The sequence below is a fragment of the Pseudobutyrivibrio sp. genome (assembly GCF_015057185.1).
Classification (GTDB): domain Bacteria; phylum Bacillota; class Clostridia; order Lachnospirales; family Lachnospiraceae; genus Pseudobutyrivibrio.
Genome location: NZ_SVEV01000029.1, coordinates 1 through 45268 on the forward strand (window position 1 = coordinate 1; position 45268 = coordinate 45268).

Sequence of the window (45268 nt, forward strand, 5' to 3'; positions counted from 1 at the left end):
GCTTCGTTCGACTTGCATGTGTTAAGCACGCCGCCAGCGTTCATCCTGAGCCAGGATCAAACTCTCATGTTTAATATATAAGCAACATCAAGTTGCTTGAGTTTAATTCCGAGTCAAAATAAATCTGACTTTACTATAAAGGTTTCGTTTCAAATTCGTACCCCTTTAGGGGTGCGTCAGTAACAAGCTTGCTTGTTACCATTATGAAACTAAATGAATTTCAAGGATACATGTTTTATACAAAACTGTATTAATTCAAGGTTTGTTTCACTGTTCAGTTATCAATCTTCATTTCGTTGTTGCCCTCAGCAGCAACTCGTTTATATTATCACGATGCCGACTTTTTGTCAACAACTTTTTTCTTATTTTTATTAACATTCACAGGGTTTTCAAATTGTTTACACAATTTTAATTACCTCTGTTTCAGTTCCGCACTTCGTTTCCCTCAGTGCTCGATTATAATATCACCTAGAATCAGGGCTGTCAACAGATATTCTGTGTTTTTTTAAAGTAAATCTATTTGGTGTACTTTTCGGAAATTGTTTGAATTGTAGTTATTTTTCTTACAATTTATTCTGAAGCACTATACTATGCGTCAAAAGCTATATCTCTTCATCGAGATATAGCATCTACTGCTTCTTTAACGTTTGATACGCCTATCACCTCTATACCTAAAACGCTTCCTACAGATTGGAGATTAGAATTTGGAATGATAACTTTTTCAAATCCTAATTTCTTAGCTTCCCTCACACGTTGTTCAGCCATTGAAACAGAGCGGACCTCACCTGACAAACCTATTTCGCCAAATATAATTGTTTTGGCATCTATAGGAATATCTTTTTCACTACTATATATAGCCATAGCAATAGCCAAGTCAATGGCAGGCTCATTTATTCTAATTCCGCCTGCAATATTCACATAGATATCAGAACGGCCTAAAAATATTCCGCAGGATCTGTTTGCTTTACTGTCTCTCATCCTCTCAAGTACAGCCACAAGCAGATTAACTCTATTATAATCACAGCCTGTTGCCATTCTTCTAGGTATTTCAAATGCAGTTTTACTAACTAGTGATTGAATTTCCACTAGGATAGGACGAGTTCCTTCCATAGAACATGTAACTATTGAACCAGTGGCATTTTCCGGTCTACCATCAAGCATCACAGCTGAAGGATTCTTTACTTCGGATAGGCCAATATCTCTCATCTCGAATACACCAATCTCGTTGGTTGATCCAAATCGGTTCTTGACGCCTCTGAGGATTCTATAAGACGCATGTCTATCCCCTTCAAAGTATAGAACTGTATCAACCATATGCTCTAAGACTCTTGGTCCTGCAACAGTTCCTTCTTTTGTTACATGACCTACAATAAATACAGCAATTCCCTGTACCTTTGCTATTTCCATGAGAACACTCGTAGATTCTCTAACCTGTGACACTGAACCTGGGGCCGATGATACTGTCTCATTGTACATAGTCTGAATAGAATCAATTATGAGTACAGTAGGCTTCTCTCTTTCTACAACAGCTTTAACCGTATCCAAATTAGTTTCGCACAGCAAATCCAATTTATCATTAAACTTACCAATCCTATCAGCCCTAATTTTTATCTGCTGTAGAGACTCCTCGCCCGACACATACATCACATTAATGTTTGAAGAACATAATTTTTGGCAAGTTTGAAGAAGCAATGTAGATTTTCCAATTCCTGGATCACCACCAACTAATATCATTGACCCTGGAACTATACCACCGCCAAGCACCCTATCAAATTCTTGAATACTAGTAGAGATTCGTTGCTCATTGGATGCCTTAACGTCTATAAGCTTTGTTGGTCTCACATCAGCAACCTTAGCTCTAGTTTTTATTGAAGTTTTATCTACGATTTCCTCTACCAAGGTATTCCAAGCCCCACACGCTGGGCACTGTCCGGACCACTTTGATGTCTCATTTCCACATTCTTGGCAGAAAAACACCGATACATTCTTTTTTGCCATATTTTCCCTTTCTTATAAAAAAATCTCCCCAATAATGGGGAGATTTAAGTAATCATAATAAAATAATTACACTCTATTAATTTTTACTTCTACTGGTACACCTGGGTCTAGCTCAACAGAGATATTTAATTTACCACCAAGATTAGTCTTCATCTGTCCTGCGTTTGTGCCATTTACTGTAATATCATATGTAGTCTCTGGCTCCAACTCCAATGTAACCATCGCATCTTCCTTTCCCTCCACAGTGAAAGAAATAGCATCTGAAGTACAATTAAATTTTTCCACCGCTGTTCCTGGTACTGACTCATACACAAACATACCATTACGCTCGAGCTTGGTAATATCCGAAAAAGTCTTTACCTTGTATAAGTCCCCCTCGTGCTTGTAATCTTCAAGCTTTTTCTTATCAGCAAGAGTATAATCACCAAAGCTGATAGTTCCGTCTGCTTCACTGCGAATCAATTCGCTAATTACAGCCATTTCAATTCCTCCTGTATTACTGCTAAGTTTGCAGATTGTCTTAGTCCGATTATAACAAAGGAATTTAATTTTAACAACAAGCTCAAAGCATAAAAATTAGCATTTTTCGAAAACAACTTCGTCTTTTTTTATCTTTGCTTTTACAGAATCCTGTGACTTAATATTACCTGCAAGAATATCTTCTGCCATAACATCTTCTAAGGAAGTTTGAATCTTTCTACGTATTGGACGAGCGCCATATTTAGGATCAAATGCTTTCTCTACAATCCAAGTTTTAACTGATGCAGGTATGGTAACCTTAATGTCCATTTGTTCCTTACATCTAGCAATAAACTGGTTCACTTGTAATGTGGCAATTTCTTTCATGTCGTCCTTAGTAAGAGCTCTAAATACAATGGTTTCATCAATTCTATTTAAGAACTCAGGCTTGAAAATACGTTTTACCTCTTCCATGACGCCATTTTTCATGAACTCGTAGTCTTTCTTAGCATCATCAGCTGAAGCAAAACCCAATTTTTTAGGTGAAATAATGGCTTGCGCGCCTGCATTACTAGTCATGATTATTATAGTATTTTTAAAGTCTACTTTACGTCCCTGAGAATCTGTAACATGTCCATCATCAAGAATCTGCAGTAAAACATTAAATACATCAGGATGTGCTTTTTCAATTTCATCAAAAAGTATTACAGAGTATGGATTACGTCTAACTTTCTCTGATAATTGACCACCCTCTTCATAGCCTACATATCCAGGAGGCGAACCTATCATCTTAGAGACAGAGTGTTTCTCCATATACTCACTCATATCAACACGAATCATTGAGCTTTCATTGCCAAACACAGCCTCAGCAAGAGCTTTTGAGATTTCTGTTTTACCAACACCTGTTGGGCCTAAGAACAAGAATGAACCAATAGGTCTTCCTTTTTCCTTGAGGCCTACTCGCCCTCTACGAACCGCTCTAGCTACAGCAGAAACAGCCTCTTCTTGGCCAACAACCCTCTTATGAAGAATGCTCTCAATTTTTCTAAGTCTAACTGATTCTTGCTCAGTAAGTTTAGCAACTGGAATTTTGGTCCAAAGCGCCACAACTGATGCCACATCATTTTCTGTAAGCACTACACGTTTTGAGCGACTCTTTCTGGCTGCTTTTTTATCGGCAGCATCCTTTTCAGTAATGAGCTCATCTTTTTCTTTTTTTATTGAACTAGCCAACACAATGTCACCTGCAATTATGGCATCTTCCATTTTCTGAGCTAATTCTGCTATTTGAATTTCTAAAGAATTATCTTTTACAACATTTTTTACATATGTAAGTTTTAACGATGCGGCAGCTTCATCCATTAAATCAATTGCTTTATCAGGTAGAAATCTGTCAGCTATGTATCTCTCGGAAAGATTTACACATGCCTCTACCGCCTCATCCGGAATTGTAACTCCATGGTGTTCTTCATATAGATGTCTAATACCTTTTAGAATTTCTATTGTCTCTTCAGCAGATGGTTCCTCTACAACTACAGGCTGGAATCTGCGCTCCAATGCTGCATCCTTTTCTACGTATTTACGATATTCTGTAATAGTAGTAGCACCTAGGATTTGAATTTCTCCTCTAGCCATAGCTGGCTTTAAGATGTTGGATGCATCTATCGCACCTTCTGCTCCACCAGCACCAATTAAAGTATGAATCTCATCAATAAATAAAAGAATATTGCCTTCTTCAATTACTTCCGCAATAACCTTTTTAATTCTTTCCTCGAACTCGCCTCTATACTTTGAGCCAGCAACCATACCAGATAAATCAAGAGATAGCACTCTCAAGTCTCTAACAGAATCTGGTACATTCCCCTGTACTATTCGTTGGGCAAGTCCCTCAACTATTGCAGTCTTACCAACACCAGGCTCTCCAATAAGACATGGATTATTTTTTCCACGTCTAGATAAAATCTGAATCACTCTTTGAATTTCTGAATCACGACCAACAATAGGATCAAGTTCTCCTTCTTCGGCCATTTCAGTCAAATCACGAGAAAACTGTTCTAGGTAAGAAACTTCGTTGCGCTTTCTACCGCTATTCATAGCCTGCATCTCTTCTTTGTAGACATTGCCCTCTGCGCCCATACCTGCTACTAATTCAGAGAATAGTTTGTGTGGATTAACGTCTAGAGAATTAAGCAGTCTAGCACCGGAGCAATCCTGCATGCGAATCATGGCAAGAAGTAAGTGTTCTGTGCCGATAGTTTTAGAGTTGCATTTATCAGCCTCATCCGCAGCATGATCCAATAACTGCTCCATTTTAGGTGTATAGCCATCTCGTTCCTGTACAACAACTTCTCCACCTGGTGAGATTAATTCCTCTACCAATTTAATGAGTCCTTCTTTGTTAACGCCATTTGAATTAAGCACTTTTGCAGCAAGAGAATCCTCTTGTTCAATAATGGCAATAAGTAAATGTTCTGTGCCTACATAGCTATGGTTTAATGATTTTGATAGCTTTGAAGCACCAGTTATTGCTTTTTTTGCTTGTTTAGAATATTCCATATTTAGCTCCTTTGCCAAATAATAGTTCGTTCCACATTAGTGGAATTTATAAATCATTTAAATCCATCATATTAAGACTAGCATTTCTTCGCTCTTCGTATGACTCACTAGTACTGTAGTCTTCTACAGCATCCTCTTCCTCATAGTCTTCATCATACTCATCATCTTCATCCACGTCGTCTTCATCATCTCCGAAAACATCGCCATCATCACGACCTCTGAACACTATTGAACGAGGAAGCTTTCTTGAAGCCTTAACTGGAGACTTAGCAAAAACGTCTCCATCAAAATCATCGTCATCTTCACCACGATTCTTAATAATTCTGTTGATTGTTATGAATAACAATACAACACAAAGAACTATAAGTCCCATGATTATCTTTCTATAGAGTGCAAGCTTCTGAATGAATACGCTATTATCAGAGTCAGTTGTAGCTTCTGCGTCTTCATCAGTTGAAGTGCTAGATGAATCGGCACTAATAGCTGATGTATCAACTCTAGAAACTGTTCCATAAGTCTGGTCATATACATACCAGCCTTCAACCTGATTCTGATTTGTTCCATATACATAGAAGAACTCTGCGCCATCAACTGTATATGCATTTATTTCAACACCATTTACATTAACTGTAGTTTGAGAAAATGCACTACCTGGTGTATCGGATGTTTCCTGTACAAGAACATATTTATCAGAATCACCAAGCATAGTAAAGTTTGAAACTGTACCTGCTGCCTCATCATAAAGGTAGAAAACACCTGAACCAGAAGTATTATCTGCTGGTTTTAAATAAAGTAATGTAATCGATCCGTTAGTAGGCTCGCTGTATGTACTAGAGCCAATTGTGATAGTAGTTTTTGAAAATCCAGAAGGCATTTCAGAATCTGAATAACGTTCTGAAACGACATATGAAACACCATCAATATCAAAGCCACCATCAGAATTGAGAGTGCCTACAGCTGTACCTGATACAGTAGAGGTTGTTTCGGTAGTCTCTTCTGTCTCAGCAGGCTCTTCTGTAACAGTGACCTCTGTCTCAGTCTGTTCTGTTGTTTCTTCTGTAGTCTCTGTAGTAGTGGAAGTACTAGTACTAGCTGAATCTCCTCCGATTGTAAGAGTAGTACTGCTACCAGAGCAGCTAGATGATGAAACTATAATAGAAGCTGTTCCTGCGGATGCTGCTGTAAATTTAATGTCTCCACTCTTACCTGAGAAAGAAACTGAATTTCCTTCTGCAGAAGCTCCCGATACGCTACACTCAACATATGAAAGCATGCTAGAAGTATATTTCACTGTAATGGTGCCACTCTCAGAAGCTGTAACTGATACCGTAATAGAATCACCTACTGCCGCTGAACTCTTGGATACAGAAATCATGGTCGTACCCTGGGCAAAAACCACCATCTGCATCGCCATAATAAAAATGACCGCAAAAATAGTATTTAAAGTTCTTTTAAACAATTTATTCATAATCAATTACCTTCCACTTTCGCTAGATATTAGTAACACTATAAATAGCACTAATCCGCCTAATATCATACTATATATAGATAATTTAATTATAGATAAACCACTTTTTATAGTCAACAGTTATGGCAAAGTAATGCAAGCCAAATACCACCTGATAATCCCGAATAGGAACCAACTACCTTTGCAATATTATTTGAAATATCAATATCAAAAATAAAAAGAACAAAAAACAATATGCCTACCGCGAAAATCAACGCTAAAGCTCCCAAAGAAATAATAAGCTCCTTATCTAATCCTCTTCTCTTCATAATAAATAACCTCCGCTCATCTGATGGTTATATTATGCATTTTCAATGTGTCCCTATTTATGGACTTTGTACATCCTCTTCTCTTGAGTAGACATCCTCATGCCACAAGAGCGTTTGGTAGTAGTTAGAAAATAGTTAGCGTTTTAAGAAATAAAAAAAGCGTATCGATAATATCGATACGCTTAGTTATTAGTATAATTTTATACTGCTAAGAAAAACTTAATAAGGAATAAAAGTGAAATTACATATGTAAGTCCAGATACATCCTTAGCCTTTCCTGTAAATACCTTGATGATTGTGTATGAAATCATAGCAAGACCGATTGCATGTCCAATTGAACCTGAAATCGGCATAGCAATAAGCATGATTGTAACAGGTACACAAACTGAAAGATCATCAAAGTTAACCTTTTTAAGACCTGTCATCATAAGAACACCTACGTAAATAAGTGCTGCTGATGTTGCTGCTGCTGGAATGATTGCCGCTATAGGAGCAAGGAAGACACAAACAAGGAACGCAATACCACATGTAAGCGATGTAAGTCCTGTACGTCCACCTGCCTCAACACCAGAAGCAGACTCAATAAATGTAGTAACTGTAGATGTACCTGTGCATGAACCTACGATTGTACCAACTGAATCTGAAAGAAGTGCCTCCTTCATGTTTGGCATATTTCCTTCGCGGTCTACCATTCCTGCACGTGATGCAGTACCAACAAGAGTTCCAATTGTATCAAACATATCGATGATACAGAATGTAATTACAAGAGTAACTACTGTGAACCAACCCATCTGAGCAAGTCCAGCAACATTAAACTTGAATAATGTTGTTGCTGCCATATCTCCAAATGCAGGAACAAATGAAGCTGTCTTAAGTGATGCAAATGGATTGTTTCCAAGTACACAATAATCACCAATCCAGTAAAGGATTGAAGCTGCAAACATACCAAGAATAACTGCTGATTTAACACCCTTTGAAGCTAGAATAACGATTACAAACAAACCAACAAACATTGTAATAGCGCAAAGAACCATCATAGGATAAGCATCGCCCATAATCTGCTTTGCATAACCTGCTGTAAGTGCTCCGAAGAAATCCTTCATTACAAAGAACTGAGAACCTTCTGAGTTTGCGATGTAAACATTTGAGCCAAAACCAATATTGAGAAGCATTAAGCCGATAGCTGGCGAAATACCAAGTCGAATTCCAAGTGGAATAGCATCTACTATTTTTTCTCTGACATTAAGAAGAGAAAGAATAAAGAAAATAACACCTTCAATAAGAATGACACAGAGCATAGCCTGGAATGACTCAACATAACCCATTCCTGTCATTGCAACTAAGTTACCAATAACGATAGCCATAAATGAGTTTAATCCCATACCTGGAGCTAAACAGAATGGTTTGTTTGCAAGAAATGCCATTACAAACATAGCAACTGCTGATGAAATACATGTTGCAAGGAATACTCCATTCCAAAGACCCTCTTCTGCACCTTGCGAACCATAAACAGTAAGGATGTTTGGATTCAATGCAATGATGTAAGCCATTGTCATGAATGTGGTAAGTCCAGCGATAATTTCTGTTTTAACAGAAGTATTATTTTCGCTGAGTTTAAAACGCTTTTCTAACATAATTTCCTCCCTTTAATAAAAATATGTTGTTAGATTTATAGCAAAGCATTAGCTTTGTTATCCTATTTTAAGCTTGCTTTAATGAAAGCTGTAAATAATGGATGTGGCTTATTTGGACGGCTCTTGAATTCTGGATGGAACTGAACACCAACATGGAATTTGTTAGAGGAAACCTCAATAGCCTCTACAACCTCATCATTAGGTGATGTACCAGAAATAGTAAGTCCCTTTTCTGTCATAAGCGTTCTATATGAATTATTAAACTCAAATCTATGTCTATGTCTCTCTGAAATATTCTCAGAGCCATATGCTTCAAAAAGCTTTGTATCTGTACGAACTGCACATGGATAAGCACCAAGTCTCATAGTGCCACCCTTTCTAAGAACTGCCATCTGTTCTTCCATAAGGTCGATTACACAGTTCTTTCCAGTGCTATTGAACTCTCTAGAATTTGCATCTGCGATACCACATACTGAACGAGCAAACTCGATAGCTGCGACCTGCATGCCAAGACAAATACCAAGATAAGGTATATCATTTTCTCTAGCATATTTGCAAGCCACAATTTTGCCTTCTACACCTCTGTCTCCAAATCCGCCAGGCACTAAAATCCCATCAACTCCGCCTAGAACCGCAGCTACATTGTCTTTTGTAATTTCTTCAGAGTCAACCCACTCAATTTCTACATGTGCATTGTTTGCATAACCACCATGGTAAAGTGCCTCACGAACAGAAAGATATGCATCATGAAGAGCTACGTATTTACCAACAATAGCAATCTTTGTTACCTTCTTGAGCCCCTTGATGTTTTCAACCATTTTCTCCCATTCCTCAATTTCAGGTGGGTTATTCTCAAGGCCAAGCTCACGGCAAACCACATCATCAAGACCATATTTGTGCATCATGAGTGGCGCTTCATATAGACACTCTAACGTATCATTCTCAATTACACAATCTTTTTTTACATTACAGAATAAAGAAATTTTGTCTTTGATTGATTGTTCAAGAGGATGATCTACTCGACAAACAATAATATTTGGCGAAATACCAAGTGATTGAAGCTCCTTAACAGAGTGCTGTGTAGGCTTAGATTTATGTTCCTCAGAGCCTGAAAGCCAAGGAACTAATGTAACGTGAATGAATAGACAATTTTCACGTCCTTTCTCAAGAGAAACCTGACGAATCGCCTCGAGGAATGGTTGCGATTCAATATCACCTGTTGTACCACCAATTTCTGTGATTAGCACATCACAATCCGAAGTCTCTGCACCCATGTAAATAAAGCGTTTGATTTCTTCTGTGATATGTGGAATAACCTGAACAGTCTGTCCAAGATACTCACCCTTACGTTCTCTATTAAGAACATTCCAATAAACTTTTCCTGATGTAAGATTTGAATATTTGTTAAGACTTTCATCTATAAAACGCTCATAATGACCAAGGTCAAGATCAGTCTCTGCACCATCATCTGTAACAAAAACTTCGCCATGTTGGTATGGGCTCATTGTTCCTGGGTCCACATTCATATATGGATCAAGCTTTTGTGAAGCTACCTTGTATCCTCTCATTTTAAGTAAGCGTCCAAGAGACGCTGCTGTAATACCTTTTCCTAAACCAGATACTACACCACCTGTAACAAATACATGCTTAGTCATATTATGCTCCTTCATATTTTTTAATAATCTCTTTTGCTACTTCCGCTCTAGACAATCTAATATCCATAGCTGTCTTTTCAATATATTTATGTGCATCCTCTTCTGACATATTCTGATTAATAATCAAAAGAAGCTTTGCTCTTGAAATTATTTTCATGTCCTCAAGCTTTTTCTCTAATTTCGCACTTTCTTTTTGTGCCAAACTAATGCGGCGCTGAGCAACATGAGCAAGCTTTAAGGCCTGCCAAAATAATTGTTTATTAATCGGTTTTTCTACTGTGATAACTCCGTAATCTTCCACCTTTGCTGATATTTCATCAGCATACTCAGCCTTTATAAATAGAATAACCTGACAGATATTTTTCTCTGCTATGTCAATAGCAAGTTCCTGTCCATTAGTGCCACCAATCGGCGCATTAATTAGACAAATATCAAAATCATATTCCGAAATTGTTCGTTTTGCAGTAGAACAATTTTCTACAACGAGCATATCTAGAATCCCATTTTCTTTTAAAAAGGATTTGTAAAAGGCGGTTCCTTTTTCGTTATCACAGACAATTAGCGCCCTTTCCATATCACTACTCCTTGGAAATTAGTCTGTATTTTTAATAGTCTCAATATAACGGGCTGCTATATCTGCGAATTCTGAGTTTTGAATAAAATCACTATTCTCAGCACAATCGATTGCCTCTTCTATTGAAACAGGTAACATATCAAAGTATGCTGAACGATCCTCAGTTAAGAATCTTGAATTAACTTCCAATTCTGGTGGTAAAGTTTCTTTATTTTCGACTCCCGCTAAGCCAGCCTGAATAATAATGGCACTAGCTAAATATGGATTAATACACGAATCCGGAGAACGAAGAATAAAATGATTTCTTTTTCCATTTACCTCAGGTACTCTAAGGAGACGTGAATTATTTTGAGATGACCAAGTAATATATTTTGGTGCCTCGCTCATTCCAAATCTATCGTATGAATCCTTGCGGCAATTCAAAAAAATTGTAATATCTCTCATTCTGTTAAGAATTCCAGCCATGAAATTCTCAGAGAATTCTTTGTCATCATTAATTAAATTAACAGCACCTCTATAGTTTGCCATCTTAATATGCAAACCATTTCCAGGGGCATCAGCGATTGGCTTTGGATCAAAGGAAGCCCAAACGCCGTTTCTAGCAGCGATATTTTCAACAACATTTTTGTATGTCACAAGATTATCTGCTGTTGTAAGAACGTCTGCAGGTGTGAAGTCAATTTCATTTTGACCTGGACCTCTCTCATGATGTGAGGATTGAGGAGATATTCCCATCTCCTCGAGAGTTAAACAAATTTCTCTTCGAATGTTTTCTCCTTTGTCATTTGGAGCAACATCTAAATATCCGCCATTATCAAATGTTTCCTTTGTAGGATTTCCATTTTCATCTGTTTTGAATAAATAAAACTCTGACTTAAGTCCCATTCTTGTGGTGAATCCCATTTTCTCGCATTGATTAAGGGTATTCTTAAGAAAATTTCTGTAGTCATATTTGTAAGGTGAACCATCAGCAAGAACAACATTACAATAAAAACGTATTACTCTTCCTGACTGTGGGCGCCATGGCAAAATGTGCATGGTATCTGGATCTGGTTTTAAGAATAAATCTTGTCCATCGGTCTCCTCGTAGCCCAAAATAAGAAAAGAGTCGAAATTAACACCCTCATCGAAGGCGTATTTCAACTCTTGTGGCATGATTGATATGTTTTTTTGTGTGCCATATAGGTCACAAAAGGCTAGACGTATAAATTTAACGTCATTCTCTTGAACGAAATCAATGATATCTGTAACTGATAACTGAGACATATTTCCTCCTAAAAAATAAAAAAAAGGCGTTTTTTTTTATGAAAGATTCCTCTTCCATAAAAAGCACGCCTTTGTACTTTGCAAGTTTACAATACCATTTGTAATTTGTAAAGGTGTTTTTTTTGCTTACACTTTATAAAATTTGTTTATTGTATATTTTCCATTCTACATTTATAATACCAAAGGTTATACAATTTACATTTTAATAGGAAAGAATAATATCATTTATGGAAAACAAACTATTTAAACTCGGCATTGACATAGGTTCAACAACAGTGAAAATAGCCGTGTTAGACGACGATAATAATATTTTATTTTCTGATTATCAGAGACATTTTGCTAACATACAGCAGACTTTAACTGATTTATTAACTCAGGCAAAATCTAAGCTCGGAACCATCCAGGTTAAACCAATGATTACAGGTTCTGGTGGACTCACATTGGCAAAACATCTTGGAGTAGAGTTCGTACAGGAAGTAATTGCAGTTTCCAGTGCACTTACGTTCTACGCACCTCAAACAGATGTAGCTATAGAGCTTGGTGGTGAAGATGCTAAAATTATATATTTCGAAAACGGAAATGTAGAACAGCGAATGAACGGTATCTGTGCAGGTGGTACAGGTTCATTTATCGACCAAATGGCATCACTTTTACAGACAGATGCTACTGGTTTAAATACATATGCAAAGGATTATAAAGCAATCTATCCTATCGCTGCCCGTTGTGGTGTATTTGCAAAAACAGATATCCAGCCACTTATCAACGAAGGTGCTTCAAAGGAAGATCTTTCAGCTTCTATTTTCCAAGCAGTTGTAAATCAAACAATTTCCGGACTTGCATGCGGTAAACCAATTAGAGGTCACGTAGCATTTTTAGGTGGTCCACTTCACTTCTTGGATCAGCTTAGAGAAGCTTTTATTAGAACATTAAAGCTTGATGATGAGCACTCAATTTTACTTGATAACTCTCATCTTTTTGCTGCAATTGGTTCTGCCCTTAATTCAAAAGAAGATAACAATGTCCCTATGGATTCGTTGATTGATAGCCTTTCTCAGGGAATTAAGATGGATTTCGAAGTAGCAAGACTGGAGCCATTATTCGAATCCGAAGAGGCATTTAGAGAATTCAAAGATAGACATGCAAAGGCTCAGGTAGAAAAAGGTGATTTAGCAAATTATCACGGCAATGTTTACTTAGGTATTGATGCCGGTTCTACTACTACTAAATTAGCTGTAGTTGGTGACGATGGAAAGCTTTTATATTCATTCTACTCAAGCAATAACGGTAGCCCACTAGCTACTTCTTTAAAAGCTTTAAAAGAGATTTACTCTATCATGCCTGAGGATACCCACATTGTTCATTCATGTTCTACAGGTTACGGCGAGGCTTTGTTAAAAGCTGCATTACAGCTTGATGATGGCGAAGTAGAAACTATCGCACACTACTATGCCGCAGCATTCTTTAATCCTGATGTTGACTGTATCCTTGATATTGGTGGTCAGGATATGAAATGTATCCGCATCAAAAATGGAGTTGTTGATAGCGTTCAGCTTAACGAGGCATGTTCATCTGGTTGTGGTTCATTTATCGAGACATTTGCAAAGTCTCTTGATTTTAGTGTACAGGATTTCGCCGAGGAAGCTTTGTTTGCTCTCAACCCAATAGACCTTGGAACACGTTGTACAGTATTTATGAACTCTAAGGTTAAGCAAGCACAAAAGGAAGGAGCTTCTGTAGCAGATATTTCTTCAGGCCTTGCTTATTCAGTTATCAAAAATGCATTATTCAAGGTTATCAAGCTTTCTGATGCATCAGAGCTTGGTAAGAACATCGTTGTACAGGGTGGTACATTCTACAATGACGCTGTTCTTCGTTCTTTAGAGAAGGTTGCAGGCGTTGATGTTGTTCGTCCTGATATTGCCGGTATTATGGGTGCTTTCGGTTGCGCATTAATCGCTAAAGAGCGTTACGAAGAAAATCCTACAACTACTACACTTGGTATTGATGAGATTAATTCTCTCACTTTTGATACAAAGCTTACACGTTGCCAGGGTTGTGTAAACCACTGTCTCCTTACAATCAATAGATTTTCAGGCGGACGTTCATTCATCACTGGAAACCGCTGTGAAAAGGGTGCAGGTGGAGTTAAAAACAAAGAGAATATACCAAACCTTTACGATTATAAATACAATAGATTATTTAGCTATGAACCACTTTCTGAGGAGGAAGCAACAAGAGGCACAGTTGGTATTCCACGAGTACTAAACCTCTATGAGAATTATCCATTCTGGGCTACATTCTTTAACAAGTTAGGATTCAGAGTTGTACTCTCTCCTCGTTCAAATCGTAAGGTTTACGAATTAGGCATTGAATCAATTCCATCAGAATCAGAATGTTATCCTGCAAAGATGGCTCACGGTCACGTACAGTGGTTAATTAACGAAGGAAATGTGGACTTCATTTTCTATCCTTGTATTCCATACGAGCGAAATGAATTCCCTGATTCTAATAACCACTATAACTGCCCTATTGTTACTTCTTATGCTGAAAACATAAAAAATAATGTTGATGAAATCACTAGTGGAAAGGTACGTTTCCTTAATCCTTTCATGGCATTTTCTAGCGAAGAAATACTTACTAACCAGCTTAAAAAAGTATTTGCTGCTGAGTTTAATATTAGCGGTTCCGAGGTACAGACTGCGGCTCATGCTGCTTGGTTAGAACAAGAAAACTTCAGAAATGATATGTATAAAAAGGGTCAGGAAGTTCTTAAGTATTTGGAAGAAACTGGCAAACATGGAATTGTATTAGCTGGTCGTCCTTATCACGTTGATCCTGAGATTAACCACGGTATACCAGAGCTTATTAATAGTTACGGCATTGCTGTCCTCACTGAAGATTCTATTTCAAATCTCGGAGAGGTTGAGCGCCCACTTATCGTTATGGATCAGTGGATGTTCCATTCAAGAATGTATGCTGCAGCAAACTATGTTAAGAAGCATGATAACCTTGACTTAATTCAGCTTAACTCATTTGGATGCGGACTTGATGCTGTTACTACAGATCAGGTTTCAGATATACTTACCCACTCAGGCAAAATTTATACATGCCTTAAAATTGATGAAGTTAACAACCTAGGTGCTGCAAGAATTCGTGTACGTTCACTCCTTGCTGCCCTTCGTGTAAAGAAAAAGAAAAACCAGGAACGCACTATCGTGCCTGCAAACTATAACCGTATCGTATTTACGGAAGAAATGAAAAAGAATTACACAATTCTTTGCCCACAGATGTCACCTATCCACTTCGACCTTATTGAGCCAGCATTTAATGCTGCTGGATACAATTTGGTAGTGCCAGACATCCCAACACGTACTTGTGTTGACGTTGGTCTAAAATATGTAAACAACGATGCTTGTTATCCATCACTTATGGTAATCGGACAGCTTATGGCCGCAATCGAAGAAGGTAACTTCGATATGAGCAAAACTGCTCTTATGATTTCACAGACTGGTGGTGGTTGCCGTGCTTCAAACTATATCGGATTTATTCGTAGAGCACTTGCAAAAGCAGGATACCCAGATGTTCCAGTTATCTCACTTAACGTTAGTGGATTAGAGAAGAATCCTGGATTTAAGCTTTCTCCTAGTCTTCTACAGCATGGATTATATGCACTTACATTTGGCGATATTTTACTTCGCTGCGTATATCGAGTTCGTCCTTATGAGGCAGTCCCTGGCTCTACAGATGAATTACATAGACAGTGGAAGGAAAAGCTTATTGAATTCGTTTCATCTAAGAAGATTCTTTCACACAGAAAGTTCAAGAGACTTTGCCGTGAAATGATTAGAGATTTTGATAATCTTCCAATCATCGAAGGTCTAGTAAAGCCACGTGTTGGTATTGTTGGAGAAATCCTTGTTAAATTCCTTCCAGCTGCCAATAATCATTTAGCTGAGCTTCTTGAACAAGAGGGTGCTGAAGCTGTCGTTCCAGATTTAACAGACTTCTTACTTTACAGTTTCTACAATGCAAACTTTAAAGAAGAAAATCTTGGAACAAGCAAGAAAACAAAGTTCTACTGCAATATGGGAATTAAGTTCTTTGAATGGTTAAGAAGCGCTGCAAGAGATGAATTTAACAAGTCAAAGCGATTCACTGCACCTGCATACATAACAGACACTGCAGAAAATGCAAAGGAAATTGTTTCACTTGGTAACCAGACTGGCGAAGGTTGGTTCCTTACTGGAGAAATGCTCGAGCTTATCGAAAATGGCGCAAGCAACATTGTATGTATACAGCCATTTGGATGCTTACCAAACCACGTTGTAGGTAAGGGTGTAATTAAACATATTAGACATGAGCATCCTGATGCAAACATAGTTGCAATTGATTATGATCCAGGCGCATCAGAAGTTAACCAGTTAAATAGAATAAAGCTTATGCTTTCTACAGCAAATAAAAACTTAAACAAAAAAGAGGCCTAAGCCTCTTTTTTGTTTATATATTTGATGCTACTATTCTAAATTCATAAGGTTTAAGATAAATATCCTTACGTTCATTTTCCTCATAATTTCCAAAAACTATTTTGTCACCATAGAATTCAACAGCCTTATTATTACCAGTAAGATTACAATAAATATATAATCTCTCTTCGCTTGATTCACGAGTGTAAATAAACACATCATTAGGTGAAGCAATTCGACGATAACTACCGTCTAATAAAGCACTAGATTTCTTTCTGAATTCTATTATTTGCTTGTAGAAATTCAGAATACTGTTATTATCTTCCTCTTCTGCTTTAACGTTTATATAAGACTTATTGGAATTAATTTTAATCCATGGCTCGCCCGTGGTAAATCCTGCATTTTCTGTATCATCCCACTGAACAGGAGTCCTTGCATTATCACGAGTGGTTCGAAGTATAATGCGTTGTCTAATTGAATGCAGTAGAAGCATTTTTTTCATTGACTGATTAATGTTATGAGACTCTATATCTTTTATATCTCTGAGGCCTCTAAAGTCCCCATTAGTCATGCCAATTTCTTCACCCTCATAAATAAATGGTATACCTCGTAAAGTGAGATTAAGGCCACATAAAAGCTTCGCACTTTTCTCCCAATATTTCTGCGTATTACCATAATGGTTTACCGAGCGAATATGATCATGGTTCTCTAGATAGTTTGTAGGAACCTCCAACACATTCTGCCATTTATCCAGAATTCTGATGAGCTTTGATGGTCTATACTTTTTCTTTAACCATTTAATGCCCCTGTTATCTACCTCCATGTGCTCAAAGAAGAATAATGTATCCAGTTCTTCTCTACTCTCATCACTAAGGAGTTTTGCGGCATCAGGTGTTACAAGAGAAGCCTCACCTACTATGAAGGTTTTATATTTTGACCATACATCAGAGTTGAATCTTTTTAGGATTTCATGGCAACCATCAGTATTTAAATAATGTTCCCTTCCTATCAACGATAAACGCCTTTTACCGTCTTTTAACGAGTCTTTGTATATAATGTTTATAGCATCACATCTAAATCCGGCAATACCCTTATCTAGCCAAAATTTCATGATATCTATTACTTCTTTATAGACATCAGGATTATGCCAATTTAAATCAGGCTGTTTTTTGCTGAACAAATGTAAATAATATTGACCATTTTCAGCCTTTGACCAAGCTTTTCCACCAAAGAAGGAACTCCAGTTATTAGGTCTTTTTCCATCCTTGCCATCACTAAAATAATAATAAGCTTTGTATTTTTCATCACCTGCAACGGCCTTTTTAAACCACTCATGCTCATCAGAAGTATGATTGATAACAAGGTCCATTATTATTTTTATTCCAAGACGCTTGGCACGACTGATGAGTCGTTCCATGTCTTCCATTGTTCCAAATTCAGGATTAATTTTTTTATAATCGGAAATGTCGTATCCATTATCATAGCCTGGAGTCTCATATACAGGACTAAGCCATAAAATATCAACGCCTAGATTCTTAAGATAATGTAGCTTCGATGTAATACCAGGAATATCTCCTATTCCATCACCGTTGCTGTCACAAAAGGACCGTGGATAGATTTGATATACTATTGAATTTTTCCACCATTTTTTTGTACTAGAATTAGCCATAGCATCCCCCAAGTCTCCCCATTCGACTATATTAATAAAAAACTAAGCTCTACCCCATCACTGAACTCTAGTCCTCTATATAAATACAAGTCTACTTTGATTTTAAATTAAGCAACATAGTTTTTCAATATATTTTTCACACTTTGAACACACTTCATACAAAAAATTACGATAATTTAGGCACAATTCAAGAAATATTAAAATAACGGCAAGCGAATCCGTCTGCCGTTATTTTAAATTGCAAGTTTTGTGTCAGCTCGATTTGTATAACTTTTTTGGAATTATTTAGCCAAAAGCATCATAATCTTGTTTGAACGAGCAACGAACTCTGTCATAGCCTCTGGTGAAAGAGGTGCATTTGCAAGTTTTGCTAAATCATAAAGCTGTGCTGCAAATGTAGGAACATTTTCTGAATCCTTATTATTGAGAATGTATTGTACTAAATCGTTATTTGCATTGAGAACCAATGTCTCTGATGCTGAACCAAACATTCCCATATCCATGCCGCCCATGGCATACATTTTCATCATATCCTGCATACGACGACTCTCTTCTGAAACTGTAAGCATAGAAGAAACATCTTTGTTTTTAAACTTCTCAACCTTAACATCAAGACCTTCGTTGTTAAGTGCCTTGCGGAATACATCAGTAAGAGTCTCTGTCTCAGCTTTGAGCTCGTCCTCAGAAGTCTCTTCAACCATTGTATCAGTAACATCAGCATCTATGCGGCAGAACTTGTAGTTTTCATTACGCTGCTCAAGCTGAGTGATAAATGAAGTATCAATAGCATGATCAAGAATTACTGCATTCATTCCCTGCTCTTTGAACATATTAACATACTGAGACTGCTGCTGAAGATCAGTTACATAGTATACAGTCTTTCTTGTATCCTCAGGTGCCTTATCTGTATCCTCAGGTGCCTTATCTGCATCCTCATTCTTTTTGTCCACAACCTCTGCTTCAACTGCTTCACCGTTCTCGTCTGTAGCCTTCTCTTCTTCCTTTACAAGAAGCTCTGGAAGTGTAACATACTTTTCATTAATGTCCTTGAAGAGAATGTAATCATTCATCTTGTCGCAGAACTTTGTATCCTTTAAGCAGCCATACTTAATGAATGGTGCAATATCATCCCAATATTTTTCATAAGATTCTTTTTCTGTTTTACACATTCCAGAAAGCTTATCAGCAACCTTCTTTGTAATGTACTCAGAAATTTTAGTAACGAATCCATCATTCTGAAGTGCAGAACGTGATACGTTAAGTGGTAAATCTGGACAATCAATAACACCCTTAAGAAGCATCAAGAATTCAGGAATAACCTCTTTGATGTTGTCAGCGATGAATACCTGATTGTTGTAAAGCTTGATTGTACCTTCGATTGAATCATACTCTGTATTAATCTTAGGGAAATATAAAATACCCTTGAGATTGAATGGATAATCCATGTTAAGGTGAATCCAGAAAAGTGGCTCCTTGTAATCATGGAATACGTCTCTGTAGAATACCTTGTAATCCTCATCTGTACACTCAGATGGAGACTTTGCCCAAAGAGGATGTGTTTCATTTAAGGCAACAGGTCTCTTAACAATTTTAAGCTTGTCCTTTGCAGGAGAAACTTCTACCTGTTCCTTTTCTCCATTCTCATTTTCTTTTTCTTCGAATTTAGCCTCTTCGTGAATCTCTTCGATTACTTTATCAGTATCCTGTTTGTCAGCGGCATCGATTGTTTCATATTCTTCTGGAGCATCCTTTTTAGAAAGGAAAATCTCTGTAGGCATAAATGAGCAATACTTTGTGATAACTTCACGAGCGCGATACTCATTAGCAAATTCAAGGCAATCCTCATTTAAGAATAATGTGATTTTAGTACCTACCTGGTCCCAATCACCATCACTCATTTCAAACTCAGTACCACCATCACATTCCCAATGGACAGGTGTAGCCCCTTCCTTGTAAGAAAGTGTATCAATGTGAACTTCATCGGCTACCATAAATGCTGAGTAAAATCCGAGACCGAAATGACCAATAATCTGATCAGAATCAGCCTTGTCCTTATACTTCTCAAGGAAGTCTGTAGCACCAGAGAATGCAATCTGATTAATGTATTCATCTACCTCATCAGATGTCATACCAAGACCATTATCGATGAATGTAAGTGTTTTGTCCTCAGGGCTAACAATAACCTGAATCTTTGCCTTGTAGTCTATAGGAAGAGAATACTCTCCCATCATATCTAACTTTTTGAGCTTTGTAATAGCATCGCAGCCATTTGAGATAAGCTCTCTATAAAAAATGTCGTGATCAGAATATAACCACTTCTTAATCACTGGAAAAATGTTTTCACTTGTAATAGATAAACTACCTTTTTTGTTTCCCATAATACTTCACTCCTTTAACATTAGCTGTTACGCTAACAAGCCTAATAATTCATCCTCATCTAAAATGATTCGCTTAAGAATTATTAGAGCTAGTTATCTACAGCTGTTATTCTCACTGAAATATATGATAATACTGCTAAAATAGGAAGTCAATAAAAAATTAGCACTCTTTTGCAAAGAGTGCTAACAATTATTATTAATCTATATTTTGCTCCATCCATTCCATTAATGCATTCGTATAATCATCATAGAATTCATCAATTTCTGGATTACGCTCGGTTTGAAAATTATATTGTTCATCAACAGCTTCTGCAATTTGTTTATACTCATCCGTCTCCGTAAAACTATTTATAGCCTCAACTACATCATGATCTAAATCATACTCTTCAATAGTATAATTATATTGAGTATATGCAGAATCAATCAGCCATCTACCATCAATATTTCTCACATAATAAAAATCCAAACCATAAAGATAAATATCAATCCCTTTAAATCTTATGCCGACTTTCACTCCAACTAAAAAAGATTTTTTATCTAAGCCTTCGCCAAGGACTAATTCCTTCACGACATAATCTTCAAAGTAATTATGCTGTAGCTCAATATAACTTTGCTCTTTAGACGAGCACAAACCTGTACGATTTTCATTTATTTTATCAATATCACAAGCTGCATAAGCATCATAATAGCTAATCATCAAATCCTTAATTTCATCTTCTGGATAATCATAATTAGACAAAGTTTCTACTTCTATATCGCCAGAATCTATAGCATCATCTGTTTCGGCACCATCCTCTTCTATATTTATTTTTTCATTACTTGATTCTTCTATTTTATCGTTTTGATTTAACTCTATTGACTCATTAGAAATATCATCAGTTTTTTCATTTGCATTACCGCATGATAATAAAGAGCAGCAAGCAACAATTAATAGAGACATTAAATATTTCTTTTTAAACATAACTCCTCCCAGCAAAGTAATTATAGTAAATACAGAAATAATATTAATTCATGTAAAACATCAATGCAATATAACTGTCAATAAAAAAGAGCTATATCGTAAATACGATATAGCTCTGCGCTACGACATTATATAACTGATTAAAACCCTAAAAATAAAAATTAAAGATCTACAGAACCTACACAATCCTTATTAGCAACATAGTAAATCTTGCGTTCTTCTGGCTTGATGTAGATGTTGAGTTCTTCTAAAGTCTTACCCTTGTAATCCTTCTTGAACTGAGCCTGTGCTTTCTTTAAGCACTCAGCCTCTGTAAACTCACGATCTTGATACTGAACAACCGCTGTTGTAGCAACTTCTTTCTTAGCCTTTGCTGCTGCTTTTTTAACAGTCTTTTTAGCAGCTGTAGCCTTCTTTGTAGCTGTCTTCTTTGCTGCTGTAGCTTCTTTTTTAACTTCACCAGCTGCTTTCTTTGCTGCTGTTGTAACACTAGGTGCAACAGCCTTTACAGTTGAAGCAGCAGATGCAGCTGATTTTTTAATTTCATCAACTGTAACTTTTGCATTTGTAACCATTTCTTTTACCCTCCTATTTGAGCAACAAATAATAATTTTTATTTAAAAACATTATAGTCATTTACAAATGCAATTTCTAGCCTTTTGCGACAATTTTCTACCAAATTACTAATAATTGTTTAATATATTCTTTATTTTGTGTAAATATGTATATAGTATCTATAATTCACGCATTTAAAGATTAAAATTTCAAAATCATTATTACATATGATTATTTAATACTTCAAAAAAAGTTCCACTAGTTAATTGTGTTGAATCTTCTGGAAATGATAACTCAGACCAAAGGTCTTGATTCATATCTGAGAAGTATCTCTCTTCTAAGTCAGACACAATATCATCTAAAACCTGCTGTCTTCTTTTCTCGATAATTACTACCTTATTTTCTTCAGATAATTCTTCATTATATTTGTTTAGACACTGGAAAAAATAGTAGCCATCATCAGCTGCAATAGCACCAGAAACTTCGTCTGTATCTAAGTTGAAAACTACGTCGTCAACCTCGGTAGGATAAACTCCTCTTGCAAAGGTAACTTGGTATGAATCAAGCTCTGTGTATGTAGCAGCAAGTCTCTCAAACGTGTATCCGTAGTCAATCATATCCTGGATTTCATTTGCTTTTTCCTCATCAGAAACAAACAACACAAATGCCTCCATGACACGAGCCTCATCCTCTGATACTTCTTCATCAACAGAGCCCATCAAATCCTCATAAATTTTAGATGCCAGGGCGTATCTCTCATACATTTCTTTTATGTCTTTTTCTTTAGCACCTGTAAAAGATTTTTCCTCGTCATTTAGACTTGCGTAGTACTCTTTTGCTGCATCTGCACAAGCATTTTTCTCATCGTCAGATAACTCAACATCATGCTCCTTGGCATAAAGATTTAACACATAAACTCTTGTAATATGTTCCATTGTTAAATCCTTTATTGATGATGTCATGGTATCAGTGTCAAAATCATCTGTCCAAAGATTAACACCATCCACGGAACCATAGATATTCTTTTCATTCAAAAGATATACCAATGCCTCCTTTTTGGAGCATTTCATATCACCTATTTTAAAAACTGTATTCCTGCCACTAGATGTATCAAAGTAAACCACCTTGTCATCATAGGTGCATGCAGAAAATGTAAGTGCTATGCATATCGTAAATACGAATGCGGTAAGTCGTTTTATTATTCTCATTTTTAACCCTCTACAATAAGATATCTTCCATCGCCAATATCAAATACTTCCTCGGCTGACAGAATCTCATCTTCTGTAAGTCCCGAAACATCCATGGCATCTTCAAGATATTCAATAACTTCTTTTTTGTTTTTGCAAACTGTGGCACAAACATCCTCCAAAAACTCAGCGGCTTCCTGCTCGTTCTCAGCAACCTTTTCTGGGAATAACTGTAACTGTTTTTCTAAAAATACTTCGATTATTTTCTTATCGTACATTTCAAATGCTCCTAATCCAATTTAATAGTTTCATCCAAGGCAAAAGAGTATATCAATACTTCTTTTACCGTGTTATTGTATGCTTTTTCAATGGCAGATTTATATAGCTGCAATTGCTTTTCATATCTTAGCACTAATTGGTCGGCTTCGTCCACTCTATCAGTTTTATAATCTAGCAGAACTATTCCGTCATCCTCTTCAAAAAATACATCGATAATTCCTTGAACTAAAATCATTTCAGTTGATGATGACTCATCTGAAAAGAGTTGTTTGCCATCAGTTCCAAATACGAATGGCTTTTCTTTGTATAGCTTATTATTTTTCGCAGCTTTATTCATTCTTAGTGCAATTTCTTCACCCATAAACCTTTTTAATTTGTATGGACTGATTCTAAGCTGCTCATCATCTGATAGCATATGCAGTTTTTTCATTTGTTGAAGCTGCTCATCAAAGGAAGCAATACAGTCATTGGCTGTAAAATCAAAGCACTCCATAAACCTATGCATGGCTGTACCATAAAGTGCTCCTGCCGGTGTACTATCCTCTGATTGAGCCTTGTTTTCCATCTGTCTAATAAACTTAGGAATGTAGGCTTCTTCTTCATAATGAACAAATGCTGGTGCTGCGTCTGAATTGTCCTCAAAGTTTTCTTCCATTGCCTGATGCTTTATTTCTGACACGGAATATTTGCTCTTATATTTGCTATCCTCAATATTAGAATACTGAAATGACAGCTTATCAAAAATAAGATTGTCAGTAACAGTGTCAGCCTTTGACCTAACCTCATTTATTCTGTCTAGTGTATCCTTTTTAACTATTTCTTTTTTAACTTCATCAACAAATAGTTCTCCACAATCTATTATTCTGATAGGAACTGCGGAGCCAGAAGTCCTCATGGATCTAATAATCAATTCAATTATTGTATTAGCCTTTTCTTTCGTGAAATAATCAAGCACTTCATTGGCAGGACTATAGCCTTCAATTATCTCTGGCACAGAGCTTTTTGAAGTTGGTTTAATTGAAGCAGTGATAATTAATTTATCTACGGGTCTGGTAAGGGCAACATAATACTTTCTGAACAGCTCCCCCTTTTCCTTTGCCTGCAGCCTAAGTTTAAGTAGCTTATAAAAAGCTGCATCCCCTTCAACTTTTGTAATTGGATTTCTGTAGTTTAAGGCAAGACCAAATTTGTCATCATAACAATATGAATCTCTATTCACCTGATTTGGAGCACCGCAACCGCAAACAAAAACTATTGGGAATTCCAAGCCCTTACTTTTGTGGATAGTCATAATACGAACTGCGTTATCATTTTCACCTACAGTCTTAGCTATTCCCAAATCTTCATCATAGGTCTTAAGACTTTGGATATAGGCTACAAATCTGGATAAACCTTTGAAGCTAGTACTTTCAAAATTAACCGCTTCGTCAATTAGCTTGTCTAAATTTGCTGCCCCCATTTTTCCTGTCGGCAAAGCACTAACGTATATACCATATCCTGTGTGCTCTAAAATCTCTTCAAGCAGTTCGTGAATAGGAGTATCCACTGCTTTATCTCTAAATAGATTTAAGGTGTCTATGAAATATCTAATATCCTTTGCCTCATGATTCTCCATGTAATCTAACAAGGTCTGATATAGGCAATTAGAATCAGCCCCAGCCTTTATTTGAGCCAATCGATTAGTGGTAAAGCCAAACATTCCAGAGTGTAAAACTGCAGCAAGAGGAATGTCATTATATGGATTATCAATTACCTCTAGCATGGCCAATACCGTCTCTATTTCTTCTCGCTCAAAAAAGCCTTTTTCCTCAGCTACATATGCTGGTATTCCACTTTCGGTCAAGGTCTTGATATAGCTACTAGCATGATTAGAAACACCTGCCATGAGAATAACAACGTCCGAGTATTTCATATCTCTAAGCTGGCGAATTCCATCTTCTTTATAACTAACCTTAAATCCTTCAGCCATTAATTCTTTGATTCGTTTTGCTACCACAAGAGCTTCTAATGCATCTTTGTTGTCAATGTCAAGCTCCGCCATATCCTCACCACTTTGCGTGGCTATAATCACCTCAGATTGATAATCTTTTGTATCGCCCTTGAATGTAGTGTCTCCAGCTTTTAAGGCTGCTTTTTCGTCATATTCAACACCACCCATATCCATCTGCATTAATGGTTTGAATACCTCATTACAGAAATCTAGCACTTCTTTTCGGCTTCTAAAATTATTGTCCAAATCAATTCGAAGAAATGGAGTCTCATTCAATACTGAAGGATAGGAATTCAATTTATCTATAAATAATTGAGGGCTGGCTTGTCTGAAGGCATAAATTGATTGCTTTACATCTCCTACAGTAAAATAATTGCGTCCCGAACTAATAGCAGTTAAAATTTGCTCCTGAAGCTCATTCGAATCCTGATACTCATCAACCATTATCTCTTTAAAATGGTTGGCAAGTTCAGAAGCTACTGCTGTAGGCTCGTGGTCCTTGGAAGCCTTATTTCTAAGAATCTCCAGCGCCATATGCTCAATGTCATTAAAAGTATATATGCTCTTTTTAGTTTTTTCAGCCAGCAAACGATTTGTAAAATCCTTTGCAAAAGAAATCAACGCAACTGCCTGCTTTTTAACAAACAAAAGAGTCGATAATAAATCTTCTGCAGGCTCTCCATAAAAGGCAGCCTTAAGCTTATTAATTTCACCTTTATACTCGTCTCGAAGCGCCTTTGCTCTAGCTGCATCGTCAGCGGATAATGTTGTTTTATTACGAGGGTAATTCGCAAACTGGCAATTTGAAAATGCCATATACTTATCTTTGAAAGAATCTGCCTGAAGTATACCAATAATCTGAGCCAATTCAGGTTTAAATACATTAGTACAATATGGGCAATTTGGGTCCTCATATAAATCAATTACCTGCTGAATTTTATGAGGATATTCCTTCAAAATTTCATCAGTTCTATTTTTTATTTCTTTTATAAAATCAGAGTTTTCTAATTCGTCTAAAGAATCAATATCGTATATACGAATTGCTTCATCATACCATTCGTCTACCCAAGGAAAGCTGGTGGCTTTTTCATGTAGCCCCATTACCATATCCTTTAATGGAGCAGTCCTATTTCTATCAATATAAGCATCTGCAAGAAGGTTAAAATTTTCATCATTTGACTCTAGATATTCGGATAATAAATCCTTGAAAACCTCATCCTCCAAAAGCTTCATTTCGCCAGTAGTAGCAATTCTGAAGGTTGGATCCATATCTATTGCGTAAAAATAGTTTTTAACCACCCAGCTACAAAAGCTATCGATTGTACGAATATGAGCACCATGAATCAATGTGGCCTGCATTCGAACCCTAGCGTCTGCCCCTCTATCTAAAACAGCTTTATCAATTGCCTGTCTAATTCGGTCTTTCATCTCTGCGGCTGCAGCCTTAGTGAAAGTCACAACTAGAATTTCATCAACATCTATTCCATTTTTCTCATCTAAAATTTCAGATATAATTCGCTCAACTAATACGAAGGTTTTACCACTTCCAGCAGCAGCGCTAACAAGTATATTTTTGTCTCTAGTATCACGAACTAATTCTTGTTCTCTAGTTAGCCCCATTAGTGCTGTCTCCTTTCTGTTCCATAGTCTCTTTCATGAGCCCAATTATCTCATCATTTTTAGTTTTATCTAAGTTCATCAAATCTTTCTTTTTAAAGCCCTCAGCATTTTCATCGAAGTGGCAAATGCTTTTATAATCACAATATTTGCAGGCATCAATCTGATTTCCAACCTTTGCTGGCTGGCAATCGAATTCTCCCGCCAATATTTTTTTAGCAGTATTTGCGGCAGCAAACATACTATAATCAATAACTGTTTGCATATCATCTTTACTAACTGCATTAGTTCTAGATGACAATACCCCTTTTTGTGTTAGCTCATAAGGAACAATGGATGATTTCAAGGTCTGATCATCATCCATTCCAACCGTGGAATCGTTTGCTCTCAAATCATTTTCGTCGGAAGAAAGAAGCCCTTCCATTTTATTTGTTTGCAGACGTTTTTCCTCTAATTCCGAGATGGTAAATCCCTCGTTTTTAATGAATTCATTAGTCATTTTATAGTAAAGCATTGCCGCTGGATGAAGTGTGGCATTTGGAAATTTATCCTTTAGTTTTTCAAGAACAACTCCCATATATATTGGAAGCTGCATTGAAATGCCATAATAACACTCGTCTAGGCTCAATTTATGGCCGCTAGACTTGTAATCAATAATTCGTACAGCCTTATCAATAGAATCCGTTAAATCGATTCTGTCCACCTTTCCTGTAAAATTAGCTAGCACCTCATCTGAATCAGTATCTTTGATAATGGAATTAATATCTGACTCAAAATAAGTTGGCTCAAACTCACCTCTACGTACCTGAGTAGTTATAACATCTATTGTATATCGTAAGGTTTTCTTTATCGTATTTACGATATATTTCTGAGTGCTGTCTTCTAGCGTCTGTACCTTTGGCATAGCGTCAAAGGTCTGTCCAATTGCAGCCTCTATGTATGACTCCTGTTCTTCCTGGGTAACTGTTTTCCAAGACTTGTCATCCTCTTTTAAGCTGTCTGAGTATCTCTGCAATGCCTCATGGCAGAAATTGCCAAGGTCAATATTAGATAATTCAAATTCCTCACGTTCTTGGAGCTTTAGAATGTATTTCAAGAAGTATTTGTAGGCGCACTCATTATACAGTTCAAAGCGAGAAACTGAACCTTTTATTGTCTCATCTGAATTGAAGGCTTCGTTAACGGCTAACATTATTTCTTTATTTACTTCTTCTTTTTCATGAACAAAGAATGCAGCCTTTACGATTTCATCTAGTTTAATATCATCATCCTTTTGGGCCCAGACAATTAAATCCGTAAGTAATTCTTTTTCTTCAGAATTCAAAACATCAAGTCCAAATACAGCAGCTTTATTAACTAATGAAATCAAATAATCAATGGCGCTCTTTTTCGATAAAAGCCTATCCTCGTTTTTAAATTCTTCAATCTCTTCCAACCTTACAGATTTAAACATCTGCTTGATTATTCCAGTCAGATATGAAGGATTTACACTCTTTCCTTCACCATCAACACGAGGCATAGTAATGAAGAGCTTTTCATTTGGTTTTGTTAGCATTAAATACAGATAGAATTTCTGTCTAAATGCTCTTTGCCTATCTGAAGGCGCCAGTTCAAAGCCTGCTGCTATCAGCTGTTCTCTTTCTATTTGAGAAAGGATTCCGCCGTTTTCCACCTTCATTGGAATTGCGTCGTCTGACGCTCCTACGCAGAATAATACCTTGATGTTAGAAAGACGTGTTCTTTCTATATCACCTACAATCACGCTATCGTTGGCTGGCGGAATAACACCTATTGAAGCCTGAGACAATCCGGCTTTATATATGTCATGAAACTCATCCAAATCCATAAGCTCATCACCGAGAATGCCAACCATTTTATCCATAATATTCATAATTACAGGATAAATTTGGCTATATTCTTTGGCTTTTACCGGTTTATCATTTTCCTCGTAAAGCTTCCCTCTTTGTTTTATCTTTTCTTCAAAATCAAAGCCAACAATAAGTCTATATAATTCTGTAGCAATTTCTCTGACCGTAGCTTTGCCCTTAATAGCTTTATCAAAGGCTTCAAAAGGCGCCACAAATCGACTTCGAATACCATTTAAACGAAGTAAGTCCTCATCCTTTGAAAATGAGTTTGTTCTGATTGCAAAGGGATGGAAATATTTGTTTTTGCCACGAATTCCTGTAGCTATCAAATAGTTTTCCAGAAAATCAATATCTTCACTATCTAAATCTGTTAAGCCAGTTTTGAGAAATCTAATTACATCCTCTCTCCTGAAATTTGAATTGAAAATATCAAAAATCGAATCAATAGCCTCCGACATTGGATGGAATAAAATTTCAGTTTTGGAATCTACGAAATAAGGAATATTGTAGTCTGCCCAAATATTTGAAAGAAGATATCTATACTGCTCCAAATTAGGCGCTACTACAGCAATATCCTTGTACCTCATTCCGCCTCTAACTAGCTTATTAATATTGATAGCAATATATCTAAGCTCATCACGAGGACTTCGCAAACTAACTAGTTTTATAGAATCTTCTGCCAAGTCACCTTCGTATTCCTTTTTATCGTCCCTAAAAAGATTTTCCTCAAAAAATCGCAAAGCCTCATTGGAAGAAAGCCAACCATTTTTGCTGCTGACATACAAAGGCTTGTTAATTGTTGTATTTACTCTTTTAGCCAATTGAACCATTCGAATAGCAAACTCTGAAGACATTCCAAACAATTCATCCTCAGGCATTTTTTCAAATAAAGGAGTTTTTTCATCAGCAGTGATGGTAACAGCCACCTCATCACAAATTTTCAGCATCTTTTCTACCAACTGGTACTGAATAGGTGTAAACCCTGTAAATCCATCAAAAACTACAGTGGAACCGGACACAATATCCGAATCCTCTAGCATAGAATTAAGTGTCGATAAAATGGATTCTGTGGTGACATATTTTCCTTGGATAAATTCCAAAAATGCTTTGTAAAGCACAAGTAAATCAGAAGCTCTAGATTTGAAGCTTTTTGACATAGTAGGAGTATCAATCATAGCCTGGAGTCTCTCTGGAGTGATATTATACTGAGTCATCTCCGAAATTAGTGATTTTACTTGGGCAATATAATTAATTCGCTTTATATTTCCCCGCAAGACTGTCAATTCACCTAAATGGTTCTCAACAAGCTTTCTAATGACAAGGGACTTACCTGTGTCGTCAAGCACATCCTGCACAGCTGTACCAAGCTCGCTGAAAACTCTATATGCCAATCTATCAAAAGAAAGAACATCTATGTTCATGATACATTTATTGGGATGCATAGAAACAAGCAGTCTCTGAGTGGACATAGTATACTGCTCTGGAACTATGACAAGGTAGTTCTTGTCCTTGTTCTTCATAGATTCCTTTATAATTCTGTTGTAAATATTTGTGGATTTACCGCTTCCTGAGCTACCGATTATAAGTGATAAAGACATTTTTTCTCCCTATAAAAAACGCCCCTTTACGTTGGTAAGCAAAGGGGCGAAAAATATTAAATATTTATTGTGGGAACATTCCTCTAAGCATTGTTGCCATTGAACCCATTCTAGAACGTTGATAAGGTTTTCCTTTTAGGTACATCTCTGCCACATTAATATTTTTAAGTTCCTCTTTTGGTACTTCGTATGGATTTGCATCGAGAATCGTCAAATCGCAACTCTTTCCCATTTCGAGTGATCCACGCTCTTTTTCTTCAAATAATGAAAAAGCGCCATTAAATGTGGCCATTCTAAGGGCATCATAAACTGAAACGGACTGTTCCGGATTTTTATTATTACATGCATCATGTATCCACATAACTGGATTCGGATCAGATGCTGGGGCATCGGAATTGAAGCATACCTTAATGCCCATATCATTAATACTCTTTAGAGGATTGATTCCCTTTGCTCTATCCTCTGAAAGTATTTCCTTAACATACTCATAAACGCCGTCCAAATGGGATAGCATAGATGGTTGAGCTGATATCATAATATTGTATTTTGCACAGGTCTTCAATGCTGCTTTTGTAGGTAAGCTACCATGCAAAATAATATGTCTGTGGTCATATCTAGGATAATCTTCCAAAGCCATTGCAATGGCGTTAATAGCCTGCTCAAAAGCTGCATCTCCAACAGCGTGAAGCGCAATTTGATAACCAGCTCTATTGGCATTTATACAGAATTTCTGAACGTCAACATCATTGAAATATGAAACGCCCTTGTTATTAATTGTGCAGTAATTATCTAGCAATGCCGCATCCTGATTTGCAAATGTACCATCAAGATTTGCGAATACTACACGGTTCATTTCTTTTCTAGAAATCTTGTCAACGTTAGAGGTCTGATAAGCAGCTCTAATCTGCATACCATTATCAAGTCCCTTTGCCACTGAACGTTCCATATCAAAATCATAGTCTCTGATAAATCCAAGTCCACTGGCAGAACAAATAAGTCCTATGCCTCGACTAGCCAAAAAGTCAGAGGTCTCTACCATGGAATCAATGACCTTTTTGGTAGAAAAACCATGTGTCAAAAACTCACAGGCTGCCAAGAAGGCTTCTTGCTTTAACTCACCTGTAGTTTTATTGAAGCCTCTAAGGTTTTCGATTTTTGAGTATACCGCATTAATAAACATGGTATTAGCCACGCCAGAATGAGCATCATGCTTGATAATTAAAGCAGGCTTTTCTGGACAAGCATCATCCATCTGCTCTTTTAAAATCAAATGCCCCTCTGAAACGGCAAATTCTGTAGCGCCAAACCCAACAACTATATTTTCTTTGGTGGTAGCAGCATATTCCTTTAGTTGCTCGAGAATCTTGGCATTAGAATCTGTATCGTTAATTGGAAATAGCTTGTGTAAAACTGAGAATCCCGAATAATGCATATGTGTATCCACAAATGCTGGGATCATAACGTTATTTCCCAATTCGATTGGCGGAACCACCTCATATTGAGTCGGAAGTTTTTCTCCAATATAGGCAATTCTTCCTTCACGTTCTACCAAATAATTAGCAACTGTGTTGTTATCATCACAAGTGATGATTGTTCCATGAAATACCTGCATTTATAACCCCTCCCAAAGTTCATTTATTAATTATTTCTTTAGTGGTCTGTAAATATGTCTTGGTATACCATCAACCATAATTGGTGATACATCCCCTTGTATCAATGGTCTAACATATGTAATGAAAGCTTCTGTAACATAGGTTCCATCATGTGTAATCCAATTACGAGGCACTAATTTCTCATCGTTAGCAATCTTGTGCACATCCTTAACCTCTGTTCCACACTGATATGGATCATCAGAATGACGGATAAGTGTAACCATTTTGCCTGTGTCACCTTCATCAGCTGCAAGCACTGCGGCACCACCTACCTGATAAGCCTCAAGGATATCAATACGAGATGCTAAGTGTGAGCCTGCTCTCTGAAGTGTAGAAAGCTCGATTGCTCTAGTTTTGCATCCTATATTAGCACCGATGTAATGGCAAAGATAAGCCGCTGTTCCAGTAAGCTGTTTATGATTGAATGCATCTACAAATGATACATTATCACCTAATTCACAAACGTATTTACCATCCTTTGTATGAATTCCCTCTGAAATACAAACAACAACAGATGACTGAGTTTTTAGAAGCTTTTCAACTCGTTCTTTGAATTTCTCTAAATCAAATGGTACCTCTGGCAAATAAATTAAGTCTGGGCCTTCGCAATCCTCTCCTTTTGCAAGGATGGATGCCCCTGTAAGCCAACCAGCGTTTCTACCCATAATTTCGACAATTGTAACTAAACCTTTAGAATATTCAAGGCAATAACTGTCTCTAATTATTTCCTTAACAGATGTACCTATGTATTTTGCTGCACTACCGTAGCCTGGGGTATGGTCTGTAAGGGCGAGATCATTATCTATTGTCTTTGGACAACCAATAAACCTTATATCTGATCCAGTAAGAATAGCATAATCTGAAAGCTTTTTGATGGTATCCATTGAATCATTGCCACCAATGTATATCAAAGCTTCGATTTCTAGCTTTTTAAGAATTTCAAAAATTTTAACATAAGTATCCATGTCTTCATGGATTTCTGGAAGCTTATATCTGCAAGAGCCCAAATAAGCTGCCGGTGTACGTTTTAAAAGCTCAACATCCAAATCATTCTTGATGTAATCGGAAAGATCAATGTACTGCTCGTCCATCAATCCTTTGATGCCATGAAGCATACCAAAAACCTTTCCAGCTCCACGGTCCTTTGCTGTCCTGATAACTCCTGCTAAAGAAGAGTTAATTGCGGCGGTCGGTCCGCCTGACTGTCCCACAATTACGTTACCTGTCATTACATCTTACCTCCCAATAATTATAAGTTTTACTTTTCTTTAGAAAAATTATGTCATCACCCCAATTTTCCTAAAGAAATATTGAAATCTACTTAATCATCATCTGGTAATTCCCTAAAATACCCTGCAATAATGTCGCACAAACACCAAATTGCTCCGCCAATAGTGGATGCGACAAATATTTTGATAATGTTAATAAGTAGAATCCCCGCCGTAAGAGTACCACCAGTAAAAGCTGTAACTAACGTATAGACTGGAATAACAAATAACCAATAACCACCTATGTATATTCCAAGTGCCGATCCAAGAATACTGATTAACGTAGCCACTGCCTTTTTCGCATTCTTTTTCATAAGAAAGTTCCTTTTTACTCTACATAGATTAATCGCTTATATTTAACTTATATTTACTTAAAATGGTAGCATAATGAGACCAAAAACGCCACCCAAAATCCCATAACAAATAACGGAAATTAAAATTGCAAGAACTGCACCTGCTACAACATCCTTAATAAAATGGACTCCACCTACTACCCTAATAACAGCAAGCGCTATGCCCATAACGGATATTATAACCGCCATAATGACTGAAGTTTGAAGATAAGTCATTGAAATTAAGAAGATAGAAAAAACATGTCGGCTAGGAAAGCTACGGCCAACAGTATCTTTTTTAAGTGCTGGAATAAAGCCATAAACCTCATATGGTCTAGGCATACTAAGCCTTTTTCTAAAAATGCTAACAACAATAAAGGCAACTCCAGGTACTAAAATACTGCGATACAAAAGATTTCCACCATTCTGTGGAATAATGTATATGCCATAACCGAGATATGCCAAATATAAAAAAACTGTAATATAAGTAATGGCCTTGTCCAACAAGCCAATTGCTGTAACAAGACCATTATTATTTTTTATTCTATTAGAAATTCCAACATATGGAAAATTCATTCTAAGCCCCTAACAAAACATTCTGTGATGAATGTTCTTTTACTGTATTTTCGAATAAATCCCGCGCAGCAGAAACGTCCTTTCCCATTGAGAAAGCCATTTCCTCATATAATTTGCGTCCAGCAAGGCTAAGTACCTTTTCGTCAATTGCCATAACCTTTTTGCCAGCTGCAATACGCTGCCATTTACGGATAAGAACTGTTTTTACTACAGAAGCCATAGCCTCAGGTGTGAACTCAGACATAACTTCTTTGAAACGTTCCTGAAGAACTCTCTCGTTTGGTTCTTCGATACATTTGATGTCGTCGATATTTTCAAGAATTTTAGTAAATGTTTCTGCCTCTGCTACTGGACGTAGTCTAACTGTAGATCCAGTAATTGGAGTGAATACCTTTGCCCCAGCTTTGAATACTGGTGACATACAGTAGTAGGTCTTGCGAGATCCCTTGCCCATAAGCTCCATATCATCAATGTCTTCAATCTGACAAACTCCGCTACCCTCATGAACTAAATAATCGCCTACTTGATATTCCATTTTACACCATCCTTTTAATACATAACAACGAGTACCTCCACAACTACAATCTCCCACAACTATTACATATTATAACACGAATTTTGTCCATTAGACACAAAAAATTCACATTTGTTAATAATACCCACGTTAAGCGTTCATTTTCAGGATTATTGAGTAAAATTTACCATATAATCTGACAAATTATCGTATACCCGGCTCACAGTCGGGCGAGATATGTAAAAAAAGCTGGTAAGTATCAAGCTCTGAGTGTTGTCATAGGTGACATGTTAGTCACCGGAGACAATATCTCAGGCTTGAGACTGTAACCAGCTTTGGGTCAAAAATAAAAGGCCCGACTGTGAGCCGGGTTATGTCATTTAAAGTAGTCATCTATCTAGGACTGCTGTTGCCAACAGCCTCAAGCGTTCAACCTAGCGCTGGCGGGCCGCGTACGCGCTTTTTAGAACTTGCTTCGGATGGGGTTTACATGGCTACCGCTGTTACCAGCGGCACGGTGGTCTCTTACACCGCCTTTCCACCCTTACTCATATGAGCGGTCCCTCGAAAAGTTACACTTTTCTCGGTACGGGCTGTCGCCCAGTACAGCTGCAATAATACACAGATACTCAAGCCAGCTTGAATCTGTGCATTATTACAGCCATACTCCGCTCATAGCTGAGCGGTACATTTCTGTTGCACTATCCTTGGAGTTACCTCCACCGGCCGTTAGCCGGCATCCTTGCCCTGTGAAGCCCGGACTTTCCTCTCCTCCATCATTACAATGAAGCAGCGACTACTCATCGGACCTTATATTAAGTCATAGTATACAGCTTCCTCCAATAAACTCACGTACCAGTGAATTATTAGGAATAACGTCTGGTGCCATTGGTAGGAAATAATCCAAAAGCTTTATTAATCGCTTTGCCTCCGGATACATTGGGTGATCAGGTTCAATAGCGTAAAGCTGTGGATCGACATACAATTTTAACACAGCCATCTCATAAATTAAAGCTGTATTGAAAATATAATCTGCACTTTCCTGGAATGGGAAAATATATTTTTCCTCTCCTCTTCGAACTGAATCCCACATTGCTATGGTCTCAGCTGCAGAAGTAGCTCTAGTTCTAGAGTCTCTAACAATACGACGAATCAATCTGCCATCGGCTGTAGAAAGCGGATTGTGTTCATCGATAGAAAGCTGTGTAAGAGCTGAAAGATAAATTTTATATTTACATTCAGCAGGAAGCGAAGCACTCATTCTATCATTAAGGCCATGAATGCCCTCAATTACAAGAATGTCATTCTGACCAAGTTGCATATAATGATCATTGTACTCACGTTTTCCAGTTTTAAAATTAAAGTTTGGAAGAAGAACTCTCTCACCATTCAAGAGCTTTACCATACATTCATTGAAATATGGTATATCCAAGCCTTCTATAGTCTCAAAATCTTTCTCGCCATACTCATCTATTGGCATCTGTTCTCTGTTAAGGTAGAAATCATCCAGTGGCAATGGATGAGGCACGCAGCCTAATGCCCTCAAATGAGCCGAAAGCTTATGAGAAAATGTGGTCTTTCCAGAAGATGAAGGACCAGCCATCATAACAAATTTAATATCTTTGTTTGAAGCAATTTTATGTGCTAAGTCACCTATATTATTTTCCATTATTGCTTCTTGAGAAAGAACAATATCTTTGATTCTTCCTGTGCAAATTGCTTCATTTAAGGCTCCAACTGTTGGCACATTCATAGTGCGACCAAAAGCTGAGGATTGCTGCTGAACGTTAAATAGCTTGATTGGGTTAGGAAACTCAGCAACCTTCCTTGTATCTCCCTTTAATTTGTCACCATTAGGGAATAAAAGCATGAAGCCATGCTCAAATTTCATCAAGTCAAAATATTTAAGATATTTTGTGGACGGAACCATGTAACCATAAAAGTAATCAATACATCCATCTAAGTTGTAAACATTAATATTCGAACTGGTTCGATATTTAAGAAGCTGCTCTTTATCCTTCATATTGAAGTTATGGAACATTTCTCTAGCCTGAGATGTTTTGATGGAGTACTTTTTCAACGGTAAATCCTTTTCCACTAACTCAAGCATAACCTTTTTTAATTCCTGAAGTTTCTCTTCTGTAACATCACTAAATCTGTCCAATGTACAGAAATCGCCCTGTGCAAGAGAATGCTCCACTCTAAGGTATGCATTATTGGGAAAAGCTGGATAAACATCCATAAGAGCTCTTTGCAGAAGGAAAGCCACACTTCGCCTGTATGCACGTCTACCATCCTTGTCTGCTGTAGTCAAGAATTTTAACTCACCATCTCCAGAAACAGCTTTGCTCAGTTCTGCTAAGCCGCCCTTGTACAATGCAAGCACAATGTCATCTTTGTGTTCTGGCTGATGAATGGCCGCTATTTCTGTTAATAATGTGCCATCATCATAAAATTCTTCCTTACCGTTAATAATTACTTTTGCCATAGCCCACTCCTCCTACAGTAAGTTTTGCACCTGTCTGATTAGTTCAAGCTCAGCCCTAAGTTGTCCACAACGCAATTCAATTGCAGGGCTCTTTTCCACGTTATTCTTTTCAAGATTAACAAGAATTGAACTGTACTCTTTTTGATTTTTATCAAGAAGCTTCAAAAGAAGCTCTGGTGCCTTCTGTATTATTATAGGTCCGTATGTAAGCTCTGCATCAGAATACTGAGGACGCTTATTCGCATCTGCTTCATAATGTATTTTAATTATTGGATAAATCTTGTTTTCTTCACAAGTCAAATCCTCGTCTGTAATAACAAATCCCATCTCTCCAAGGAGTTTTCTGAGGGAATAATAATCAGACTGAGGTTCAATAATAATGCACTCTGCCGACTTTGCCACTTCTTCGCCAGCCATAATAATTTTGCCGATTAGAGTGCCACCCATTCCACAAATACTAATTACCTGAGCCTCTCCCACAGCCAGTTGCTTTAGGCCATCAGAAAGTCTCAGCTCTGATTTATCAGAAAAACCTGCTTCTTCAAGATTTTTCCTAGCTTTATCCAAAGGACCTTGATTAACATCCATAGCTATCGCCTTTTGGGCTACCCCATTTTCTAGGATTGCCAATGGAAAATAACCATGATCTGTCCCCACATCAGCCAATGTATGGCAGTGGGGAATCATGTCAAATACGATTTGTAATCTATGAGATAATTTTATCATTTTTTTATTGATCTAAGTAGTCCTTAAGTTTTCTACTGCGGCTAGGATGACGAAGCTTTCTAAGAGCCTTTGCCTCAATCTGACGAATACGCTCACGAGTAACGTTGAACTCTTTACCTACTTCTTCAAGTGTGCGAGCCTTGCCGTCCTCAAGACCAAATCTAAGGATAAGCACACGCTGCTCACGCTCTGTAAGAGTATCAAGAACCTCATGTAACTGCTCCTTTAATAATGTAAATGTAGCAGCCTCTGCTGGAACTGGTACATTCTCGTCAGGAAGGAAATCTCCAAGGTGGCTATCTTCCTCCTCACCGATAGGTGTCTCAAGAGAAACTGGCTCCTGAGAAATCTTAAGAATTTCATGTACTCTATCTACAGTAATTCCCATTGCTGCAGCGATTTCTTCTGGAGTTGGTTCACGGCCATACTCCTGTAGTAACTGTCTAGAAACTCTGATAAGTTTGTTGATTGTCTCAACCATATGTACAGGAATACGGATTGTACGAGCCTGATCGGCAATAGCACGTGTGATAGCCTGGCGAATCCACCATGTTGCATATGTAGAGAACTTGTATCCCTTGTGGTAATCAAACTTTTCAACAGCCTTCATAAGACCAAGGTTACCTTCCTGAATAAGATCAAGGAAAAGCATACCACGTCCTACGTAACGCTTTGCGATAGAAACAACAAGTCGTAAATTTGCCTCAGCAAGCTTGTTCTTTGCAACCTGGTCTCCCTCTTCCATTCTCTGAGCAAGCTCAACTTCTTCTTCTGCAGAAAGAAGTGGTACCTTACCAATTTCCTTAAGGTACATACGAACTGGATCCTCGATGCTGACAGAATCAGGAACTGACATGTCAATATCTTCTAAATCCTCGTCATCACTTGCAAGTAAAAGTGCATCAGATGGGCCTGAAGAGAAGTTTACATCGATACCCTTTTTATCAAGGTATGTAAGGATGCGCTCCATCTGCTTTGCATCAATTTTATAGTCCTTTAAGAACTCTGAAATCTCATAATCCTCAATGATGCTCTTCTGAGATTTAGCGATTTTGATAAGCTCTGAAACCTTTGAATCAAGCTCATCACTACCAAATGAATCGCCGTCATCATCATCGTCGTCATCATCTACATCATCCATCATAGATGTCTTAGCACCTACTGAAGCTAAGAATTCATCAACGTCATCATCATCTTCTGTCTCGTCGATGTTATCAAAATCATGTTCATTGAACTCAAGGTCTTCTGCTGAAATCTCCTCTAGGTCACCGAAATCAACATCTTTATCCTCTGTTTCTACACCATCAGAATCATCGGCATCTTCCTCAGCCTGAGCTAAAAACTCATCAGCTGCGGCTTTCAAATCTCCACTTTCAATCAACTCGTCAACTTTCTTTTTTGCCATTTTTGTTCCTTTCTATATTGAAATGTTAGCACGTTCAAGTTCTTGTAGCATCTTTGCGCCAGTAATTGTGCTTTTGAAATCAGCTCCATTCTTTTTGGATAACTCAAGGGAATTCTTTTTTATTCTAAGTAAAGTTTCTTTTAAGGCTTTGCTTAGATCAGAATTATTTGTTAATTCGCCAACAGTGGTGTTAAAAAGGGCTGCAACAGTTTTGCGCTCTTCCTCCTCCATAAACAAATCAACTATCCTAGCCGTATCCACAGGCTGATTTGATTGGCAATAATTAAATACTTCACTTGCCACTTTTTTATATACACCATCTTCAAAATCATCAGGAGTAACATATTTGCTAATCTTTGAATAAATAGATGGCTCCTCAACCAGCCAAGTAATTAAAAGACGCTGGGAAATTTTCATTCCGTCATCCTTTGCCTTTGCTGATTTGATTCGTGTTTCATGAGTCTGGTCATCCTTTTTGGCTGTAATACCAGATGATCCCAGCTCGATAATATATTTAGCCAGCGCATCCTTTGGTATGTTAAACCTAGATGCAACAGCCTCTGTATAATTTTCTCTCTCCAGCTGTGTTGGAAACTCGAGAACAATCATACGTGCAGCTTCCTTTTGGAAATCAGATTTTTTCTCTGGATCAGTCAAATCATAATTATTCTGAAGCATTCTGATTTGATACATGAAGCTGTTTTCTGCATTCTGTATACGCTTTTCGTATTCCTCTGCGCCCAGATTTTTGATAAATTCATCTGGATCCTTGTAAGGGTTCATATTGATGATTCGACAAGAAATACCTGCTCTTTTTAGAATAGGTATCGCTCTCAGTGCAGCCTTTTGACCAGCACCGTCAGAGTCATAACTGAGATAAACATCCTTTACGTAGCGTTTTAACATTCCGGCATGGCCTTCCGTCAAAGCGGTACCTAATGAAGCAACAGCATTGTCGAATCCAGCCTGATGTAAGGAAATAACATCCATGTATCCCTCGCAAAGAATGAACTGCTCTCGTCTAGTTTTGCGAGCAAAATACAAACCAAATAAGGTACGAGACTTATTAAAAATCTCTGTCTCTGGTGAGTTAAGGTATTTAGGCTCGCCATCTCCCATAACTCGACCACCAAAGGCAACTACTTTGCCATTGGCATCAAATATAGGAAACATTGCACGGTTCCAAAATTTGTCATGGCCACCACGTTTCTCGTCGATGGTAATAAGACCGCAGTCCTTTAATATGTCATCATCATACCCCTTTTCCCTAAGGTATTTGTACAGGGAATCTGAGTATTTGCTGGTGCAGCCAAGGCCAAATTTGTGCAACGTCTCTGGCGTCAAGCCTCGCTTTGTAAAATAAGCCATAGCCTGCTCACCACCTGGCGAACGAAGCAGCTTGTAATAATAACCTGCAGCTTCTTTGTTAATTTCAAACAATCTGCTACGCCTATCAGCTGTCCTACGCTCCTGGGCTGTCATTTCTCTCTGTGGCAAGCTAACTCCGCATTGGTTAGCCAACTCCTCCACAGCTTCTTTAAATGTCATATTCTCATAGTTCATCAGAAAGCTAAAAGCATTTCCTCCGGCACCGCAGCCAAAGCAGTAATACATTTGCTTCTGAGGACTCACAGAAAATGACCCTGTTTTTTCATTATGAAAGGGACATAGTCCAAAATATTGGCTGCCCTTTTTTTGTAAATTGACGTACTTTGAAATAACATCGACAATATCCGTTCTAGAACGAACTTCCTCGATGACTTCCTCTGGATAATAAGGCATTTATTCTCCCTCTAAGTATATATGTAGCGATTCCTAGAATCCGTCTACCACCCATGCTTTTGGCATGAAGAATTCATTAAATTTAGTAATACAATATTGGTCGGTCATGCCTGAAATATAATCGCAAATGATTCTCTCTCGGCTCTCGCCATCGATTTCCATAGCTCTATATCTGGATGGAATCTCCTGGAAATGCTCAGTGTAATATCCGTATAATTCTTTGATCATACGCTTTGCTTTGACCTCTTCCACCTTTGCTACAGAATCCTTGTAAACATTAGCAAACATAAATTTGCGAAGCTCCGACATAGCCTGTTCAATTTCAGGTGACATTTTAATGACAGGGCTATCCTGACTAGATATGATGACGTCATGAATAAGAGTGTCCAATCTGACAGCTGAAGTCATTCCAAGAGTCTTTCTGATTTCCCATGGAATATCGTCCTCTGTGAGAATCTGTGCTCTGATAGCGTCATCAATATCACTATTTACATATGCAATTTTGTCAGAAAGACGCACAATCTGTCCCTCTGGCGTAGCTGGGTGTCCGCTAGTCTGATGATTGCGAATACCGTCAATAACCTCCCAGGTGAGATTGAGTCCCTGACCACCCTTTTCAAGCTTCTCAACAATACGAACGCTCTGCTCTGAATGAATAAATCCTGTAGGGCACAGTTCATTAAGCTGAGCCTCTCCTGCATGACCAAATGGAGTGTGGCCCAAATCATGACCTAAAGCAATCGCCTCAACCAAATCCTCATTAAGTCTAAGTGCCTTGGCAATTGTCCTGGCGTTCTGTGAAACTTCTAAGGTATGAGATAATCTCGTTCTGTAATGATCACCCTGAGGAGTAAGAAATACTTGTGTTTTATTCTTCAATCGGCGAAATGCCTTGCTATGAAGAATCCTATCTCTATCTCTCTGAAATAGAGGTCTGATATCACACTGTGGCTCGTCCTTGGCACGGCCACGTGAATTCTCATTGAGCGTTGCGTAAGGGCTAAGATTTTCCCTCTCCATCTGCTCAATCATTTCTCTTATTGTGCCCATTTTAGCCTCCCAATAATATGAAGCAATACAAATAATGTTAATGTAACGGGAACCTCTATAAAACAAATTACGCAAGAAAAAAGGATATCCTTTTTCTTGCGTAAAAAATTTTAAAATATAATGCAGAAGAAGGGACTTGAACCCTCACGGTGTTGCCACCACTGGCACCTGAAGCCAGCGCGTCTGCCGATTCCGCCACTTCTGCGAACATTTAGTATTCTAAAGAATTGAGGTTCTTTAGTCAAGGGAATACCAGCATTTATTCTGTAATATTTTTACATCAAAAACGGGCGACACCAACTCGAAACCACTTGATTCCTAGCTGATGCCGCCCCTGAAATTCGATCCCAATGGACTATACCTCTCATTCTGCTTTATTTTTTCATGTCACTGTCCATTTGAAAACTTTTATCAGTGATGGACCTCATCATGAAATTGTCGCGTGTTTTTAATGTTAATTCTCTGGTGGACTATACCTCCAATCACTAGATTTTAACATCTTCTTTGGTTAAAAATTAATCCTCTGGTGGACTATACCTCCATTCACTAGATTTTAATAACCAACTTAAAATAAAATTAATGTTTTGGTGGACTGTACCTCCCTTTCTTTAAGTTCTTTATATCTCTGTTGTTAATATTATTATATCGTGGCTTTTATAAATTGCAAGACAATTATACTAAAAACCAAATCTTTGTCAGATATTTCAATGTTCGATTATTTGTTTTGTGTAAATTGCAAATTGAAAATCTGGGAAGCCGCATAAAATATAGCTTCTCTTATTTTATGCAGCAACCCCAGTACTTTCAAGGATTTTACTGGACTATTTCTAGCGAATCGTCCTTATTTACACGCAGTGTTCAATCATTTTCTCACCTAGTTTGGAGCAGTTGGATATCTATCAGCATCATCAGCTTCTGATTCTATTCTTTGAATATCCTGTAGGGCTTCATCATCTATCTTTCTGCCTGCATAAAATGTATCTCTATCCGCCTCAGTAATTTTTCTAATAACTCTACATGGATTACCGGCAGCAATAGACCACTCAGGAACATCCTTGGTCACAACAGAGCCTGCGCCAATAACAGAATTAGAGCCAATATTTACCCCTGGACAAATGACAACATTACCGCCAATCCAAACATTGTCCCCAATAGTAATATCAATACCATATTCATACATAGTATTTCTAGTGGCAGGATGAACTGGATGACCTGCTGTATAAATGGCAACGTTAGGTGCCAGCTGCACATTATCGCCTATACGGATTTTACCTACATCAAGCATTGTACAATTGTAATTGGCAAAGAAGTTTTTACCAACCTCAATATGAGTACCATAATCACAATAAAATGGCGGATTAATAAACGCTTCATTATCAGCACTTTTAATCAGCTCATTTGCTATAGCCTTTATAGCATCAAAATCGGCCCTATCAGCAGTATTCAATTTCTGAGTAAGTCTGCGAGCAATTTTCTGTTCCTCAAAAACCTCATCATCAGAAATATATACAAGCCCCCTGTCTCTACGTTCGATATTATTCATTGTAAAAATCCCCCATGTTTATACTTTTAATCAGCTTCCACCATTTTACCATATATCCTCTCGACAATAGACGTTTTATTCAGCCGATTCCGATATTTCTTTTGCAAGTTCTAGTATTTCATAAGCATACATTTCTTTTCCTTTTTTAAGTAGCTTCAAGTAAAGTGGATAATTTACTATGCAAATGGCAATTCCCAATATTCCAAGGATAATTCCAAAAACCATTGCTGCTAATCCTGTTCCAAGCACACCCATTGAAAAGCACATTCCCGTACCTAAAATCAAAGCACCAACAATGCCAACAGTTAAGGCTGTAATAAAAGCTGGCTGCTTTGCTTTATCATCTAACTTTTTCAACTGTCTTACCTTACTTGTCTCCTTTGGCATATAATCCTTTGCTACACTTTCTGCATATACCTTGTCTAAATTGTTCATCTTAATTTTACCTCCATTTGTAATCTTTTTTTTGCTATTTTTCCAACTAGGCACGCCTTGCTTTGAGCTTGAGGTAATTATAGAAATACATGTCCATAAACAGAACAACACTTTCCACGAAAAGTGTTGATTTCAGGAACCAAGGTCCCCACACAAATCGTAAAAAGTGTTGGATTATCATTTTATTAAGTTTTTCTATTGCACTGGCTTATTAATACACTTTTGGATTATTCCTATTATCTCTTCTTTCGATTCAACGCAATCCCTTGCAATCCATTCATTTACAACTCCAATAATGCCCTTCAAATAAAAAATCATGATGTAAGGTTGTTCTTCCTTATCTACTCCAAATCTGGTAAGAATTGGTCCAAAAATCTCATTGAACCACCTTTCATAAGTTTTTTCCGCCCCCATCATCTCGTTCTTTTCATACATTACCAAAAAGAGCTTTCTATTATCTTCCACGAATTCCAAATATGGCATCAGATAATTGGGAGTGATCAAAAATAATTCATCATCCTTTTTGTCGTCGATATTGATTGTCTTAGGACCATCTGAAGAGAATCTGCTAAAAAAATCCTTGTAGACAGCTTCAATTGCTTCTTTCAAAAGATCACTAGTATTATCATAATGCAAATAAAAAGTAGACCTGTTTACCTCTGCAGTTTCACAAATCTCCTTAACTGTAATCAATTCAAAATCCTTTTTATCAATTAAAGATATAAGTGCCCTATGCATCTTTTCTGCAGATTTAAAATATTTGCTTTCATTTTTATTCATAATGCACCTTCCTTCAATATTCTAAAACCTATGACTGCATCTATCCTCTCTAATTCTTCTTAACTCATTCTTATTATAATAAAAAGAAAGCATCAAAAACACTATCAACCTAAATGGCGCTTGTAATCTTTTATCGCGGATGGCGGGGTGAGGTGGGAAACAAAAACCTGCTAACAAAAATCAAGTATGAATTTCAAATATACTTTTTAAATAATTAATTGCATCACAATAAGG

The 45268-nt window shown here is 37.4% G+C and carries 31 protein-coding genes, 1 tRNA gene, 1 rRNA gene and 1 other RNA gene; 1 reads left to right on the plus strand and 33 read right to left on the minus strand.

Going from position 1 to position 45268, the window contains the following annotated elements; genetic code table 11:
- From E7276_RS11695 to E7276_RS11740, 10 genes are all read right to left on the minus strand, one after another.
- A 16S ribosomal RNA gene (locus E7276_RS11695) occupies window positions 1-72 on the minus strand; the annotation flags it as partial.
- A 540-nt stretch (window positions 73-612) separates the two neighbouring features.
- Window positions 613-1998 (minus strand): DNA repair protein RadA, encoded by a 1386-nt coding sequence (gene radA / locus E7276_RS11700; protein ID WP_294217786.1) that lies wholly within the window; start codon window positions 1996-1998, stop codon window positions 613-615.
- Window positions 1999-2064: 66 nt separating this feature from the next.
- Window positions 2065-2478, minus strand: a complete 414-nt coding sequence (locus E7276_RS11705; RefSeq protein WP_294217790.1) for an endosialidase — start codon at window positions 2476-2478, stop codon at window positions 2065-2067.
- 96 nt (window positions 2479-2574) lie between these two features.
- Complete coding sequence (locus tag E7276_RS11710) at window positions 2575-5013, minus strand: ATP-dependent Clp protease ATP-binding subunit (RefSeq protein WP_294217792.1); 2439 nt, start codon at window positions 5011-5013, stop codon at window positions 2575-2577.
- A 46-nt stretch (window positions 5014-5059) separates the two neighbouring features.
- Window positions 5060-6481, minus strand: a complete 1422-nt coding sequence (locus E7276_RS11715; RefSeq protein ID WP_294217795.1) for a hypothetical protein — start codon at window positions 6479-6481, stop codon at window positions 5060-5062.
- Window positions 6482-6594: 113 nt separating this feature from the next.
- Complete coding sequence (locus E7276_RS11720) at window positions 6595-6789, minus strand: hypothetical protein (protein ID WP_294217797.1); 195 nt, start codon at window positions 6787-6789, stop codon at window positions 6595-6597.
- A 200-nt stretch (window positions 6790-6989) separates the two neighbouring features.
- Window positions 6990-8423, minus strand: coding sequence for an NCS2 family permease (locus E7276_RS11725; RefSeq protein WP_294217799.1), 1434 nt, complete (start codon window positions 8421-8423; stop codon window positions 6990-6992).
- Between the two features lie 62 nt (window positions 8424-8485).
- A complete protein-coding gene (locus E7276_RS11730) occupies window positions 8486-10078 on the minus strand; it encodes a CTP synthase (protein ID WP_294217802.1) in 1593 nt (530 codons plus the stop codon).
- Between the two features lies 1 nt (window position 10079).
- Window positions 10080-10652, minus strand: a complete 573-nt coding sequence (locus tag E7276_RS11735; protein ID WP_294217804.1) for an ANTAR domain-containing response regulator — start codon at window positions 10650-10652, stop codon at window positions 10080-10082.
- An 18-nt stretch (window positions 10653-10670) separates the two neighbouring features.
- Window positions 10671-11918: a glutamine synthetase family protein gene (locus E7276_RS11740; protein WP_294217806.1), complete on the minus strand. Its 1248-nt coding sequence runs from the start codon at window positions 11916-11918 to the stop codon at window positions 10671-10673.
- Between the two features lie 227 nt (window positions 11919-12145).
- On the opposite strand from E7276_RS11740, the gene E7276_RS11745 reads away from it, so the two are divergent.
- Window positions 12146-16402, plus strand: a complete 4257-nt coding sequence (locus E7276_RS11745; protein ID WP_294217809.1) for a 2-hydroxyacyl-CoA dehydratase — start codon at window positions 12146-12148, stop codon at window positions 16400-16402.
- Window positions 16403-16415: 13 nt separating this feature from the next.
- Here the strand turns inward: E7276_RS11745 and E7276_RS11750 are convergent, their stop codons facing one another.
- The 23 genes from E7276_RS11750 to E7276_RS11860 all read right to left on the minus strand — a co-directional run bounded on the left by E7276_RS11750 (window position 16416) and on the right by E7276_RS11860 (window position 45034).
- Window positions 16416-18050 (minus strand): glycoside hydrolase family 13 protein, encoded by a 1635-nt coding sequence (locus E7276_RS11750; RefSeq protein ID WP_294217812.1) that lies wholly within the window; start codon window positions 18048-18050, stop codon window positions 16416-16418.
- Window positions 18051-18331: 281 nt separating this feature from the next.
- Window positions 18332-20428: a molecular chaperone HtpG gene (htpG, locus tag E7276_RS11755; protein WP_294217814.1), complete on the minus strand. Its 2097-nt coding sequence runs from the start codon at window positions 20426-20428 to the stop codon at window positions 18332-18334.
- 196 nt (window positions 20429-20624) lie between these two features.
- Window positions 20625-21389 carry a hypothetical protein gene (locus tag E7276_RS11760; RefSeq protein WP_294217817.1) on the minus strand — a complete coding sequence of 255 codons (765 nt, stop codon included), beginning with the start codon at window positions 21387-21389 and terminating at the stop codon, window positions 20625-20627.
- Window positions 21390-21550: 161 nt separating this feature from the next.
- A complete protein-coding gene (locus E7276_RS11765) occupies window positions 21551-21964 on the minus strand; it encodes a DUF6465 family protein (RefSeq protein ID WP_294217818.1) in 414 nt (137 codons plus the stop codon).
- Window positions 21965-22165: 201 nt separating this feature from the next.
- Window positions 22166-23152 (minus strand): foldase protein PrsA, encoded by a 987-nt coding sequence (locus tag E7276_RS11770; RefSeq protein WP_294217820.1) that lies wholly within the window; start codon window positions 23150-23152, stop codon window positions 22166-22168.
- Window positions 23153-23154: 2 nt separating this feature from the next.
- Window positions 23155-23409, minus strand: coding sequence for a glyoxalase (locus E7276_RS11775; protein ID WP_294217822.1), 255 nt, complete (start codon window positions 23407-23409; stop codon window positions 23155-23157).
- An 11-nt stretch (window positions 23410-23420) separates the two neighbouring features.
- Window positions 23421-27020, minus strand: coding sequence for a helicase-exonuclease AddAB subunit AddA (addA, locus tag E7276_RS11780; RefSeq protein WP_294217825.1), 3600 nt, complete (start codon window positions 27018-27020; stop codon window positions 23421-23423).
- Window positions 27007-30483, minus strand: coding sequence for a PD-(D/E)XK nuclease family protein (locus tag E7276_RS11785; protein WP_294217828.1), 3477 nt, complete (start codon window positions 30481-30483; stop codon window positions 27007-27009). The genes addA and E7276_RS11785 overlap by 14 nt, the downstream gene beginning before the upstream one ends.
- Before the next feature lie 64 nt (window positions 30484-30547).
- Window positions 30548-32095, minus strand: coding sequence for an amidohydrolase (locus E7276_RS11790; RefSeq protein WP_294217830.1), 1548 nt, complete (start codon window positions 32093-32095; stop codon window positions 30548-30550).
- 30 nt (window positions 32096-32125) lie between these two features.
- On the minus strand, window positions 32126-33364 hold the full coding sequence (locus tag E7276_RS11795) for a 6-phosphofructokinase (RefSeq protein WP_294217832.1): 1239 nt from the start codon (window positions 33362-33364) through the stop codon (window positions 32126-32128).
- 92 nt (window positions 33365-33456) lie between these two features.
- Window positions 33457-33717: a hypothetical protein gene (locus tag E7276_RS11800; RefSeq protein ID WP_294217835.1), complete on the minus strand. Its 261-nt coding sequence runs from the start codon at window positions 33715-33717 to the stop codon at window positions 33457-33459.
- Between the two features lie 57 nt (window positions 33718-33774).
- Window positions 33775-34311, minus strand: coding sequence for a phosphatase PAP2 family protein (locus tag E7276_RS11805; protein WP_294217837.1), 537 nt, complete (start codon window positions 34309-34311; stop codon window positions 33775-33777).
- A 1-nt stretch (window position 34312) separates the two neighbouring features.
- Window positions 34313-34846, minus strand: coding sequence for a CarD family transcriptional regulator (locus E7276_RS11810; protein WP_294217843.1), 534 nt, complete (start codon window positions 34844-34846; stop codon window positions 34313-34315).
- 325 nt (window positions 34847-35171) lie between these two features.
- An RNA gene (gene rnpB / locus E7276_RS11815) (RNase P RNA component class A) lies at window positions 35172-35637 on the minus strand.
- A gap of 8 nt (window positions 35638-35645) precedes the next feature.
- Window positions 35646-37313, minus strand: coding sequence for a nucleoside kinase (locus E7276_RS11820; protein WP_294217844.1), 1668 nt, complete (start codon window positions 37311-37313; stop codon window positions 35646-35648).
- Between the two features lie 12 nt (window positions 37314-37325).
- A complete protein-coding gene (locus tag E7276_RS11825) occupies window positions 37326-38039 on the minus strand; it encodes a tRNA (adenine(22)-N(1))-methyltransferase (protein ID WP_294217846.1) in 714 nt (237 codons plus the stop codon).
- A 4-nt stretch (window positions 38040-38043) separates the two neighbouring features.
- The gene (gene rpoD, locus E7276_RS11830) at window positions 38044-39180 is read right to left on the minus strand and encodes an RNA polymerase sigma factor RpoD (protein WP_294217864.1); all 1137 of its coding nucleotides are present in this window, start codon (window positions 39178-39180) and stop codon (window positions 38044-38046) included.
- 276 nt (window positions 39181-39456) lie between these two features.
- Window positions 39457-41226, minus strand: coding sequence for a DNA primase (dnaG, locus tag E7276_RS11835; RefSeq protein ID WP_294217853.1), 1770 nt, complete (start codon window positions 41224-41226; stop codon window positions 39457-39459).
- 33 nt (window positions 41227-41259) lie between these two features.
- On the minus strand, window positions 41260-42276 hold the full coding sequence (locus E7276_RS11840) for a deoxyguanosinetriphosphate triphosphohydrolase (RefSeq protein WP_294217855.1): 1017 nt from the start codon (window positions 42274-42276) through the stop codon (window positions 41260-41262).
- Window positions 42277-42397: 121 nt separating this feature from the next.
- A tRNA-Leu gene (locus tag E7276_RS11845) sits at window positions 42398-42481 on the minus strand.
- A gap of 669 nt (window positions 42482-43150) precedes the next feature.
- On the minus strand, window positions 43151-43819 hold the full coding sequence (locus E7276_RS11850) for a sugar O-acetyltransferase (RefSeq protein WP_294217858.1): 669 nt from the start codon (window positions 43817-43819) through the stop codon (window positions 43151-43153).
- A gap of 75 nt (window positions 43820-43894) precedes the next feature.
- Window positions 43895-44254: a dihydropteridine reductase gene (locus tag E7276_RS11855; RefSeq protein ID WP_294217859.1), complete on the minus strand. Its 360-nt coding sequence runs from the start codon at window positions 44252-44254 to the stop codon at window positions 43895-43897.
- A 195-nt stretch (window positions 44255-44449) separates the two neighbouring features.
- Entirely contained in the window at window positions 44450-45034 is a 585-nt protein-coding gene (locus E7276_RS11860; RefSeq protein ID WP_294217861.1) for a TetR/AcrR family transcriptional regulator, read from the minus strand.
- Window positions 45035-45268: the final 234 nt, after the last annotated feature.

What these genes read in the sequence shown, in the direction of transcription:
- radA (WP_294217786.1), bottom strand. Translation starts at nt 1,998, where the DNA reads ATGGCAAAAAAGAATGTATCGGTGTTTTTCTGCCAAGAATGTGGAAAT.
- E7276_RS11705 (WP_294217790.1), bottom strand. Translation starts at nt 2,478, where the DNA reads ATGGCTGTAATTAGCGAATTGATTCGCAGTGAAGCAGACGGAACTATC.
- E7276_RS11710 (WP_294217792.1), bottom strand. Translation starts at nt 5,013, where the DNA reads ATGGAATATTCTAAACAAGCAAAAAAAGCAATAACTGGTGCTTCAAAG.
- E7276_RS11715 (WP_294217795.1), bottom strand. Translation starts at nt 6,481, where the DNA reads ATGAATAAATTGTTTAAAAGAACTTTAAATACTATTTTTGCGGTCATT.
- E7276_RS11720 (WP_294217797.1), bottom strand. Translation starts at nt 6,789, where the DNA reads ATGAAGAGAAGAGGATTAGATAAGGAGCTTATTATTTCTTTGGGAGCT.
- E7276_RS11725 (WP_294217799.1), bottom strand. Translation starts at nt 8,423, where the DNA reads ATGTTAGAAAAGCGTTTTAAACTCAGCGAAAATAATACTTCTGTTAAA.
- E7276_RS11730 (WP_294217802.1), bottom strand. Translation starts at nt 10,078, where the DNA reads ATGACTAAGCATGTATTTGTTACAGGTGGTGTAGTATCTGGTTTAGGA.
- E7276_RS11735 (WP_294217804.1), bottom strand. Translation starts at nt 10,652, where the DNA reads ATGGAAAGGGCGCTAATTGTCTGTGATAACGAAAAAGGAACCGCCTTT.
- E7276_RS11740 (WP_294217806.1), bottom strand. Translation starts at nt 11,918, where the DNA reads ATGTCTCAGTTATCAGTTACAGATATCATTGATTTCGTTCAAGAGAAT.
- E7276_RS11745 (WP_294217809.1), top strand. Translation starts at nt 12,146, where the DNA reads ATGGAAAACAAACTATTTAAACTCGGCATTGACATAGGTTCAACAACA.
- E7276_RS11750 (WP_294217812.1), bottom strand. Translation starts at nt 18,050, where the DNA reads ATGGCTAATTCTAGTACAAAAAAATGGTGGAAAAATTCAATAGTATAT.
- htpG (WP_294217814.1), bottom strand. Translation starts at nt 20,428, where the DNA reads ATGGGAAACAAAAAAGGTAGTTTATCTATTACAAGTGAAAACATTTTT.
- E7276_RS11760 (WP_294217817.1), bottom strand. Translation starts at nt 21,389, where the DNA reads ATGTTTAAAAAGAAATATTTAATGTCTCTATTAATTGTTGCTTGCTGC.
- E7276_RS11765 (WP_294217818.1), bottom strand. Translation starts at nt 21,964, where the DNA reads ATGGTTACAAATGCAAAAGTTACAGTTGATGAAATTAAAAAATCAGCT.
- E7276_RS11770 (WP_294217820.1), bottom strand. Translation starts at nt 23,152, where the DNA reads ATGAGAATAATAAAACGACTTACCGCATTCGTATTTACGATATGCATA.
- E7276_RS11775 (WP_294217822.1), bottom strand. Translation starts at nt 23,409, where the DNA reads ATGTACGATAAGAAAATAATCGAAGTATTTTTAGAAAAACAGTTACAG.
- addA (WP_294217825.1), bottom strand. Translation starts at nt 27,020, where the DNA reads ATGGGGCTAACTAGAGAACAAGAATTAGTTCGTGATACTAGAGACAAA.
- E7276_RS11785 (WP_294217828.1), bottom strand. Translation starts at nt 30,483, where the DNA reads ATGTCTTTATCACTTATAATCGGTAGCTCAGGAAGCGGTAAATCCACA.
- E7276_RS11790 (WP_294217830.1), bottom strand. Translation starts at nt 32,095, where the DNA reads ATGCAGGTATTTCATGGAACAATCATCACTTGTGATGATAACAACACA.
- E7276_RS11795 (WP_294217832.1), bottom strand. Translation starts at nt 33,364, where the DNA reads ATGACAGGTAACGTAATTGTGGGACAGTCAGGCGGACCGACCGCCGCA.
- E7276_RS11800 (WP_294217835.1), bottom strand. Translation starts at nt 33,717, where the DNA reads ATGAAAAAGAATGCGAAAAAGGCAGTGGCTACGTTAATCAGTATTCTT.
- E7276_RS11805 (WP_294217837.1), bottom strand. Translation starts at nt 34,311, where the DNA reads ATGAATTTTCCATATGTTGGAATTTCTAATAGAATAAAAAATAATAAT.
- E7276_RS11810 (WP_294217843.1), bottom strand. Translation starts at nt 34,846, where the DNA reads ATGGAATATCAAGTAGGCGATTATTTAGTTCATGAGGGTAGCGGAGTT.
- E7276_RS11820 (WP_294217844.1), bottom strand. Translation starts at nt 37,313, where the DNA reads ATGGCAAAAGTAATTATTAACGGTAAGGAAGAATTTTATGATGATGGC.
- E7276_RS11825 (WP_294217846.1), bottom strand. Translation starts at nt 38,039, where the DNA reads ATGATAAAATTATCTCATAGATTACAAATCGTATTTGACATGATTCCC.
- rpoD (WP_294217864.1), bottom strand. Translation starts at nt 39,180, where the DNA reads ATGGATGATGTAGATGATGACGACGATGATGATGACGGCGATTCATTT.
- dnaG (WP_294217853.1), bottom strand. Translation starts at nt 41,226, where the DNA reads ATGCCTTATTATCCAGAGGAAGTCATCGAGGAAGTTCGTTCTAGAACG.
- E7276_RS11840 (WP_294217855.1), bottom strand. Translation starts at nt 42,276, where the DNA reads ATGGGCACAATAAGAGAAATGATTGAGCAGATGGAGAGGGAAAATCTT.
- E7276_RS11850 (WP_294217858.1), bottom strand. Translation starts at nt 43,819, where the DNA reads ATGAATAATATCGAACGTAGAGACAGGGGGCTTGTATATATTTCTGAT.
- E7276_RS11855 (WP_294217859.1), bottom strand. Translation starts at nt 44,254, where the DNA reads ATGAACAATTTAGACAAGGTATATGCAGAAAGTGTAGCAAAGGATTAT.
- E7276_RS11860 (WP_294217861.1), bottom strand. Translation starts at nt 45,034, where the DNA reads ATGAATAAAAATGAAAGCAAATATTTTAAATCTGCAGAAAAGATGCAT.